This window comes from Chitinophaga sp. CB10, assembly GCA_001870995.2.
In the GTDB taxonomy this organism is placed as follows: Bacteria; Bacteroidota; Bacteroidia; order Chitinophagales; family Chitinophagaceae; genus Chitinophaga.
Map to the genome: position 1 here is coordinate 230,686 of MLAV02000003.1, position 57,671 is coordinate 288,356.

Consider the following 57,671-nt stretch of genomic DNA (forward strand, 5'->3'; position numbering starts at 1 on the left):
GCGTTTCCGCCGCATTATACAGCAGCTGGCCATGGCCGATTTCATCCTGCACCTTGGCAATCAGGGCCAGTTTGCGCTTGAACCCGGGGGCACGGGTAATCCAGGTGCCTTCGGGCAAAGCGCCAATGATCTCAGAATGAGCATGTTGTTCGATTAAACGGATGAGCTGCCTCCTGTATTCCGCCGGCATCCAGTCGCCGGGTTCTATCTTTTCCCCCCTGGCAATACGTTCTTCAAATGCAGCCAGCTTCTCCGGCTCATCATGGAGCATTTCTTCCCTCACCTGCCGGTTATTGGGTTCTTCAAAAATGTATCCTCCGCCGTACATGTGCGATTGTTTTGGTTGATTCGTAAATTACGGAAAAAAGCCCGTTTTCAGCGGCAAGGGATTGTTAAAAGCGCTAATTTTAAAGGGCGGTAAAATCCATGGTTTCTGTGCCTGCCATATTGTTTTTTTTGTTGCTGTTGCCCGCCGCTAACGGGCATCGTGGCAAACAGCTGACGCCCGCCGGCCATACGGTCGTATCCCTGGATTTCCACTTCCAGGAACAGCCATCCACCCCGGATTCGGACACCATCTATTATGCGCCTTACCGGAAGCTTTCCTGGAACGATTTTACAGGCCGCCCGCCCCTTTCAGGGCCCAGCGGAGCCGTTTCCTACACCAGCTTTTCCTACGAAGGGAGCAGCCGCGTGTACAAGGATACCCTCCACATCTCCCTGCTGCTGCAGGTCTTTTTTGTAAAAAGCGCCAGCTGGGTCAAACCGGGTAATAACACCACCTATGGCCTGGCCCATGAACAGCTGCATTTTGACATCACCCGCCTCGTGGTGGAGCGGTTTAAGCAGCGATTAAAACAAACGGCGCTGAACCGGGACGACTATGATAGTGTTATACAATTTCAATACCTTGAGGCTTTCCGGGAAATGAACCGGCTTCAGTATGCCTTTGACCGCGATACCCATAGTGGCATGAACGCAGCTGCGCAGGCCTCCTGGCGCGAAAAGGTGACGATAGCACTGAAAAATAACGGCACGCTCCCGGAAGAACTGGGCAACGACATAAACTCATTCCCGTCAGGACCGCGTTAAACCTTGGCATATAATTATCGTTTAAGCTTTAGCGTTATCTATATACGGAATACACCTTTCACATGCTTTAAACTTTACTTATGCAACCAAATCTTTTGTGGCGCCTGCTGACCGGCGCTACCCTGATAAGCCTCCTGCTCGCCGCCTGCAGCAAGGACATGGCCAGGAACCCCGGCAACAACCCCAACCCGGGGTCCAAAGCGATATCTACCAACGATAGTATATTCAATATTTTCAAGGATATTTATTTGTGGACAGATGCCGTACCTGACTCGGCTACCTTTAAACCGGATAGCTACAGCAGTCCATACACGATGTTCGACTCGCTGATCGGCTTCAAAAAGAACAGCCGGAACGCCAACCTGGATAAATACAGCTTCCTGGACGACGGTTCTACCGCTGATGTGCTGGCAGGCCATGCAGGCGACCTGGGCTTCCAGATCGGCTGGCAAACCCGCACCGAGCTGCACGTGGTGTACGTATATCCCGGCTCCCCTGCCGATAAAGCAGGCATCAAGCGGGGCTGGCAGATGTCTGCCGTGAACGGCACCACCTCCTTCACCTACGGCAACCAGGCCACGGAAGATGCGCTTAACAAAGCGTTCAGCAGCCAGTCCGCCAACTTCGTATTTACCAAGCCGGATGGCAACACCCTCACCACTACCATTACCGCAGCCCAATACACGCTCAATCCTATCCTCTACAGCAAGGTATATGACCTCGGAGGCAGCAAGATCGGGTATATCGTGTTCAACTCCTTCGTGGCGCCGGATGTGGTTAAGACGCAGTTTGAATCCATTTTCAGCGATTTCAAAACGGCCGGCGTAACCAAAGTAATTATTGACCTCCGTTACAATGGCGGCGGGTACGTAAGCACGGCGGAATACCTCGCCAATAAGCTGGCGCCGGCCAGCGTGGGCAACCAGCTGATGTATTCCACCGTCTTCAACTCCCGGGTCACCAATAAGAATTTCAACTGGTTCTTTAAAGCCATGAAGGCCGTTCCGGATTATCCGAACCAGCTCTGGTCCGATATCTTCTACTCCGAAGCCACGACCTACGCTAAAACCAATTTTGGCGCAACCGGCGGCCTCGCGCTCACTAACCTGAGCTTTATCATGACCGGTAATACTGCCTCCGCCAGCGAGCTGCTCTTCAATGTGCTGAAGCCTTCCCTGAAACCCCGTATGGTAGGAAGCACTTCTTACGGTAAGCCGGTAGGGTTCATTGCCGTTACTGTGGGGGCTATTGATATGTACTGCATTAACATGCAATCCATCAACTCCGCCAACCAGGGCGATTATTTTGACGGTTTTACGCCGGATGTGCAGGCAGGCGATGATTATGCCAACGATTGGGGAAGCTTCCAGGATCCGATGCTGCGGGCGGCCCTTACGGATATGGGCGTACCAGCCAGCGCCCTGGGCAGGATAGCTGCGCCGGAGTCCAACCGGCTGGGGACAATTTCCAGGTTCTACAACAAAGCGAACCAGTTTAAAGGGATGATTTTCCCGAAAGTGAAAGAGTAAAGCACCGGCAAATAGCGCCGTTAGAATAAATATTTAGGGGGAGATGTAAAGCCTGCGGCTCCAGCATCTCCCCCTAAAAAAATTAATTAAACTCCCTGATTACGCCAAGGATCATATTCACAGCCCTGTAATAAAAGGAATGATTGATAGTCCGGTATTCATCGGAAGGCTTGTGATAATCCTCATGATCCTCCACGCCGAAGTAGATAAACGGGATCCTGGCCTGGTAAAACGCACCCTGGTCGCTCTGATTGATCCAATTATCCGAACCCGTTCCGGTATCATGCCCGATGAGCAGTTTAATGCTGCTGCGCGCCGCCACTTTTTCCACCACCGGCTTCAGCTCCGGGAATACGCCGGGGCCGCAGGCATATAATTCATCTTTATTGTTGTGCGCAATCATATCCATGTTGATATTCAGCACTATATCTTCCAGGGGTACAGGAGGCCGCGCTACAAAGGCCCTGGCGCCCTGCAAGCCCATTTCCTCCCCGTCTGTAGCGAGGAAGAGGAGTGTATGCTTTGGCGGGTGCTGCTTAAAGTAACCGGCAATAGCCAATAATCCGCCAATCCCGGAAGCGTTATCATCTGCCCCGTTATAAATACTATCCTGTTGCTGATTGGGCCTGCCGATACCCACATGATCGTAATGGGCGGAAATGACAATCACTTTATTATCGCTGCCGGGAATATAGCCGTAGAGGTTAGTGCCCATAATATTTGTTTCGCCCCGTTTGAAATAGAAAGGGTATTCGTAGGTGTTATGATAGGGTTGTAATCCCGCTTCCTCAAACCGTTTGAGCAGGTAGAACTGTGCCTGGCGGTTGCCCCGGGTACCGGTTTTACGGCCTTCGTATTTATCGGCGGCGAGGGTACTGATGTCTTTCATCAGTTGTACGGAATCCGTCTGCGCCAGTGCGGGCGCTGCCAACAGGATACCGGCGCAGCATAAGAGCCATTTCATAGTACATCACATTTCCTGCAATGTACCTAATTATCGGGCAGCCTTATTTAAAAATCTGATAAACGATGAAACTGCAGATATAGGCCAGCGTGGTCATGTACACGAGCTGGAACAAAGGAATCTTCCAGGATTTGGTTTCTCTTTTTACGATGGCAAGGGTGCTCATGCACTGCATGGCAAAGGCATAAAAGATCATGAGCGACAAGCCGGTAGCCAGCGTGTACACCTTGGTGCCATCCGGGCGTTTGGCTGCGGCCATTTTCTCGCGGAGGGTGGCATTATTGTCTTCCTCATTTTCGCCTACGCTGTACAGCGTAGCCATAGTGCCCACAAACACTTCCCTGGCGGCAAAAGAGGTAATCAGGGAGATGCCCATCTTCCAGTCGAAGCCCAGCGGCGCAATGGCCGGCTCAATGGCATGACCGAGGATCCCGGCATAGGAGTTGGCCAGCTTTTCGGAAGAATAGAGGTGATTCAGGCTGTCGGCCGCAGGCGTGTCCGGCTGTACAGCCGCTATTTGCGGTTCGTATTTCTGGTGGATAGGCTGCATGCGCTTCGCAGGGCCGTAAGAAGCCAGGAACCAGAGGATCACGGAAATCACGACGATGATCTTACCGGCGTCCGTCACGAAGATTTTGGATTTTTCCAGCATGGTAATGCCCACGTTCTTCCATCGTGGCGCACGGTACACCGGCAGCTCCATGATGAAGTAGCTTTTTTCCTTAATGCGGACAAACAGCTTCATCAACGCGGCAATGAAAATAGCCATGAAGAAGCCAAGCAGGTATAAGCCCATCATGGCAAGGCCCTGCAGGCTGAGAAATCCCAGGAAGCGTTTATCCGGAATTACCAGCGCTATCATCATGGTGTAAATAGGCAGCCTGGCGGAGCAGCTCATGAGCGGCGTAACCAGTATGGTGATCAGGCGTTCTTTCTTGTTTTCGATGGTACGGGTGGCCATGATGGCGGGTACGGCGCAGGCGACCCCGCTGATCAGCGGCATAACGGACTTACCGTTGAGGCCAACCTGGCGCATCAGCCTGTCCGTAAGGAAGCTGATACGGGCCATATAGCCGGTATCTTCCAGGATGGTGATCAGGCCAAAGAGGATGGCAATCTGCGGTACGAATACGGCAAACCCGCCGATACCGGCCAAAATACCGTTGATGAGTACATCGCTCAGTTTATTTTCCGGTAAGGTGGAGGATAACCATCCGCCGAGGTTGCCGAAGAGGGTTTCGATCCAGTCCTGCGGGTAGCTGGCCAGCCAGAAGATGCTCTGGAAAAGCAGGAACATCACCACCAGCAGGATGACATAGCCCCAGAAACGGTGCAGCAGGAGGTCGTCAATTTTTTCGGAACGGAGCTGTTTCTGCAGCGGATCCGCTTCCACCACGGTCGATTTCATGATCTGCTTGATACGGGCGTACCGTTGCATGATCTCTTCGGCCTGTACTTTCGTTTTATTGAAGTGGTGTTGCTGAACGGCCGTTTTGATGGCCTGTTTCTGGCCGGCGTTCAGGAAGCTCAGCTCGTCGCTGTTGACAGCCACCTGGAGCGCGGCGTAATCGCTTCTGCAAAGGGTGTATTTCTTTACATCTTCGATGGTTTCTTTTGCCAGCGCGTTGTTATTGATGAAATCGCGGGCCGGAGCGGCGTAGTTTCCTTTGGCCGTCTGGTCTATGATCTTCTTTAGTTCGCTGAGGCCTTTATTCTTCCTGGGGTTGATGGCCACCACCGGCACGCCCAGTTCCCGCTCAATGCCATCCAGATCGATTTCCACGCCTTTTTTGCGGGCAATATCCATCATGGTAAGGGCAATGATCACCGGCATTTTCAGGTCTATGATCTGGGAGCAGAAGAGGAGGTTACGTTTCAGGTTGGAGGCATCGGCTACGATGATGACCATATCCGGCGCTTCGGAGGCGTTGACGTTGATCAGCACATCGTAGGTAACGTATTCATCGGCACTTTTAGGATACAGGGAGTAGGTTCCAGGCAGGTCAATGACGTTGGCCGTGAGTCCGGATGCGATATTTGCCACACCGGTCTTTTTGTCGACAGTAACGCCCGGAAAGTTGCTAACCTTCTGGTTCAGACCTGTGAGAGCATTAAAAAGGGAGCTTTTTCCACTATTCGGGTTTCCTACCAGCGCAATGTTTAATGAATCCTGCATTCCGTTCCTATCCTGTTGTTTAATAATATGAATGTTGCCGAATGCGCAAAGTTAAACATTAAAAAGCAGGGGTAATGATCCAATCGGGAAAAAAGCGATAAGCGGTAAACAAAAAGCCATGCTGTACTAATGTGACAGCATGGCCGATAGTTTAATTTATAACACTCTTACAATCAATTGAGTAAGATTACCTGATTGATTTGGCGAAGCCATTAAGCAGGCTCCGATTCGGAATTTGGGGCTGGCAAAGCAATGTTAAAACTGCTGTGATATTTATAGTTGGTTTCTAATGAATCTTTATTGGCAGGGAGGGGTTTATCCTTTTCCCTGATTTCACCGTCCGGGGCAACTTCCAGTGAGCTGCGGCCGTCTTCATCGTGCCATATGCGGTCCTGGAAGTAATCGTCGTCGTACTTGCTGTGCGACCTGAAGGAGAAGACGCGGTACACTTCGTTGTCCACATCCAGGCTTTTGCCTTTAGGTACTTTGATCACAACAATTACCCGTTGTACGCGGTAGCGGGAGCCCTCCCGGAGGCCAAAGCCCCGTGGGATGTAGAGGATGGAATCCTGCTGGGACAACTGGAAGGCGATGCTTTCCGCATTGATCCTGGCTTCAGCGGTGGTGCGGCCTTTGGCGTAGCGGATCACTTCCACCTGGAAGCTGTCCGTATTACTTTTTTCCAGGCGGATGCGGATGTCGTTGATCACCGTGGTATCGCCCGTGATGCGTACATCTTCGTCGAAGATGCCGAATTCTACGTCTTCATCCTCATGGTAGATATAATCCTTGTCTGCCACTTTTACGAGGAGCTTTCCGCTTTTTGGCTGGGCTACGTTAAAGACTTCCGTAGTCATGGTGCTTCTGCGCAACGCTTTTACGAAGGAAGAGGCCAGGCCGGCTGCGGTTACCAATCCTATGATCCAGAGGAATGCGAGGGTGGGCGCTATGAAGCGGGCGGACTGCCGGGCGCCGGTAGCCTTGCGCACCAGGAAGATCACCAGGGCCAGTACCGGGATACCGAGGAGCAACCCTGCGCTACCCCAGAACATCACCACCTGTGTCGTATTAGCGAAGACGAGGTGCTGCAAAGGAAGAATGGCCGCGGAAGAAACGATGAGGGCAATACCTGCTACAATCAGGCAGAACAGGATCACCACTGCAAAGAAGATAAAGAAGCTTTTGGTGATAGCTACGATTACCTTTCCCAAACCCCTGAAAAAGCTCAGGAAGAACCTTTCCACATCGTTACCTATTTGCCTTCCGCGGCCCTGAGAAAAATTTCTAATATCATTTCCCGCTTTGGCAAACTGGTTTTTTACGTTATGCATTTCTTCCTGCACGGTGGTACGGATATTATTAAGGTCTACCCGCTCCCCCCTCATTTCCAGCTTTTCGGCTGCGGTTTCCGCATAGGGAGCGGAAATCCACAGCACGATGTACACGATGGCGGCGGCGCCAAAGGAGCCCAGTACCAGGAGGGTGAAGATGATACGGAATACCACGGGGTCTATGTTGAAGTAAGCGCCGAGGCCACCGCATACACCGCTCACCACTTTATCTTCCGGATCGCGGTAGAAGCGCTTACGCGGACGGTCTTTGTAGTCAGCGCCGGTAAAGGCCTGCTGCTGGTCTTTAGGCGCTTCGTCATCAAACTGCTCCGGCGTACCCATGGAGAGCTTTACCGCTTCCACATCCGCGTCGGTGATGCAATGGGCGCCATTTTTCAATTTATCGTTGAACAGTTCGGCAATACGGGCTTCAATGTCCGTCACGATCTCGTCGCCACCTTCCTCTTTCGCAAAATAGCGCTTAAGGCTGTCCAGGTACTGGCGAAGTACCTCGTAGGCGCTATCCTCGATGGGAATCAGTCTGCCGGACAGGTTTATGTTAATAATCTTTTTCATTTTTTTTGGGTTTAGGTCTTAGGTAAAAGGTTGATTAAATGGTACTACTGTTTTGTGTCAGCTGGTGAACGGCGTTGGCCAGTTCGTTCCAGGTGCTTTCCAATTCCTTATAGAAGACTTCTCCTTTTTCGGTCATGGAAAAATATTTGCGGGGAGGCCCGGAGCTGCTCTCTACCCAGCGGTATGTAAGCAATTCCGCGTTTTTGAGTCTTGTCAGCAATGGATATAAGGTGCCTTCCAGTATATCCAGTTTAGCTTCTTTCATCTTTTCTATTATATCAGATGGATAAGCTTCTCCCTGCTTGATAATGGACAAGATGCAAAACTCCAGCACGCCCTTTCTCATCTGTGATTGTGTGTTGTCGATGTTCATGGCAAGTGAGCTTTTATTTTGTTAATGGTGGTTAGTTGTAACAGCTATTTTCAACTTTACGATACAAACATACGACTTTTACACTACTATGCAATACACAATACCATAGAAAACAAAATAACTTGCTATAAATATTACCCACATAAAATGGATAAATCCTTACTGGTATTCGATTTACAGCCAAATATGCTATTTTATGTTAATCCGAAAAATTAGGATGAGCGGTAATATGATAGGGATGAAAATCTGTTAAAACGCTTTAACATTTTTTTAATTAGCGGGTGATATTATTTCTCAACTAGCTAATTTACATTTGTATCGGACGTAAACACATGTATTGACGACGCGATGGTTGCAAATTGTCATTAATTTCTTCCATTCAAGATTTCGAGATGAAAAGGGTTATAGGTATATTTCTGCTGGCACTGATGGTGTCTCAATTCCTCCCGATAAAGGAGGTGGGAAAAATACTGTTCAATAACCAGATTGTCGAAGAACATCCGGTTGAAGGTGGCGACCATTTAAAACTCGCCAAGGAACTCAAGTTCTGCCATCATGCGGATGACCTCTTACGAGGGAATCCGTTACTCGAATTAACGCTCAATCGCTTCCTGTCCAACGAGGATATTCCAAGTAGTCCTTCCCAGGAGATACACTGCCCCCCTCCGAACGGCATCTCTGCCTGATCTTAATACATAGTACAACATTACTGTACAAGCACGCTAACGTACAGTCCTAATCAATTAGTTTTTATTTAACGCTTATTTGTCGCTACGCGGACAACCTGTGTCCATACCTGTACGGCGTTACCGTACCTGTGTGCATACCCGGGCGTTGTGTCCGTTCCATGTAGCTCATTATTCCTGTAGGTACACTTCCACGGTTGCAGTACTGCGTGTGCTGCTATCCGGAAGCTCGATCCCTAAAGTGAAAAATCTAATGCCATGAACAAACAGACTTCCATCTTTTCGAATATAAAAGGCGACCTCTCCGCAGGTCTTGTGGTATTCCTTATTGCTGTACCGCTCTGCCTGGGTATAGCCCTGGCATCGGGCGCTCCCCTCTTTTCCGGTATGATTGCCGGTATCATCGGCGGTATCGTGATCGGCTTTTTCAGTGGTTCCAATCTTAGTGTGAGCGGACCAGCAGCCGGTTTGACTGCCGTAGTACTGGCGGCCATTACGAAACTGGGGGCTTTTGACATCTTCCTGTTAAGTGTGGTGATTGCCGGCGCCATACAGCTGGCCTTCGGCCTGCTGAAAGCCGGAACCGTGGCCAACTACTTCCCGTCCAACGTGATCACGGGTATGCTGACGGCCATCGGTATCATCATTATCATGAAACAGCTGCCGTATGCTTTTGGATACGATAAAAGCAGTGAAAGCACCTATGAATTCATAGATGCGGAAAACACACTGTTTGCTGCCTTAAACCATATCAGCCTTGGGGCTACCATTATAACCATCGTTTCAATTTTTATTATTCTGTATTGGAGCAAAGTACCCAAAGTCAGCGTCGTGCCGGCGCCACTGGTGGCCGTAATTGCAGGTATCCTGCTGAACATGGCCTTTTCCGGTAGCGCCGTGCTGGCATTGGGCGACAACCACCTGGTAAGATTGCCGGTACCGGAAAGTTTCAACGATTTTATCGCACAGTTTACTTTCCCGGATTTTTCCGCTATCACCAATAAGGAGGTATGGATCACCGCAGCAACTGTAGCAATTGTTGCATCCGTAGAAACCCTGCTGAACGTGGAAGCCACTGACAAGCTGGACCCGCTGAAACGCCACACCTCTCCTAACCGGGAGCTGAAAGCCCAGGGTATCGGGAACATTGTGAGCGGTTTGATTGGCGGCCTGCCCATTACTTCAGTAATTGTGCGCTCCAGCGCCAACATCAATGCCGGCGGCCGCACCAAGCTGTCCACCATGACGCACGGGGTATTACTGCTGGTATGTACCGCGCTGATTGCCCCTTTCCTGAATATGATCCCGCTGGCCACCCTCGCTGCAGTATTGCTGGTAACTGGTTATAAGCTCTGTAAGATTTCCATCTTCAGGGAAATGTTCAAAAACGGTAAATACCAATGGGTGCCTTTCGTGGTAACCGTAGTGGCTATCGTATTTACTGACCTGCTGATCGGTATTGCCCTGGGTATGGCCGTAAGCGTGCTGGCTATCCTGCGCGGAAACATGAAAAGCTCTTACTATTTCAGAAAAGAGAAATACCAGTCCGGCGACAGCATCAGGCTCGAACTGGCGCAGGAAGTATCCTTCCTCAACAAAGCCAGCATCCTGCTCACCCTGGACCACCTGCCTGCCAATACCACTGTGATCATCGACGCCAATAAGACGGCCTATATCGATTACGATGTATTGCAGACCATCAGGGAGTTCAAAGAGATCAAAGCGCCGCAGAAAAATATACATGTGGTACTGACAGGATTCAAGGAGGTGTACAAAATTCAGAACAGCCCTTCCCTGACCAGCGAACAACAGGCCCGCATTACTAACGGCCACGTACACACGATTGCGTCAGGTAATCATAACGACTTACTGAAGGAATTACAACTGAACTAAAGATGCATAATGATGATAGGAGAAAACACGGAAGCCATGCCCTTCATCATTCATTATTAACTAACAGATTAAACGTGAAAAAAATGAAAACACTCAATAAAGAAGCACAGGCAAAAATTACTCCGCAACAGGCACTGGAATTACTCAAAGCCGGTAACCTCCGTTTTGTGGAAAACCTGCGTATCAACCGTAACCTGCTGCAGATGATGAATGAAACTTCCAACGGCCAGTGGCCGATGGCGGCAATCGTAAGCTGCATGGACTCCCGCACATCCGCGGAGCTGATCTTCGATCAGGGCCTGGGCGATATCTTCAGTATCCGCCTGGCAGGTAACGTTATCTCTGAAAATGTGCTGGGCAGCCTGGAATATGCCTGCAAGGTAGCAGGCTCCAAATTCATCGTAGTGCTGGGCCACACCAAATGCGGCGCTATCAAGGGCGCCTGCGATGCGGTGGAACTGGGTAACCTGACCGCTTTGCTGGGTAAAATCACCCCGGCAGTATTTGCCGTAAAGGACGTGAAGGGAGAAAGGAATTCCCACAACCCTGAATTCGTGGAAGCTGTTTCCAGGATTCACGTGGAGCGTTCCGTACAGGCTATCATGGAACAAAGCGTTATCCTGCGCGAAATGATCCTCAAAGGTGAAATCGGTATTATCGGTGCTTCCTATGATGTGGAAACCGGCCTGGTGAACTTTATGGATCATACCCTGATCCTGGAAGGAAAACTTGAAAATGAAGCAGTAGCGGTATAATCCACACTGCCTTTTATATCCAGGGAATGTCTGTGTTCAAATAAGAAAGGAGGCGTTATTAACCGGTCCGGATAATCTTTTTAGGGGTGATTGTCCGGTAGGTTATTAACAGCCTCCTTTTCGTTTTATAATCAGTTTAGATCTTTGCCAAACGCGCTGCGGCAGCTTCCAGGGTTTCGTTCTTTTTTGCAAAGCAGAATCTTACCACATGGTCGTCCTTGCCGTTTTCATAAAAGGCGGATACCGGAATAGCGGCCACGCCAAACTCGCGGGTAATGCGTGTGGCGAATGCTTTATCTCCTTCATCAGATATCCTGTCGTACTTCATCAGCTGGAAGTAGCTGCCCTGGCTGGGTAACGGCGTAAAACGCGTGTCGCGCATCAACGCCAGGAAGTAATCTCTTTTCTGTTGGTAGAACGCCGGTAATTCCAGGTAGTGGGCAGGCGTTTCCAAAAACCTGGCGAGCCCGTACTGCATCGGTGTATTGACTGAAAAGCAAAGATACTGGTGCACTTTCCTGTACTCCTGCATCAGATGCGGGGGCGCAATGCAATACCCCATTTTCCAGCCCGTGTTATGAAACACTTTGCCGAAGGAGAACGTCACGAAACTATTGCGGAAGATATTCGGATAACGCAGGATACTGTGGTGTAAGGCGCCGTCATAAACCAGGTGTTCATATACTTCGTCCGATAAAACAAGCAGGTCAAATTCAGCGACGAGTTTTTCCAGTTCGGCAATATCGTTTTCCTGTAATATGCTGCCGGTAGGATTATGGGGCGTATTCACCATAATCATGCGGGTTTTAGGCGTGATCTTACGCCGTACCTCTTCCCAGTTGATGCGGTAATCCGGGAAGGAAAGCGGGATCAATACCGGCTTTCCGCCATTAACCAGCACGTTGGGAATATAGCTGTCGTACGCAGGTTCAAAGATGATCACTTCATCACCCGGACGGATATACGCAGCAATAGCGGTGAAGATCGCGTAAGTGCCACCGGGAGTAATGGTAATCTCCGTTTCCGGATCTATCTTTTGCTGGTAGAGGCGTTCTACTTTCGCGGCAATGGCATTGCGCAGTTGCAGGAGGCCGGGCATGGGCGCATATTGGTTATGGCCCTGTTGCATGGCTTCGTTTACAAATGCTTTCAGCTCCTCGCTGCAGTCAAAATCAGGAAACCCCTGTGAGAGGTTGATGGCTTTGTGTTCCGCGGCCAGGGCCGACATGACGGAAAAGATGGTGGTGCCTACGTTGGGCAGCTTAGACATAGTATGCGCTTATAAATACTTTTCGCCTTTGTTTCTTTTGATTTCTGCCACATATTCCTTGATCTGCTGCTCGTGATCCTTTTTAGCGATCAGCAACACATCCGGCGTATCGATCACGATCATTTCATCCAGGCCTTGCAGCAATACCAGCTTTTCGTTAGGGACCTTAACCATACATTTGGTAGCGTCGATTACGACAACATTCTTTCCCTGTACGGCGTTGCCAAGGTAGTCCTTCTCAATATTCTCATAGGCGGAAGCCCATGTGCCGAGGTCGCTCCAGCCAAAGTTGGAAGGGATGACATATACGTTATCCGCTTTCTCCATGATACCGTAATCTATGGAGATGTTGGTGCATTGCGGATAAACTTTTTCTATGGCTTCTTTTTCTTCTGCGGTGTTGAGATAAGGGATACTTGCCTCAAAAAGTTCATCTATTTCAGGCAGGTATTTCTTAAATGCAGCGAGAATGGTTTTTACATTCCAGAGAAAGATGCCGGCATTCCAGAGGAAATCCCCGCTTTGAATGAATGTTTTAGCCAGTTCCAGGTTAGGCTTTTCGGTGAAAGTTTTTACCTGGTACACATCGTCGGCCACCTGCTGCGGCTCGTACTGGATATAGCCGTAGCCGGTGTCAGGGCGGGTAGGCTTGATACCAAGCGTGAGCAGGGCGCTGTGCTTTTGCACAAACAGCAATGCGTTCAGGCAGGCGTTGGTAAAGGCCGTGGAATCCATGATCAGGTGATCAGCGGGCGCGCAGATGATATTGGCCTCGGGGTCCTGTTTATTTATTTTATGGGAGATATAGGCCACACAGGGTGCGGTATTCTTCCGGGAAGGCTCGCTTACAATATTGTCTACCGGCAGTTCAGGTAATTGCTCTGCTACTTTGCCGGTATATTGATGGTGCGTAACTACATAAATATTTCCTTTCGGAATAAATTGGGCAAACCGCTCATAAGTCCACTGCAACAGCGTTTTCCCCGTATTGAGGATGTCGAGGAACTGCTTGGGATTATCAGTGCGACTATGGGGCCAAAAACGACTTCCAATGCCACCTGCCATTATTGCCACGTAAAAGTGGCTGTTTAGTTGTGTCATTTTATATAATTCCTTCTCTGATTAAATCATGTAAATGTATGATACCACAGTACCTGTCGCCATCCATGGCCAGCAGCTGGGTGATATCATGGTTGCGCATCATTTCCAGGGCGTTGATGGCCAGTTCATCCTGTTGAATGGTTTTAGGATTCCTGGACATAATATCCTGTGCGGTAACGGCTTCAGTGTGTACATTTTTCTCCAGCATTCTCCGCAAATCCCCATCGGTAATGATACCGCAGAGCTTTCCGTCGTTATCCAGCACGGCCGTTACGCCCAGCATTTTGGAAGAAATCTCTACTATCACATCTCTTAAAGAGCTGGTTAACAGCACCTTAGGCGCTTCGTGCAATTTGCACAGGTCCTGCACCTTGAGATACAGTTTTTTTCCTAATGCTCCACCCGGGTGGAATTTGGCAAAATCAGAAGCGGTAAAACCGTGCCATTCGATCAGGCATACTGCCAGGGCATCGCCCATGACCAGCTGTGCGGTAGTGCTGGTGGTAGGCGCCAGGTTATTGGGGCAGGCTTCCTGGGCAACGGTGGTATTCAGCACATAATCTGCTTCCGTAGCCAGGAAAGAACTGGTGTTGCCCACCATGGCAATCAATACGTTACCAAAATTTTTTACAAGCGGGACGAGTACTTTTATTTCGGCGGAAGTGCCGCTTTTGGAGATACAGAGTACGATATCCTCCTGGCGGATCATGCCAAGGTCCCCGTGAATGGCGTCCGCAGCGTGCATAAAGAGCGCCGGGGTGCCCGTCGAGTTGAGGGTTGCAACTATTTTTTGGCCAATAATTGCGCTTTTTCCGATACCTGTTACCACCAGGCGACCGGTGCAGTTGGCAATCAATTCCACCACCTTTTCAAAATCTGCATCTATAAACTGCTGCAAATCATTGATAGCTGATGCTTCCACTGCTATTGTGCGTTTGGCAACCTGACCTATATCTATAGTTAAATTCCTTTTCATGACGATTTACAAATTTATCATTTTTTACCCAGCGAGGGAACTCTACTTATTTAATATTGCCCGTCCGCACTTTTTTAAGTAACTTCGTGTCCCCTAAAAAACATATAAACTAAATTTGTCATTTGTTAGTTCTTTAGAGTTTACCGTATAAAATGAAATGCAATGGCTGTTGTTAAGGAAAGTTTGATGGATGCATTACGCGAACATTTCGGGTTCGATTCCTTTAAAGGAAATCAGGAAATCATAATAAAAAGCATCCTGTCTGGCAAAGATACATTTGTGATCATGCCAACCGGTGGAGGTAAGTCGTTATGTTACCAGTTACCGGCTCTGATGAGTCCCGGTTGCGCACTCATTGTTTCTCCCCTTATCGCTTTAATGAAAAACCAGGTAGACCTGGTTCGTGGTTATAGCAGTAAGGATAACGTGGCGCATTTTCTAAACTCAACCCTTTCCAAGGCCCAGATCAAGAAAGTACGGACCGACCTGCTTTCCGGTAAAACCAAGATGCTGTATGTGGCGCCGGAAACGCTTACCAAACAGGAAAATCTGGACTTTTTCAGGGACCTGCAGATCTCATTCATCGCGGTGGATGAAGCGCATTGTATATCTGAATGGGGGCATGACTTCAGACCGGAATACCGCCGCCTGAAGGAAATGATCGAACAGATATCCGATAAGCTGCCTATTATAGCGCTTACCGCTACTGCCACACCTAAAGTGCAGAGTGATATTGTAAAAAACCTCGGTCTTAAATCACCGAACATTTATATTTCTTCCTTTAACCGTCCTAACCTCTACTATGAGATCCGGCAGAAAAAGAAGAAAGACGCTACCATCAAGGAAATTGTAAAATACATCCACCAGCATAAGGGTAAGAGCGGTATCATTTACACCCTGAACCGCAAAACCACGGAAGAACTGGCCGATATGCTGGTCGCCAATAACATCAAGGCGGTTGCTTATCATGCCGGCCTGGACCCTGCAACCAGGGCGCAGCGCCAGGATATGTTCCTGCACGAGGACGTGGAGGTAATTGTTGCCACCATTGCTTTCGGTATGGGTATCGATAAGCCGGATGTTCGTTTTGTGATCCACTACAACATCCCGAAGAGCCTGGAAAACTATTACCAGGAAACGGGGCGCGCCGGCCGCGATGGCCTCGAAGGCAACTGCATCTGCTTCTACTCCCACCAGGATGTGCAGAAGCTGGAACACCTCATGCGCGATAAGCCGCTGAGCGAGCGCGAAATGGGCGCACAGCTGATCAACGAAACCGTGGCCTACGCTGAAAGCGCCGTATGCCGCCGCAAAGTGATCCTGCACTACTTTGGTGAACAATACGACACCGAAAACTGCGGCCAGTGCGATAACTGCCGTAATCCTAAGGAGAAGATCGAAGTGAAAAACCGCGTTGTGATTGCTTTAAAAGCTATCCAGGCGCTGGAAGAACGCTTCGGCACCGAATACGTGGTAAACATTATCACCGGTAAAACCAGTCCGCAGATTACCACCTATCGCCATGATCAGCTGGAAATCTTCGGGGAAGGAAAAGAATTTGACGCGCACTTCTGGAACTCCCTCCTGCGCCAGATGATGCTGGAAGGACTGATTGAGAAGGATATTGAAGAGTATGGCCTGCTGAAAGTAACAGACAAAGGCAAGAAATTCCTGAAGAAGCCTTATTCCATCATGGTGGCGCTCAATCACCAGTTCGACGACGAGCACGGGGAAGACGAAGAAGAAGCGACTGCGCAGCAGGCTTCCGCAGACCCGGTTCTTTTCGAACTGCTGAAAGACCTCCGCAAGAAAGTAGCAAAAGAAAGAAATCTCCCGCCATTTGTGATCTTCCTGGAAACCTCCCTGGAAGACATGGCTACCCAATATCCTACCACCGTTCAGGAACTGGAAAAAATCCAGGGCGTGAGCAAGGGTAAAGCGATGCGCTACGGAAAGAAATTCGTTGACGTTATCGCCAAATACGTAGAAGAAAACGATATCACCAAACCGGATGATTTCGTCATGAAAAGCGTGGTGAATAAAAGCGGCCTGAAAGTATTTATCATTCAGAACATCGATAAAAAGATCCCGCTGGAAACCATTGCCAAAAATAAAGAGCTGACTATTCCGAAACTGCTGGATGAGATGGAAACCATCGTGGCCAGCGGTACCAAACTGAATGTGGATTATTGCCTGGACGAAGAGCTGGACGATTATGCACAGGACGAGATCATGGAATACTTCAAAGGCTGTGAAACTTCCAGTCTGGCACTCGCCCGCGAGGAGCTGATTGAAAGCGATTACACCCTGGAACAGCTGAAACTGATGCGTATTAAATTCCTGGTAGAGTACGGGAACTAATAGCCTGGTAAAAGGGCAACATCTAAACCTTCTTATGAGCATACAACAAATTCAGGAAACCATAGCTCCTGCCCGTGCGCAGGTAGTTACTCACCCCCTTTATGCGCAATTGCAGACACTGGATGATGTGCGCACGTTCATGCAATACCATGTATTTGCAGTATGGGATTTCATGTCGCTGCTGAAAGGCCTGCAGCAACAACTCACCTGTGTGGACGTGCCCTGGGTGCCGAAAGGCAGCGCAGCCACCCGTTACCTCATCAATGAAATCGTTACCGGTGAGGAAAGCGACGTGGACATGGATGGCAACCGCTGCAGCCACTTCGAGCTGTACGAAAAAGCGATGGAGCAGGCCGGTGCGGATACCGCGCCCATAAAGGGCTTAATCCGCGCTATACAGGCCGGCAAAAGCATTAAAGACAGTATTGCAGAGGCGGAACTGCCTGAAGGCGTGAAAGGTTTTCTCCGCTTTACGTTTGATGTCATCGCTTCCAGGAAGCCGCATATAATGGCTGCCGTCTTTACTTTCGGCAGGGAGGACCTGATCCCGGATATGTTTTATGCATTGGTAAAAGACCTGGATCAAAAGTTCCCCGGTAAGCTCAGCACTTTTATTTATTACCTGGAAAGACATATCGAAGTAGACGGTGATCATCACAGTCAATTAGCGATGCAAATGGTGCAGGAACTTTGCGGCGGCGATGCGCAGCTATGGAATGAAGCTGCTCAATACGCGCAGCAGTCGCTGATTTGGAGGCATCAGTTATGGTCTGCCATTCTCGATGAAAAAGTTTTTTTATAACTTTTTGAAAAAAAATTTTGCGAAATCAATTTTTATTGTACTTTTGCAATCCCATCACACGAGATGGACACAAAAAAAATGATGGTGCGGTAGCTCAGTTGGTAGAGCAAAGGACTGAAAATCCTTGTGTCGGCGGTTCGATCCCGCCTCACACCACCAGAAAAGGTCATCGAAAGATGGCCTTTTTCGTTTTCCGGAAGTGGCAATGCGTTAGTGTGGAATTTTCAATATACGGCAGGTGGTGGAGATGAGTTGTTGTTTGGCCGGGGCATTGATCCGTGCAGGGCTATTTCTTTCCCCCTAAAAAAAAATTTAACTCCCTTTATTTAAACAGCACAGTAGCGGCGCAGGATGGGCCAACAAATAACCGGTTTTCGCAGGCCTGTTGGCGTGCGTGTTATTCGCTATAACAGCCGCCGCCTATCCTAAACTCATCACACAATACTCCCCCGCCTCCCGGTTCACACCTGGAAGTCATGGTCCTCCACCGCCGGCGCTCTTAAACCTGTCCACGCCAGCAGACCAAAAGCGCCCGATAAATAAAACATTTCCACCTCCCGGATATACGTTATACCCGGGCAGAAAAATAACCGCCTGTAAGCCTCCTAATGCGTTTTCTGTGCGTCCCCCGACGGCAGCAACAACACCTTCCTGATCTCCTCCCGCAACTCCTCCGCCCGCTGCTCCAACCGCACCCTCGACCCCATCACCAAAGTGTCGTTCACATGCATCGCCCCCTGCTTTATCAGCGCCTGCAATGCCTGTAATGCCTCCTCCCCCAATACCTCCCTGTTCACAAAATTGCTTCGCGTTACCAGGTAATGAATATCCAGACCCGCCCGGTTTAACTCGCGGATAATGTCGTCAATCGCGTGCGATCCCTCCCGGTACAATACCAGGTTAACCACCAGGTGTACCGGCTTGCCGCCATGGCGCCGCAGGAAACGCCGCAGCTCCTTCAGATAAGCCCCCGTTGATAACCTGTAGTTATGCACATTCAACACCGCAAACAGCTCCTCCCCAAAGCCCCGGCACCGGATAGGCCCTTTAAAAGGGAAAAAACTGGATCGTTGGAAAATTCTGTGTGCTGTATCATATACGCCACTATGCGGCATACTTATCAACGCAAATAGCTTTTGCTGGGTAACAAACATGTTTTAAAGGTTGATTTTCGCAATTAACACCTTCTGAAAAAGCAAATTGTTTACTACTTGTTAACAAACTCTTCTTTTATACAAAAAGTAGATTTTTCATAGATTTTCTTAATTCTCACCGGGATTATGATAATAATCTATCAGCAATTCACCTACCGGCTGCTTTTATTTGTATTTTGTACGCTTATAATCTCCCGTTAGAAAAAAATACACATGAAGAAACTACTCATCCTGGTGCTGATACTGATTTCAGGCAGCAGCTTTGCACAACGACAACTCATACGCATTGCCACCCGCAACATGAGCCTGCTCTATTCCACGAACAACCAGGGCCGGCTGATCCAACAATACCTCGGTGCTAAACTGCAACCCGAAAACGCCGATACACTTAACCGCTCCGGCCAGGAAGCATATGTAACCGCCGGACTCGAAAGCTTGCTGGAACCCGCCATCCGCATGGTGCACAACGATGGCAATCCATCCCTGGAACTCCGCTACGTTTCCCATAACGTCACCAAACAGGACGATAACGTTACGCATACCACCATCTCCCTGAAAGATCCCGTATATCCGGTAGACGTTATACTCCACTTTGAAAGCTTTTATAACGAAGACGTAGTGAAAGCCTGGACGGAAATCAAACACCAGGAAAAGAAAGCCCTGCGCATGACCGATTACTCCAGCGCCATGCTGCATTTCAACGCAGAAAAATATTACCTCACCCAATTCCATGGCGACTGGGCCAGCGAAGCGAAAATGGAAGAACAACCGCTTACCCCCGGCATGAAAATACTGGACAGTAAGCTCGGCAGCCGCGCAAACATGTACATGTCCCCCATGTTCCTGCTCTCCTTCGATAAAGCCGTTACAGAAAACAGCGGCGAAGTACTCGCCGGTACCCTCGCATGGACGGGCAACTTCCGCTTCGCCTTTGAAGTAGACCAGCTCAACGCCTTGCATATCAACGCCGGCATCAACCCTTACGCCTCCGACTACCTCCTGCAGCCTAAAGAAGTATTCACCACGCCGGCATTCATCTTCACCTGGTCCGGTACCGGGAAAGGCGCTGCCAGCCGCAACTTCCACCACTGGGCAATTAAATACGGCATCCTGGACGGGCAAACGCCGCGCCTCACGCTGCTCAACAACTGGGAAGCTACCGGTATGGACTTCAACCAGGAACGACTCACGGAATTATTCGGCGGCGCCGCCAAACTGGGCGTGGATCTCTTCCTCCTGGACGATGGCTGGTTTGCCAATAAATACCCGCGCAATGCGGACAATGCCGGCCTCGGCGACTGGGAGCCCAACAAAACCAAACTTCCTGACGGACTTGGCTACCTGGTGAAAGCCGCGGAAAAACAAGGCGTGAAATTCGGTATCTGGCTGGAACCGGAAATGGTGAACCCCAAGAGCGAACTTTACAGCAAGCATCCGGACTGGATCCTGCGCCTGCCTAACCGCAGCGAACATTACTACCGCAACCAGCTCGTGCTGGACCTTACCAACCCTGCCGTACAGGACTTTGTATTCGGCATTGTAGATAAAACGCTGTCCGATAATCCCGGCATCGCCTATATCAAATGGGACTGCAACCGCATGATGACGAATACCTACAGCCCTTACCTGAAAGAAAATCAGTCCCAGCTGTTTGTGGATTTCGTACGCGGCTTCTATAAAGTAATGGACCGCGTAAGGGCTAAATACCCGCATCTGCCAATCATGCTTTGCTCCGGTGGCGGCGGCCGCACGGATTACGGCGCTATGAAATACTTTACCGAATTCTGGCCAAGCGATAACACGGACGGCCTCGAGCGCATCTATATCCAATACGGCTACAGCCACTTCTTCCCTTCCATCACCATGGCCGCACACGTGACCAACTGGGGCAAACAATCCCTGAAATTCAGAACGGACGTGGCTATGATGGGCAAGCTGGGGTACGATATCAAAGTGGATGCATTCACGGATAAAGAAATGCAGTTCAGCCAGGAAGCCGTAAAAACGTATAACCGTTTACGTGATATCATCTGGTACGGCGACCTCTATCGCATCATTTCCCCGTACGATGAGGATAGGGCCGTATTCCAGTACGTAGCGCCGGACAAGAAGAAAGCCGTCGTATTTAACTACCTCATGAATGTGCGCCGCAAAGAAATTTTCGCCAATGTGAAATTACAGGGCCTCGACCCTAAACAACAATATACCGTGAAGGAAATTAACCTCTTCCCGGGTACCGGCAGCAGCCTGAAACTGAACCAGTCCTACAGCGGGGATTTCCTGATGAACGTAGGCTTAAACCTCGTTCCGCGCGCCACCGCACTTACCAGTAATGTGCTGGAAGTAACCGCCCTCTAACGGTGAAGCGTACACTGAAGCAAACATCCCGGCCCGCTGGACCGGGATGTTTGCGTATATAGCGCCCATACAACATAACCAGCGCGAAACTGTTATAAATAATGGGTTTTGTATCTTCATAGCCTATAAAAAATATATGCAGCAACTTTATTCTTTCATCTACGGATTTAACTGGCATCCATATCTGAAGCTGGGAAGCACTATTTTACTTACCCTCTCCCTCGTGGGTGTGGTGTTTACTATTCTGCTGGAAAACAGGAACCCCGTTAAAGCAATTGCATATATCCTGCTGCTGGTGTTTGTGCCGGTATTGGGGCTGATCATTTATTACTATCTCGGCCGCGATTTCCGGAAGAAAAGGCGCTTTACGCTCAAGGGCAGTAAAGATGAAGTGTTGTTCGAAAGTTACATGCACTCCCAACGGGCGGAATTGCAGCGTATGCAGTTTGAGCTCCGGCAGGAACAGGGCAAGAAGCAGGAATTGTCCGCAATGCTGCTGAATACAAAACAGTCCATTCTCACCAAAAACAATGAAATAAAAGTACTCGTAAACGGAGAGGAAAAATTCCCGGAAGTATTTACTGCCCTGCGTGCCGCCAAACATCATATCCACATTGAATATTACATCATAACGGACGATGAGGTAGGCAGGGAGCTTCAGGACATCCTGCTGGAAAAACTGCAGCAAGGCGTGATCGTTCGCCTGATTTATGATGATATGGGCTCCAATCATATCGGTAAGATTCCGAAAATATTGAAGGAACATGGCGCCGAAGTGTACGTCTTCTCCCCTGTCCTCATCAACTTTTATGTAAACGCCAACTACCGCAATCACCGGAAAATTATTGTGGTGGACGGCACTACCGGCTTCGTGGGCGGTATCAACCTGGACGACCGTTATCTCAACAATGGCAAGCATCAGCTGTTTTGGAGAGATACGCATTTAAAAATTGTAGGAGATGCCGTAAACATGCTACAGCTGCAGTTTTTGATGAGTTACCGCTATGTGAGCAAAAAGGTATTTTCATTTGAATATCCGTATTTCCAACGCTCCGTCATGCGGGATACCTGCTTTACGGATATTGTGGCCAGTGCCCCGGATTCCGACTGGCCCATGTCTATGAACACCATTGTAATGGCGATCAATCTCGCGCAAAGGCGCATCCGCATTACGAATCCGTATTTTATCCCTACCGATCAGATTCTATCGGCGCTGCAACTGGCCGCCCTGGCCGGCAAGCAGGTGGAGCTGATCCTGCCTTACAAGGGGGATTCCTTCATTGTGCAACACGCGGCGTTATCGTATATGAAACCCTTGCTGGAAGCGGGTGTTAAGGTATATTTTTATACAAGGGGATTTATCCATGCAAAGACGATGGTGATAGATGATAATCTTTCGTGGGTGAGTTCTGTCAACCTGGACAACAGGAGCTTTTACCTGAATTGTGAAATCGGCGCCCTGATCTATGACGAAGCCGTGGCAGCTAAATTGAATCGCGTGTTCGACGAGGATCTGCTGTATGCCTCGCCTGTCCAGGAAACGCGCTGGAACAGAAGAAATACCATGAAACGCTTCCTGGACAGTACGTGCAGACTGTTGGCGCCGCTACTCTAGCGCTAATATTTTTCATCTTCAAAATCGTCCTCATCTTCGAGCAGGTCATCGTTGGTTTCTTCGAGGTCTTCGTGCCGGTCGCCCCCGATGCTGTAGATGTTATTCTCTTCATCTTCGCTGCCAATGGCCTCTTCCTCATCGTCTAAATCGGACCCGGGTACATCCAGGTCGTCCCCTACTTTATCATCACGCCAGGTTTCTTCCTGCTCATCGCCCTTAGGTTGTTTTTGCGCTTTTTGAGGCGGTAATTCACTGTTATGCCGGAAAGAGCGGGTTACTTCATCCATGTCCAGGTCAACTTCATTTTCGCGGTTGCCGCGGTTCATAATATCTTCACTGGCAGGGTATTGCGGGTATCCCGGAAACTCTTCCTGTTCCTTATTTTTCTTGTTTTTGCCGGCATCTGTGTTTTTAGGCGGATTATTTTTCTTGTTAGCCATATCAGTAATTTTTTAGAAACAGTAATATTTTCATGCCTGTTGGCATAGTTCCTCTCTTAAAAAATAACAATATAGCCGGGCCTTTGTTCATGGCCCGCAATGGTAGCGGATTTTAGCCGGGTATTACTTTTTGCGGCCGGTGAGGGTGAGCTGTAAGGTGATGCCGGAGGAATATAATTTCACTTGTCCTGCTCCCACCCCGGAAAGTGGAATTTTTGCGTATGGTTGCACGCCAAGAATGAGCCTGTTACCGACCGGTTGTTGGTACAATGCGCCCAGGTTCATTACGGCCAGGTAGTGTTTATTTTCATTGTTGATCACCTTTTCCTTATCGTAGCTGGGGTTGGCGTATCTGTAATTATATTTTTCCTTCAGCATGAAATAGCTGCTGGCGCCGGCGGTAGCGCTGATGCTGAAATTTTTCTTTTTAACGAACGCGTAGTTGAGGTTGAGCGGCACTTCGAGCACGTTGCAATTGGCGTCTATTTTTTTGAGGTAGCTGCTGGTAGTTCCGCTATAGTCCTGCGGTGTGGCGCCATACAATTTTTTACTGTAGGTAACGCCGGCGGATACGAACCATTTCGGTTTGAAGTAGTAGTGTAAAACTACGCCGGCATTAAATCCCAGTCGCGCATATTTGAAAGATGCGGCCACGTTGTAATCAGGGCCGGCAGACAAGCCAACATACAATCTGTTAAATGATTTTTTTGTTTTGGGTTGGGGGGAGATGTCTAATGCCGCGATGCCTGATTTTACCGGTAATTCCACCGTATCATCTATTTTCGTATGCCCGTGAACGTTAGTACCTGATGAAACGGGTTCCGTTAAACCCATTGCAATATTTTCGGTGGGATTTTGAGGGGTGAAAGTGTTTGGATCAGTGGTGATTTTTGAATGATTGTTAGTTGAATTTTGTTGTGTGAAAGTGTTTGTATTTATGGAGTTTTTTGAATGATTGTTAGTTTCACTTTGTTGTGTGAAAGTGTTTGTATTTATTGAGTTTTTTGAATGATTGTCAGTTTCACTTTGTTGTGTGAAAGTGTTTGTATTTATTGAGTTTTTTGAATGATTGTTAGTTTCACTTTGTTGTGTGAAATTATTTGTACTAGTAGACTTTTCCGGGTGATTGTTAGTTGAAAAAATGCCCGGATGAATTTGATTTTTAGTATGGATGTCAGGCGATGCGGTTGTCGTTTTTTGGGCGATAACCGGTACCGGGTTATTTTCAGCAAGCGCAGCAGCCGGCTGGTCTGAAACCTGCGCTGAGTCGCTTACTTTCGGTAATGCCACGATACGTCTTTTACGTTCTTCGGCTGGTTGGGATAACAGGAAAACGACTGCGATAGTGATCGCGCATAATGGCAGGATGACCCACCACCATAGCGGTGGTTTATCATCGTCTTTGTCTTTATTCAGCAAGTTTTCCATTTGATTCCAGGCGTCCTGGTCAAACGGAAAATCAGCTTCCTGCAGCTTTTTACGGATACTATTTTCGAAGTTGTCATTCATTGTTAAACAGGGATATATCAGCGCCAATACCGTCTATTTTGGGGGTACTGGCTATGTTCAGTATTCTTTCCTTCAATATTTTTTTTGCTTTGAACAGATTGGATTTAGATGTTCCTTCAGAGATGCCAAGCATGTGCGCTATTTCCTGGTGTTGATAACCATCCATTACATACAGGTTGAATACAGTCCGGTAAGCAGGCGGCAGGGCCTGTACGAGCTGCAATAGTTCGTTGTAACTGAGTTTATCTACTATACTGTCTGCTATACTGAGTTCTACTCCCGTGGATATTTCTTCAGTAAAGGCTATTTTCTTTTGTTTCCTCAGGTAGTCGATCGCGGTATTGACGATGATTTTAGCGAGCCAGGATTTAAAGGAACGGTTGGTATCGAAAGTCTGGATATGCTGAAATACTTTCAGAAATGCATCGTTGAGTATTTCGATCGCTTCTTCTCTTTGGTGTGCATAACGCATAGCAATGCTCATAGCATAGCCGAAAAAATTTCGGTACAGTGCTTCCTGGCTGCTGCGATTTTTTTTGCAGCAACCAGCAATGAGCTCATTAATCGATGAATCGTGCACGAATATCTTTTATGCCGGCAGTAAGCTGATCAATATTCCGGATCTTTCGTTAATTAGATACGAGCAAAAATTAAAAGGGGTTGCTTTTTACAAAAAATTAATCCTGCACCCAAATTTCGCATTTTTAGCCCGTTTTAGACACTACACCCCTTTTTGAACACAAACCCTCAATCTGAAACCGATCTTCGAAATTTACCCTGTTTCTGAGAGCCGTTTTTCGGGCATTCAGACTAATTTTTTTGTGTTTGGGGCATAAAAGTGCGGGTAAAAAGTTTCGGGTAAAAATGTTTGAGCGAAAAGTTTGACCAAAAAGTTTGAGGGAAAAAGTTGAGCGTAAAAGTTGAGCGTAAAGGTTCCACCAAAAAATTGAGCAAAAAAATTTGAGCAAAAAAACTCAGGGGATAAAACCTTTGGGTATTAAAAAACTTTTGGGGCATAAAAAAAGGTAACCGCTTTTTAACCGGTTACCTTTTATATTATGATTTTGCTATGTCAGGATTATCTGCCCATGTACACCATGAGGATTTGTACATCGCTTGGATTTACGCCGCTGATCCGGCTGGCTTGTCCGAGCGTGCGTGGGCGGATTTTATTGAATTTCTGTTTTGCCTCTGCGGAAAGTGAAACCAGTTTTCCGTAGTCGAATGAATCCGGGATGACCAGGTCTTCGAGCTGACTCATTTTTTGCACCAGTTCATTTTCTTTTTCGATATACACTTCGTACTTCACCTGGATTTCTGCTTCTTCGAGGATTTCGTTATCGAAGCCTTCGAGCGCTTTCGCGATTTTAGGCACTTCGTTTTTCATGGAGAAAATATCGAGTCCCGGGCGGAGTAATATTTGGTGAGCCTTTTGTTTTTGCGTCAATGGCGCAGAGGACTTGGATTGCAGTAATCCGTCGATTTCTGCCGGTTCAACAGAGAGTTCCTTGAGGATGGATTTGATTTTTTCCACGCCATCTTTTTTCTGTTGTACCCTGGCCATTCTTTCTTCGGAGGCCAGGCCCATTTTGTAGCTTCTTTCCGTGAGCCGGAGGTCCGCATTATCCTGGCGCAGCAGGGTACGGAATTCGGCCCTGGAAGTGAACATACGGTAAGGCTCTTCCGTGCCTTTATTGATCAGGTCATCGATGAGTACACCGATGTATGCTTCGCTTCTTTTCAGTACAAACGGGTCCTGTTCAGTAGCTTTCAGGTGTGCGTTGATGCCAGCCATTAATCCCTGGCAGGCAGCTTCCTCGTAGCCGGTGGTACCGTTTATTTGTCCGGCGAAAAACAGGTTTTGCACCTGTTTGGTTTCGAGGGAGAACTGCAGCTGGGTAGGCGGGAAATAATCGTACTCAATCGCATATCCCGGGCGGAACATCCGGACGTTTTCGAAACCTGGCACCATACGCAGCGCTTTCATTTGTACATCTTCCGGCAGGGAGGTGGAGAAACCATTTACATAAATTTCCACCGTATCCCATCCTTCCGGTTCTACGAACAGCTGATGCCTTTCTCTTTCTGCGAAGCGATTGATTTTGTCCTCGATACTTGGGCAGTAGCGGGGCCCGGTTCCCTGGATGCGTCCCTGGAACATGGGCGACCTGTCGAACCCGGTACGGAGCATATCATGTACAGCCTCGCTGGTATAAGTGATCCAGCAGCTACGTTGCTGCTCGGGTTTAATTTTAGGGATGTTGAGGTAGGAGAATCCGGTGATTTCATCATCCCCTTTCTGCTCTTCCATTTTGGAATAATCGAGGCTGCGGCCATCGATTCTTGGAGGCGTTCCGGTTTTAAGGCGGTCGCTTTCAAAGCCCAGGGATACCAGTTGTTCGGTAATACCTGTTGCGGCTTTTTCGGCAACGCGGCCACCGCCGAATTGTTTTTCACCTATATGGATAACGCCATTGAGGAAGGTACCATTTGTTAGTACCACTGCTTTGGCTTTGATTTCATGTCCGAGGCCGGTAACCACGCCATAGCATCTGCCATCTTTTACGAGCAGTCCTTTTACCATGTCCTGGTAGAAGTCCACATTAGGCGTTTTTTCCAGGGCTTCTCTCCACTTTGCCGCGAAGAGCATGCGGTCATTCTGTGTTCTTGGGCTCCACATAGCAGGACCTTTAGAACGGTTCAGCATGCGGAACTGTATCATGGATTGGTCCGTAATGATACCGGAATAACCACCCAGCGCATCGATTTCACGTACAATCTGCCCTTTGGCGATACCTCCCATAGCAGGGTTACAGCTCATCTGTGCGATGGTCTGCATGTTCATGGTCACCAGGAGTACCTTTGAACCCATATTGGCAGCAGCAGCAGCCGCTTCACAACCTGCGTGCCCTGCACCTACAACTATTATATCGTATGAAGGAAACATATTAAAATTGAAAGTGCAAAATTACATAGAAGTAGGGAGATTGTGGTTAGAAAATGGGATGTTCCACGTGGAACATAGAAATGGGAGGAAACGGTGACAAATGGGAGTGGAGGTTTGGAGGAGGAGGAATATCGGTGTGTGTCCCTTCGGGTTGATATGATGAAGTAGGCGCTAAAGGGAGTCTTTAATCAAAGATGGATTCCTGGTCCGGGCTTTAATATATTATAAGGGATCATTTTATGCCCTGTACAAGGGATCATTTTTTTGATTTTGTATGCATAGGAATGGCCTTCTTTGTATTGTCCGCACGCACCTGTATCCTGGTTCCAATTATTAACCAATTAAAAACACTATTGAACCGTGCCAGGTCGGATATCAATACGTGGACAGATACCTAGCATCATAAGCATACAGACCCTAGTCCAGGACAAATTACCTGCATATGGATCCTTGGGTACAAAGCTGTAAAGGAATAGACACCCAAAGGCCGAACGCTATTATAAATCTACAGTGTCACGTAGAGGAAGACCATCCATAGAGTTTTACCAGACATTTCAGCTGGGCAATGTGATATGCAGCCTTGCCGGATTCCCCATAATTGGGTCCCTCGTCAGGAGCTATCAGGGAGCTGAAACAAATGGCGTCATGATAGTATGCGACTCAGGATGGAGCAGTGAAGAAGAATAATAGCAGCTCCACTTATATATTAAGCTTCCCTTGTCTATTATTAGTAGTATATATCTTCGCTATGTTCGCGCAATTCTTATTTATCTAAACAGGCAATATGTTCCACGTGGAACATACGATCCTTTTATTCAATAACAAAAGGAAACCAAGGCAACTCCATTCTCAAGGCAGAACGCCACATTCCTTTTAAGTGCATCTATTCCATCATAGATACCTGCCTCCTCTTCATCCTCCTCGGAAATCGACAGTATGTGTTCCCGGGAAATCTGCACATTTACCAACTCCCGCTGCAGTGCTAAGAGATCCTCTTTGAAAAGTATCCCGGACAATGGCCATTCATTAGGCAACGGAAGCCCTAACTCCAACTTGCCATTCAAAAGCACCTCCTCTATTTCAATATCCAGGTTATAGTCTTCCTGTAGAATTTGATTTATAAGGTCCGTCTCATAATTGAGCGCAATACCTGGTCCATTGCCCAGCCGGCGCCCTTGATAGTCAATAAGCGTAATTAAAGCATTCCAATAACTGGGCGCATACCTGGCATCAAGGGTATCTCCAGCTATGAGTTGCTTTAGCGCTTTTTCGGTTCCAAGATCAGCCGGCAGGTCCAGACGAAGGTATTTTTGATACGTTTCTGTTTGCTGTACGGACTTTAGTAGCTTATCATCCCGGGAACCAAGAAGATTATTTAGTTGATCAAAGCTGATTCCATAGGAGAAAATAAAATATCCCATAAAAATGAATTGAGGGTTAAGGTTTTTCAGTTTTCACCGGTCACTTCAGTATGTGTACCCGAATTACTAATATAATCATTACAAAGGGTATCTGGTTTACCGGTAGCAGGAATTAATTCAGCAGGATAATGAGGCGGGGATATACAGAGGGAAGTACCGGAGGTGCAAGCGCTAAACTAACCCTAAAGTAGATACGCTCAAAGGTTATGCGAACGAATTAAAGTGCCGTGTATGTGCGAGGGTTTGTAATTTTTCAACCATATTCAGTTCGTTGTATAAGTGCGGGTCAATGGAATAGTCGGTTTCCAGCATTTTATGCAGGAGCTTAGCGGGAAGATGGGAGAATAATGGTAAAACCAGTTATTCTAATAAGAGGTGATGGCAGTACTTCCAGATAGCAAGGGTCTGCTTAACGGAAAGAAATGAGAATGTTTTATTGTAAACTCTTAATGAATGGCTCGCCTGTGTTCACTAAGCTTTTAATATTTTAAAGCCTACAGGGAACAGGAAATGTGTTGACATAGGAGGAGGAAAAGAAAGGTACATAATCATGGAAGACTTTCCTATTCCAGTGGAACAACGGGCGGAAAGGTTCGCAAAGGTAAAAGGGTAGAAATTCTTAAGGCAGATATGATGTGCAACTCCAACTACTGCCCCCTACATTATAGTTCCTAACCCCAATAAGGCTCATCCAGGCCATAAGACCGGGAATATCCTACATTACACTGGCATTGAATGGCTGGCCACCCGCAACCGTAATATCGGCTATATTCTACCTAAAGATCCCGTTCCCTCATGGATGAAAACCAAACTAACCAGCTGGAACGATGTGTATAAACCGCATGCCATTACAACTTAAAATCCATGGTGACTACCATGCGGAAATGAGTGGCATGAAGTACCCCTCCTGTACTCTACGGACCTGCTATACCAGGCTAGCCTACTCCTCTAAAGGGTATAAGATCTATGACCTAATGACGCCTTTCCGGCCAGAGCTGGCCAGGCGCAACCGGCATAAAAACGATGCTTAAGCTTGGGAGGGTATTTGATAGCTTTGGGCAGGGAGTTCGTTCCTGGTTAATTGACCATACCGGTCCAAAGTTATCTGCGATAAGGACACTTACGGCGAACAACCCAACCTAACATCAACATAAGTACTTTCCAGCATAACCTAATACCTATCCTACTACCCTACTTATATTTACAACCTTTATATCCTTTACACCTCAGTAATTATGGCCTATATCCTGGATCCCCTTTATTCCTTCATTCCTGCATGTTTTTAAACCTAAATAGCTACATTCCTATGTTCAAATATTCCTGCGTTGCCCTTTTGCTTTAAATCTTCCTTTCTATATTACTTTAAATCCATATTCCCATACTCCTATACTCCTATATTCTACATCACTTTAACCCCTATCCTCCTTGGATCTCCCTACTCTTACATTCCTATATTCTCCTATTATCTTTTACATAAGCACACCACACTTATCCCTCCCGATCAAACCATTCCAAAAAAATGTTCCACGTGAAACATTCCGGTGAATCATTTCCGAAATGTTCCACGTGGAACATCACCATTTAGTTTAAATATTATTGACCGAAGTACAATTTCAGGTTCTCCTCTTCCTTATCCCGCATTAGCTGCTCTTCCTTCTTTGTTTTGTCTTTGTATCCGCATAGATGCAAGGCGCCATGGAAGATCACGCGGTGCAGCTCCTGCTCCTCGGAAACACCGAATTTTGCTGCATTATCAATCACCCTATCCAGGCTCACATAGATTTCTCCCTCAGTAACATCCGGATCTTCCGACATTTCGAAGGTTACAATATCCGTATAGGTATCATGATTAAGGAACTGTTTGTTTATTTCCAGTAAATAATCATCGGTACAGAAGATATAGTGTAAGCCATTCAGCCCCTGTCCTTCCCTTTTGAACAAATCTTTTAAAAATGCTTTGAGTTTAGTCCTGTTTTTTAGCTTCAGCTTTACCTCGTGCGCTGTAAATTGTATTGCCATAACTCACTGTTAAAATTGATGTAAAAGTAAAATGAAAATCCCATCCGGGAATGTTTCTTTTTGCATATTGCAGCATCAGGGGTACCTTTGTTGCGTAGTCCTTGTGAATATTCCCCCAATGCTGAATCTTAATATAAACGGACCAATTGTCAGATAATGAAAAATGCCATTATTAAATTGTCCTCACTTGCTACAGGTAAAAGTGCAGTGATAATAGAATTTGAAAAAGACGATCTTCATATCAAACTGATGGAAATGGGTTGCGTACCCGGCGAAACAGTAAAAATTGAGAAGGTTGCGCCACTCGGAGATCCGATTTCAATCATGGTAGCTGGTTACAATTTATCGCTCCGAAAAACAGAAGCTGATCATATTTGGGTAGAGGAAATTTAATCCTCTACCTTTTTTTTGTCCCTTTCCCGGACATATTCCTCCCCTGTGCTTAATCTCCCCTGTATCAGATTGGTGTATAGATCCCTAACTATCCTGATATCATGGAGCTCCAGTTGTTTGAAGAAGGCCCAGGGCCGCTTGCTCATCAAAAAACCACATTTCTGACAAGAAATCAGGAAAAATTAAGTCTACAAGCCAGGTTTTCAACAGAATTTTCCATTTCTAAGCCTTTTCTCAAGCACATGTAGCAAAAAATTTCAAAATTTTTTGCGCTTCAGTGAATCGAACAAAAAAAAATCAAAAAAATTTTTTAAAAATGGGGGGCTTGATAGGCTTTTGACCCGAAAAACTACCCAGGCCAATTAATGTACTGCAACCTTACATCTGAAAGCATTCGTGCTGATTGGCCCGGAGCAGGAGAAAAAAGAAAAATTTTTGAAATTTTGGCGCTGTTTTCCACAATTCCAGCTCAAAATCATGTGGATGTAGCAAAAAAACAGAAAAAATCACTCACTTTTCCACCACTTTCTCTCAAAAAGGCAATTTTCGCCTTGCAAAAAGCAATTCTAAAAAAATTTTTTTTACGCACCCATTCATTTTTCCACATTTTCCAGAAAAAAAACACAAAATATCATCCTGGCTCAAACGATATCCAGCGTTTTATCTGAAATCCAACAAAACCAAAGCACGCTCCTGTCAATATTAAAAAAAGAAACACGCTGACAATGAGAAAAATGCTGGTTTACCGGGGTAGCTCAAGGAAAATTAAAAGTGTGGAAACCACAGCGACATATGATAAGCCCCAGGATTGCATATAATCACACACATCCAGCCTGGGCACACCTAAAAATGAAATATTGAACTCTCAGCACGTTCGCAATGCCGTGAGATTTGCATATAACCTCAAACATTTGCCCCTCACCACGTCATAGTAATCCGTTCAATTCTCAGCGCCTTCCCTTCGCCGTGAGAATCGTTTAAAAAAGAGCTGCCTGGCATTTGTATAAAACTCCAGTATAAATATTCAATTCTCAGCGCATTGCCAAAGCCGTGAGATTTGCACGAAATCAACAAAACCCATACGCATAGAGGCCCGCATAAAATATTCAATTCTCAGCCCATTGGTAACGCGTCGAGAATCGCACGAAAAAACCGACTCCCTACAACTATACACCTGCGCGCAATTCTCAGCTCGCTTCCATAGCCGTGAGAATTAAAAATCTTAGAAATCCGCGGGGTTATCCCGGAGTTTTTACCTCCATTTAATTCTCAAGGCCTTCATTTTTATTTTCAATAAGTGAAAGCAAAAAAAAATTTTTTAATTCGGGGCCTTGTACACAAAAATGTGGATAAACAGGGAGGCTACATGTGGATTATAAAACGAAAATCAAAAAAAAGCGCGCTGACAATCACCCGAAAAACTAAATTCCGGGGTTACCACAGGTAATAAATATATATGCTACTCTCAGGGCATTCATTAGAAATGCGTTTACACGCCCCTATTCTCAAATCCCGCTATCCACTAAAAGAGAATTGTAAATATTTAATTCTCAACGCATTACCCACCTTTTGAGAATCGCGTAAAATATTTTTTCCTGTGGGTATGCCAGCACCGAAAAAAATTTTTAATTCTCAGCGCCTTCATTTTTAGTTTTTAAGGGAAAACTTGATGAAAATATTTTCGCTGTTGATAACTGTGGATAACCAGGTTGATAAGTGATTTTCAGTTTAAAGCGCTTTACAATGGCGTAGACGATAGAACCTCGTGGGTATGCCTCGGTAAAAGATTTCATTCAATTCTCAGACGGCTCCCCTGCATACCAGCTAAGAGCGCGACAATTAATTATCTTAATCCTCTGTCCAATATCATTGTGAAAATTGAATTCTCACGACGCAAATCACCCCGTGAGAATCGAATAAAATTTTATTTCCTGCGGTTATCCTTGATCGATTTTAAATTTTAAATTCTCAGGGCCTTCATTTTTTAATTTCATCGCCGTTTTTAACATTCGCTGTGTAAAAGTATGTGCAGATATGGGTTAACCTGTGAAATTACTGGGGAAAGAAAAATTGAAAAATTTAATTAATGTACTTGTAAGTCATTGATAATTAATAAAAAATTGGTACAAAAAAGAAAACCCGTGTAATGTGATTACACGGGTCTTAAATAATGTGAATAATGTTGAAAACTATCTTATAAACCAGCAGCAGCACTAATCTCTAACATTCTTTCAATCGGCTTCAAGGCAGCCAAACGAAGATTTTCGTCCATCGTGATTTCAGGCTGCTCATATTCCATACACAGGTAGAGTTTCTCTAATGTGTTCAGCTTCATATGCGGACAATCATTGCAAGCGCATGCATTGTTCGGTGGCGCCGGGATGAAAGTTTTGTTTGGATTGTCTTTCTGCATCTGGTGAAGAATACCCGTTTCAGTCACTACGATGTATTCCTGTGCATCGTCCTTTTGGGTGAATTTCAGGATGCCGGTTGTGGAACCAATGTAATCCGCCACTTCCAGCACCGCCGGCTCACACTCCGGATGCGCCACTATCTTGGCTTTCGGATGACGAACCTTCAGTTTCATGATCTTTTCCAGGGAAAATATCTCATGGACCATGCAGGCGCCATTCCACAAAACCATGTCTCTACCCGTTTTTTTGACCAAATAAGCGCCTAAATTCCTATCGGGGGCAAAAATGATCGGCTGATCCTTGGGGACGCTTTCGATGATTTTTTCGGCATTAGACGAGGTGCAGATGATATCGCTGAGCGCTTTCATACCCGCAGAACAGTTCACATACGAAATCACGATATGATCGGGGTATTTCTCACGAAACTTCCTGAACAGCTCCGGCGGCGCACTGTCCGCCAAGGAGCAACCCGCTTTCAGATCCGGCAGCAGCACTTTTTTCTGTGGACTGAGGATTTTCGCGGTTTCCGCCATGAAATGCACACCGGCAAACACGATGATATCCGCATCCGTTTTAGCAGCGGCCTGAGCCAGCCCCAAACTGTCCCCAATGTAATCTGCAATATCCTGGATGTCCGGCTCCTGGTAATAGTGCGCCAGGATAATGGCATTTTTGCGTTTTTTCAAATCTTCGATCGCCGCAAACAAATCCAGGGACGGATCCACCGGTATATCCAAAAATCCGTTGTGTTGCAAATTTTTTTTTGCGGTGGCAAAATCCATAATCATGACTATATATCTATTTATTTATTTAAAAAGAAAAGCCCACTACTATTAGGGCTGTGAATATGTGGAAATTAAATTTCTGACCTTGATACAAATGTAGTTGTTATTCCTTTTGTCTTCATTATCCACACCAAAATTAACACCCTCTTTCCGCGCCAATACTGAATTCCGTCATTTTCATCCACATACGTGGATAACCTCCTGCGTGTAAATCTTTTCACTATCCACCCTATTAGGAAATTGTTAAAAGATCACTTTTAAAATCCACAATCCACATTTTGAAATCCTAAGGGAAACTTTTGGCATAAAAACAAAATTAGTTTTACGTGTGTACAAAGGCACCTTTTCCCACCTTATTTTACGTTTTACAGGGGTTTTTACACATCAATTGTGGAAAAAAAACAACGGGGAATGAAAAAACGCCAAAAATGAAATACAAGCTGTTATGCCTTGTTTTATTCACAAAATCCTGTGGATTGCGTTTTTCCACTTTTTCACATTTGTGCATAAGGCTGTCGCCGTTTTTTAATCCCCTCCCTGCAAAAATACACCGCCAAACGGGCTTATGAAAGTAATTCACCAATCCATAAAACACTTCCTCAAAATGTGCTTTATTGTGGAAAACCTGTTAATGAATAGCAGTACATAAAAGTGTTATACATGGCTCAAACCCTTTGCTGTATTGGGTTTCGACATAAAAAATACTCTTTTGCAGTTACAACTATTTTATTCTATTTTTGCTTTCCTTAAAAATGTAGACTATATAATATATGTCAGTAATTCAGAAAATCAGGGACAAGTATGCCGTAGTTATCATAGTGGTGATCTGCGTGGCGATTGTTAGTTTCCTGTTGCAGGATGCCTTCTTTGGCAGAAATTCCGTTGGTGGCCGTTCCACGTCCGTTGGTAAAGTGAATGGCGAAGAACTTCAGTATGCAGATTATCAGCGTCGGATATCCGACTATGAAAATAACGTACGCATGCAGATGGGTAACGTTAGCCTGACTGAAGAAGATCGTCAGCGTATCCGCGAACAAGTTTGGAACCAATTCCTGACAGAAGAAATTTTAAAAGGAGAATACAGCAAACTGGGCCTGCAGGTTACTGACGCTGAAGTGGTAGACCAATTCACCGGCGCTAACCCTAACCCGATTGTAATGCAGCAGTTTGGCCGCGATGGTCAGCTGGACCGCGTGCAAATGCAGCAGGCTATCTCCCAGGGCGGCTCCAACCCACAGATCCGCGAGGCCCTGCACCAAATGCAGGCGCAAATCGCCCAGTACCAACTGCAACGTAAATACCTGACCCTGGTTAGACAAGGTATATATTATCCTAAATGGTTAGCAAAACAACAACAGGAAGATAACAGCCAGGTGGCTAACATCTCTTATGTGAACGTGCCTTACGCTACCATCTCTGATTCAGCAGTAGCCGTTACGGATGCTGAACTGAACAGCTACATCCAGCAGCATAAGAAAATGTTCCAGGTGGAAGAATCCCGCAAACTGGAATATGTTTCCTTTGACGCTATTCCTTCCAGCGCCGATACCGCCAGTGCACTGCAGCAGCTGATGGCGCTCAAACTGGAACTGGATACTGTTAGCAATAAAGATATTGCCGGTTTCATCAACCGCAACTCCGATTCTAAATTCTTCGACGGTTATATCGCTAAGAGCGAAGCTAAATTCCCCATGAAAGATTCCATCGTGGATCTGCCGGTGGGCGGCGTTTTCGGCCCTTACTACGACAATCACCTGATTGCGTTCGCAAAAATGGTGGATCGTAAAATGATGCCAGACAGCGTGAAGGTGCGTCACATCCTCATCGCTGAAAATCCTAACGCCGGCGTTACTGACTCAGTAGCTAAAGGCCGTGCGGACAGCATCCTGGCCGCTGTGAAAGGTGGTGCTTCTTTCGCTGAAATGGTGACCAAATACTCCGACGATAACGGCAGCAAGGCCAACAACGGCGAGTACCAGCTCACTCCTTCCACCGCCAGCCAATTCCCGGCTGAGTTTAAAGACTTCGCACTGGATGGCCCTACCGGCGAATATAAAGTGGTGAAAACCCAGATCGGTTACCATGTAATGCAGGTGGTTGAAAAGAAAAACATCGGGCCTGCTATTAAAGTAGCTTACCTGGCCAAACCGGTAGAAGCAAGTAAAGAAACCAATAACACTGCTTATTCCGCCGCCAGCGACTTCGCCGCTAAAGCGCGCACCAACGCTGCGTTCAATAAAACTATCCAGGAAGGCAAACTGGTAAAACGTATTGCCGACAACGTTCGTCCTATGGACTTCGTGATTCCTGGCCTGGGTCAGTCCCGCGAACTGGTTCGTTGGGCATACGACGCTAAAAAAGGCGATGTGAGCCCGGTATTCACCCTGGATGATAAATATGTAGTAGCTGTACTGTCTACCGTTCGTGAAGAAGGTACCGCTCCGCTGGAAGATGTACGCCAGCTGGTGGAAGCAGAAGTGAAAAAACAGAAAAAAGCTGAGCAGATCATCGCTAAACTGGGTAAACCTACTTCCCTGGATGCTGCCGCTAAAGCTACTTCCCAGCCAGTGCTGAAAGGCGACGGCGTAACCTTCTCTACTCCTTTCATCGCTTCCCTCGGTTTCGAGCCGCGCGTAGCTGGTGCTGCTTTCAACAAAAACTGGGGCACCAAAGCAGTTTCTGCTCCAATTGAAGGTAACAGCGGCGTGTACGTGATCAAAGTGGATAACTACCAGCCATCCGGCCAGCCAGCACAGGATATCCCTGCTATGCAGGCTGCTTACGAACAGAGCGTTACTTCCATGCTGGATAACCAACTGTTCATGGTCCTGAAAAAACTGAGCAACGTGAAAGATACCCGCGCTAAGCTCTTCTAAGAGATACATTTTTAACTGACATAAGGAAACGCCTCCGCCATCAGCGGGGGCGTTTTTGTGTTTATACGGTGACAATTAACGTGAGGGCTATTTCGTAAATTTGTAGTCAAAATGCGGAAAAATGGAAGAAATCGTAAATAAAGTAGCACAGAGCGGACTGGAAACAATAGACCTGGAACAGTTTTATCCGGAAGGAGAAATTGTGATTTTTGACCTAAAACCCTTCCTTTTCATGGAAATGATCCTGAAAGAGAAGGATTTCAGAGCCGCTTTACAGTCGCACGACTGGGAACAATACCGTGGAAAAAACGTAGGGATTATCTGCAGCGTAGACACCGTTATCCCCATGTGGGCCTATATGCTGGTTATGACCTACCTGGAGCCGGTGGCTGCCTATGCGGCATTCGGTGATGCCGATTTTATTTACAGTACGCTTTACCTGCGTAACCTGAATACCATTAACCTGGCGGACTTTACAGATAAAAGAATCGTTATTAAAGGCTGTGGGGATAAACGGGTGAGCGAAGTGGCCTATGCTGAAATAACCCGCCTGCTGCGCCCGGTAGTGAAAAGCATTATGTATGGGGAACCTTGCTCCACCGTACCTATCTATAAAAAGAAAGCGTAATAAGCCTAAAACCACCCCCGCTTTCTGAACAGCCAGATCATAAATAGCAACATAAAGCCCATGACGCCCAGGGTGATGAAATAGCCATTCCTGGAATGCAGCTCCGGCATATTGTCGAAGTTCATGCCGTATATGCCTGCCAGTAAAGTCAGCGGCGCCATCAAAGTAGTCACCACTGCCAGCACTTTCATGATCTCGTTCAGCTTCAGGTTTAGCTGGGTATGATACATTTCCTGCAGGTTCAGCACCATTTCCCGGTAGGTTTCGGCCAGCTCCGTGCATTGTACAATATGGTCAAACACGTCCTTGAAATACTTGGTGTCCCTGTCTTCCAGTACATCGCTTTCGCTTTTCATAAACCCGTTTACCAGTTCCCGCACCGGTACAATAGACCGTTTGAAGAGGAGGACTTCCCGCCGCAGGAAATTAATCCGCGCCATGGTTTTGGTGTTCGGGTAGTGCTGCACCAGGTCTTCCATCAGTTCAATTCTTTCCCCCAGCTTGTCCAGCACCACGAAGTAATTATCCACAATGATGTCAATTAAGGAATAGCAGAGGTAATCCGAAGAGCCGTTGCGTATCCGGGAAGAGGCTATACGCAGTTTTTCCCGGATGGGATCAAAGAGGTCCCTCGTAGGATCGTCCTGGAAGGAGATGACGAAACGCTTACCCAGTACAATACTTACCTGCTCCTGCTCTATCGTGGAGGTTTCGGAATTATAATACATCATTGGGAGGAGGCAAAAAAGCTGTTCGCCTATCTCGTCCATTTTTGCGCGCTGGCCCACGCTGATAATATCTTCTTCCAGCAGCGGATGTATCATAAAACAGGTGGCAATGGCATGCACGTCCTCTTTTTTGATGCCGTCCACATTTATCCAGGTAATATTTTCAGATGCGAGATATGGGTAGGTGTCCGCTACGGACACCAGCTTCCTTTCCTCCAGGGAGGCAGGACTGTAATTGAATATGGATATGCGGGATTCATCAACCGGCGTTCTCATTGCGGTGGGTACAGAGGGATTATAGTTCATAATCCGCTGTTTTTTCACTTTAAATGGGTTCAGTACGTCCAGTACCTGGGGAATAGGCAGGATTTTTTTGTTAGCCATATTCAAATGCCGGTTTTTTCGGGTGTAAGATCCAATTTCTACGCCTAATTTAAGATTTTGTTTTGTTGATAATTTATTCCGAAAAATCAATCCAGCGAAGGGTTTTCTTAAAAGTATCGCGCTCCTTGTAAGCCTATAGACTAACTAGGATAATTATTGTGAAAAATCCCCGTCTGTTCAGGCAGACGGGGATTCCTTTGAAAGAGAACTATTTTGTTGATGGGTATAAGCTCAAGGGAGATTATACCCCGTAGTTAAGCGCCAGTTATATTTTTAGAACTTAGGGAGATGAATATCTGGTTGCTGGCCAGTGGCCGGGCGGGTGAACATATCCCCGTACTGGGCATTAGCAGGTTTAAAACCGCTGTTCCAAAGATAGAACCATCCATTTTCGGAACCGCCGCCGAAGTCTATGCGATCCTTAGCTTTAGCAGTGGCATCGTTGGTGAATTTGGCCTGCGTGAGTTCTATCCATTCCCCGGTGTCGGTCTTGATCCAATGGTTGCCGAAGTAGCCTTTGCGGCCCAGGTGCCCGTTTTCGAAGGAGAAGTTTTCCAGGAAGGAATACAGGTGCCCCATGTATTTACCGTCTTTCGGCGCCCTGAAGCTGGCGATCAGCTTCCACTCTTTATGCTCAGGTACGTAAAAGTAGGCTGTATAGGTAGTATAGGTTCCTTCCGGCACGCTGTGCATGAGGAAGCGGTAAGTATTACCGGCTTTCCAGTTATATACCCAATGACTGTGCCCGCCGGTACCTTCGCCGCCGAAGCCGCTGGCATCCACGCTGTCCCCTTTCGCGAGCAGCACTACCTGGTCCTCATACTTCACTTTGGACCTGGATTCCGGCTCCCCGCCTGCATCCCATACGGAGAAGATAATTCTCCTTTCAGTGGGCGAGTTTACCTGCATGCCGAAATAACCCCTGTGGAATCCGCAGGACATGAAGTAGGTACCGAGCTTATCTTCCCCTTCCGGCACTTTTATCTCCCCATAAAACCACTCTACATTTTTACCTGCCGGTACCGGGTAGCCGAGGTGTACAGAGGCCGCTCTGCGCCAGGGCTTCGGGTTATACTGAATGTCCTTCACTGCGGCGCCTTCCAGGTTAACGGACTTCACATCCGCATAGACGTTTCCTTTCTTCTCAATGCCTCTCAGGGAAACGCAGTAAAAACCGGGCGTTTTAATCTTTGTTTCCAGCGCCGGGATTTTCGTATAGTCGCTGCTGTTGGCTACTGTAATCGTTTTTTCCACACCGTTAACTTTTACGCCGATCTTGCTGTCGCCATCAGCTTTGGCCGTCACGGCCACTTTCAGCGTACCGGGCGTAGCAACGTGAAAATAGAAATTAACGGTATTGTCGTTATCCGTCCAGCCTACAACGCCATTGCGCTGGCTGATTTTCACATGTTCCTCTGCGGGATCGGCGTAGGCGGTAAAGCCAGGAAGGTCCGCCTGGGGAGTTTGTGCAAAAGCACCGGGGGCGGCAGCTGTCAGGAACAGCGCCAGCAGTAACCAATTCTTTTTCATTGTTCTTTTGATTGATAGACAGCAAATAAAAGCGCTGCAAACGCCAAATGCAATTTCACTCATCAAAAATTACAATGGAATGAGAAAAAGCCGGATGGTAGCAGGCATGCAACGGTATGGGTAGCGGGTTATACAGCACATCCGTAGCGGAAATCCGCTATAGTATTGGGTTTGGGGAGATGGGACTGTTTTTGCGGGAAATCTTCCAAAAAACTAAACATTATGGCTACTCAATTAACCAATAAGAAAGTTGCCATCCTGGTGGCAAACGGCTTTGAAGAAGTGGAACTCACAAAGCCTTTGGAAGCGCTCAAAAATGCCGGTGCAACGGTAGAAATTGTATCTCCTGAAAGCGAAAAAGTAAGGGCCTGGGCCGAAAAGGACTGGGGGAAAGATTACAAGGTGGATAAGCCCCTGAGCAGCAGCAATTCACAGGATTATGACGCCCTCGTGCTGCCGGGCGGCGTATTGAACCCGGACCAGTTACGTATCAATAAGGAAGCGGTAAAATTCGTGAAGGACTTCATGACCAGCGGTAAGCCGGTAGCGGCCATCTGCCATGGGCCATGGACGTTGATTGAAACCGGGGAGCTCCAGGGCCGCCGTATGACGTCCTACCCTTCCCTGAAAACAGACCTGGAAAATGCCGGCGTCAACTGGGAAGATGCGGAGGTGGTAACGGACAACGGCCTTGTCACCAGCCGTACGCCTAAGGACTTGCCGGCCTTCTGCCAGAAGATGCTGGAAGAAATATCAGAAGGCGCCCATGCCTTGTAGCACTATTTTTTCTTACGGTACTTGATTTCTACGGTGGCAACACCGGTGCTGATCATCCCCAGCCTTTTGGCGGCCTTTTTGGAAAGATCGATTATGCGGCCTTTTGCGAAAGGCCCCCTGTCGTTCACACGCACCTTCACCGTTTTTCCATTGGCCATATTGGTCACCTTTAGCCGGGTGCCAAACGGAAGGCTGGGATGGGCAGCCGTCAGGGCGTTTTGCCGGAACGTTTCGCCACTGGCGGTTTTGCGGCCGTCAAATTTATCGGCATAGTAGGAGGCTTTGCCGGTTTGCGTCACCTTTTTGCTGCAGGCAGTGCAGCAGAGCAGCATACAAGCAATGGCAACGGAGGGTAGTGTTTTTATCGTAGTGAACATGCAGTATGATTAAGGGTTTCGCCGGATAAAAATAACGAAAAAAAGTAATGTTCTGTTAATAAACCCACGCTGAACAATGCGGCCAGCATAGCGTTTTCCTAAATGAAAAGGAATCTGTTAAATCTTCAATTATATGGGAAAATTAGTTGCCGACCAGATAGTAGACATGCTGGCAAAAGCCGGCGTACAAAGAATCTATGCTGTAACGGGCGATAGCCTGAATCATATTAACGATGCCGTACGGCGTGATGGCCGTATCAAATGGATACACGTGCGGCACGAAGAAGCCGGCGCCTACGCCGCCGGCGCTGATGCGCAGCTGCTCGGAATTGGCTGCTGCGCCGGCAGCAGCGGCCCGGGGCATGTGCATCTCGTAAACGGTTTGTACGATGCGCACCGCTCCGGCGCCCCCGTGATTGCACTGGCATCTACCTGCGCCACTACCGAATTTGGCAGCGGCTATTTCCAGGAAACGAATACCATAAAGCTGTTTGACGACTGCAGCTGCTACAACCAGGTGGCCGCTACTCCCGAACAAGCGCCGCGCATGCTGCAGGCAGCCCTGCAACATGCCGTACACCGCAAAGGCGTAGCCGTGCTGGGCATCCCGGGGGATGTAGCCGCCGCGGATGCTGCGGATATTACTACCTCCACCCGCCTGTACCATCCGAAACCCATCGTGCGCCCGTCCGACCAGGAATTGCAGAGCCTGAAGGAAATACTGGACAACGCCGGCAAAATTGCCATTTACTGCGGTATTGGCGCCAGCGCTGCACATGACGAGGTGGTACAGCTGTCCAACGTTTTGAAAGCGCCGGTAGCCTACTCCTTCCGCGCTAAAATGGGTATCCAGTATAATAACCCGAACGAAGTAGGGATGACAGGCCTGCTGGGCATTGCCTCCGCGTATAAAAGCATGCACGAGGCGGACGTGGTGCTGCTCCTTGGCACGGACTTCCCTTACACGCCGTTTATCCCCGAGAACAAAAAATTGGTGCAGATAGACCTGCAGCCGGAGCGGCTGGGCCGCCGGGCAGACCTTGAGCTAGGTTTATGCGGAGATATTAAAGACACCCTCGCTGCGCTGCTGCCTATGCTGCAGGAAAAAACCGATGGAGAATTCCTGGAAGCCATGCGCGAGTTCCACCAGGAGGTCACCAAAAAGTTGCAAACCTATGTAGCAGATCAGGGTAAGGAGGAGGCCATCAGCCCGGAATATATTGCTACGTTAATTGACCGGAAAGCGGCCAGCAACGCTATTTTTACGGTGGATACCGGCATGACCAACGTATGGGCTGCCCGTTACCTCAGCGCTACCGGCGAACGTGTTTTACTCGGCTCCTTCAACCATGGCTCCATGGCCAACGCCCTGCCGCAATCGCTGGGGGCGGCGCTGGCAACGCCCGGACGGGAAGTGTATGCCCTCTGTGGGGATGGCGGTATTACCATGACGTTGGGCGACCTGATGACCATCAAACAATATAACCTCCCCGTAAAAGTGATGGTGTTCAACAACCGCTCCCTCGGCATGGTAAAGCTGGAAATGGAAGTGGCCGGCCTGCCGGACTGGCAAACCGATATGGTCAATCCGGATTTTGCAGCCGTGGCCGCGGCAATGGGCTTCCAATCCTTCACCATACAAAAGCTGGAAGAAGCAGAACAGGTATTAACCAATGCCATCAGTACAAAAGGCCCGGTGCTGGTGAACATCTTTACCAACCCGAGTTCGCTGGCGATGCCGCCTAAAGTGGAATTCGGACAAATGAAAGGTTTCGCTTTGTGGATGGGCAAATTAATCCTCAGCGGCAGGTATGAAGATGTGTTTGACGCAGTAAAATCAAACTATAAACATTTAAAGGACGTGCTATAAAAATAAAAAGCGTGTACCCGTCAAAGTTATAACGGCGACGGATACACGCTTTTAGAATGGATAACCAATCGCAATATTCAGTATCAGGTTTTTCTTTCTCCAATCCGGATCGCCGAAATTGATCTTATCGAATACCCAGCGCTCTCCTTCAGGATTGTAGGGGATGCGCAGCGGAAACGCGAGGTCGAAGCGTACGACTACTATAGATGCATCTATCCTGATACCGGCGCCGGCGCCTACGGCTATATCCCTGTAAAAAGTATTCAGTTTAAATTGACTACCGGGCTTGGTGGGCTCCTCTCGCTGTAACCAAATATTACCCGCATCAACAAAAGCGGCAAAGTTGAATACACTGGCAATGTGCAGCCTCACCTCAGAGTTGAACTCCAATTTAATATCCCCGGCTTCGTTGGCCAGTAAGCGGGTAGTGTCCACCTGCGGATTATGGTATGAGCCCGGGCCTAGCGTACGGGCGCGGAATGCGCGGATGCTGCTGCTACCACCGGTGAAGAACTGCTTCACGAAAGGCAATGAATTTCTTTCGCCTGTAATGCTGTTGCCATAAGGTAAACCGTAACCCATGTACAGGCGGTTGATCCACTGCTTGCCTTTCCCCAGCTGCCAGTAGTGGCGGCCTTCCAGCGTCAGGCGTTCGTATTGTGCAAACGGATTTTTAAAGATATTCCGCGTGGTATCACCGGACTTCGGAATGATCAATCCTGCAAGATTACCGGAAACATCCAGGTTGGCGCTGGCATAAAAACTATGCACGCGGTTAGGCGCCTGGTTGTTGAAGGTGATGGTATAGTTACCTCCCAAAATAAATTGTTTGGAAATGGCGGCACGCTGGCCGGGATCATTGGCCAGGATGCTGTCATAAGCCGCCGTGGTTTTTGTAGGCAACACGTAAGTGACGGCCACCGGCGAAAATGCGTGCGACAAATAAGGCGTGCGCTGCCAGAGGTATTGCAACTGCAACGTATAGGCGTTCAGGTTATACATGTCCGAACGGCTGTATAGTTCATACCCTAAGCTGATGCGGGTACGTGGCACATAGGGCGTACGAAGGTTGAGGCCAAACGGCGTCCAGAACCGCGGGATGGTAACCGCTACTTCCGCGCCCAGCGCATAAGAGCTGGAACCGCCGGCGCTCTTATTCCCCGTTTGCCATTCCATACCGCCGCTAAGGCCTATTTCAAGGAGGTCCGCCGCATGCAGCCAGTTCCTGTTTTTAGCGGTAATTTTTACCTGCGAACCTACAAAGCCGTTGGACTTGGAAGTACCGCGCAGCTCCGTTTGCAGGGAGCGGCGCTGGTACGGCGTCAGGTAAAATCTTGCATCCAGGTAGCCGGTATCCGCCGAGGTGGCATAGTAGCCACCGTAAGTATTGTAGAAGCCACGGCCCGAAGTATCCCGCCTGTTGGCCTGGGTGGTATCTCCTCTCCTCCTGCCGGCGGTGTCGCCATAGGTAAGCTGGTTGCCGTAAAAGCGGTTACTGCTGTCGCGAATGGCGCCATCGGGATTTACCGGCGCATTCGGATTGCCCATTTCAAAGTTATGACGGGTGGTATCCCGCACGACCCTGAACTGCCCTTTCACAAACTTGAATACGCCCAGGTTGATCAAACGTTGCAGCGTAATGTCGTGCGAGCTAAGCCTGTACACGCTGTCCGGCCGCAGGAAGACGGACTTGTCAAACACAAATGGCTTAAAGCGTTTGGCGGAATCAATGATATAAATCCCCTTGTAATTAACCGGCGTACCGGTGGTAGCAGTGGAATCGTTCTCCAAACTGTAATCCGGATAGAGGATAATATCATGCAGCTTGTATGGGCGCAAAGCCGTTAGGGGCGTGGTATTTTTAACTTTAACGTAGAGGTTCACCTGGCCGTTTTCCGTACTGTCCGCCTGTACGATCAGGTAATCCGGCGTAAAGTAATAGTAGCCCTTTTCTTTTAAAACAGCGTGTATGCGTTCCCGTTCGGCCCGGATGGAGTCCAGCGAATAAGGCTTACCCGGTATGAGGGAACTCTCGCTGGCCGTAGCCGCAATACTTTTGCCGATATCGGAGCTATCGGTAATAAACGTAACTTTTTTAATGGTATAGCGGTGATGCGGCGTTGCGTAATACTTGATGGAGGCCTTTTTTGCGCCGTGGTTCTTTACTTCGGAGGTCACCACCGCCTGGAAATAGCCGTTATCCACCAGGTATTGTTCCAGCACGTTTGCCGTATAATCAGGCTTGGCCTGGCTGAGTAATACAGGGGGTTCCCCCCATTTTTTTCTGAGGAGATAGTTTAGCCCCTTGCCTTTAGGCTCTTTCCCGAGATTGTATAACCATAGCTTAATCGGCATGCCGAGGAAACGCCTGTTCGGACGTGGCCTGATCCGGCTGTTCATACCATCGGAAAGAGTCGAATAGTCCTTAGGCTTCTTCTTGCCTTCCCAGCTTGCGCTGCCGCCCGTGTACAGCCTGTCGCCCTCGGGCACCGTACGGGTAGTGCTACAGCCGCCGATTGCTATGAGTACAATCAGGCCGATACAAGTGATGATATGATTATTTATTTTCTGCATTATCTTTCTTGTCCTTCTTTTTATTGTCGGCACGCAATTTTTTCTTTTCTGTCTTGCTTTTGGAACGCTGCAGGATTTCCCTGAATTCGTCGTAATCCATTACCAGCATAAATGCTACGCCGGTTTCCACCAGCTGCCCTTCGATAACGGACTGGCTGTCGTTACGCTGGTACACGCGGATGCGGTAGCGCCCATCCCTGGAAAGTTTATACTCTACGGAAATGTCCCCGAGCAGCGAGCTGGCGTTCTGGTTATTGCCGGTCAGCATAATGTTGGAGCCTACAGAAACCGTCAGGCGATCATTAAAGAGGTTTTTGGAAGCCCCGATGTTCAGGTTGGTCTGTTCCTGCGCCGAGCCGGTAGAATAGTCTTCCTTGCTTTGCAGGTCAAAATTCAGGTCCACTCCTTTGATCAGGTTGCCGGCGAGGTTATTCAGCTGCTGAGAAAGTATTTTACTCACACTGTTACGCGCTGCCTGCCCCAGCCCGCCGCCGCTGTTATCCAGCGTATTCATCGGATCATCCGGGATGAAGGTGCCCAGTACCAGCAAGCCCATTACCTGTTTGTTCAGTTCGGACGGTACCTGGTTGATCTGCTTGATGCGGTTGTAGGCGGTTCCGTTGAAGTCGTTCCTTTCCTTCTCCGGCATATCCAGCCGGAAGCTGATATCCGGCTTTTTCAGGTTGCCTTTGATCATCAGGTACACTTCGAACGGAATGCGTTGTTTATAGGTATTGCGCTGCTGCTGGTCCATATTGCCCAGCTGGTCCTGCACGAGGTCGATAGCCGGCGCATTTACGGTGTATTTGGCGGTGATGTCCAGGTCCGCATTCATAGCGTCCCCATTGAAGGTGATCACGCTTCCCTTCTGGATATCGAAGGAGCGTTTGATCAGCTGGTTGAGGGACATCTCGTATTTACCTTCCTCAATTTCATAGCGGCCGGTGAGGCTCATTTTGCTGCTGGGGTCCAGCGTGGCGTTGATGCTGGCAGTACCTTTGGCCTGCACAAAGTCCCCGTTCTGCTCATCTATCACAATTTTTATGGTAGATGCCGGCGTAATTTCCGCTACGCCTGAAAAGTTAATGCCTTTAAGCCGCGGGTTCTGGTATTTGATGCTATCCTGTCTGCGCAGCAGGGCGGAATCAACCGGGTTGCTCATATCCACAAACTCTACCACGCCTTCCCTGTCTGCCACGCCCGGCTCTTCCTGCGGCAGGATGACGGTGATGCTGGACTTATCCCGCAGTTTAACGTTGGCGTCTATACGCGGCAGGTCCATAGAGCCGCGGATCTGCACCTTGCTGTCAATGAAGGCGGGCCCCCATATCCACTGGTCCTTGTTCTGCTGCGGGCCCAGTGCCATGAAGTTATCCGCCGTTACGTTCAGGTTGAAAATAAAGCGGGAATAATCGCGGGTCATGATGCGGCCGTTCATGACCATTTCATTGTTGAGGCTATCGGCAATCACTACGTTATTGAATACGATGCCTCTTTCATCGATCACGATATCTTCATCCGGCAGGTGCAGGTTGGAGCCCAGGAAGCTCACTACGCCGCCGGCATTGTTGAAATGCATATTGCCCAGTACTTTCGGGGCTTTTGTAGTGCCGGTAATATCAAATTTCCCCGAAACGGCGCCGTACATGTTGCTCATGCTGCCCATGGTAAAAGGTTCCAGGGCTTTCATGTTCAGGTGGCCAATATTGATATGCGCATTGATGGTGCTATCGTAGGTGCCGGTTACGTTCATGTTATTGTCAGCACCGGCCAGCGTTGCGTCCAGTTTGTACCGGTTAGGGGCAGGACTGTGTACTTCCGCATCCAGCGTGCCCATTGGCGTGCTTTTCAGCGCCAGGCTATCAATCCGGAGTTTAGCGTCAATAACGGGGCTCTTATCCCAGTTGCGTACATTGGCGTCCGCATTCAGCAAGCCGTTGGCCAGCAGGGTGTCTGTAGCCAGCAAGGCGGTAATGGTGGACAGCTGGAAGTCCTGTATTTTCAGTTGCAGCGCCGGCGTGGCGGCAGTATCCTGCTGGGTGAGCAGGTGTATGGACTGGTTGCCGTTGGAGAGGCGGATGTTAGCGGAGTCCGGCAGGCTGTTTTTCAGCCGCAGCAGGTTGTTCTCATCTATCGTCCACTCCTGTTTATTGAGGATCAGGCCAGGCTTCAGCGATAATTCCATCACATTATCCGGCAGGAAGTTCAGGATGCCGCCCAGTTTGTATTTCGTTTTATACGCCCTGTCCCGCAGTACCATGTCGAAGTTAACGAGGCCGGTATCCACATGGGCGGCAATTTCCGTATGGTGTAACGGGAAGGTTGGATGGTAGAGATGCGCCAGGGAAGCGTTGGCCTGCATGGCTGTATCGAGGATGCTGGCGGTGATCAGCAGGCTGTCTATCCGCAGGGAGTCATACACGATTTTGGGCGCATGCACATGCACATTGAGCAAGCTGCTATCGCTGTTGAAGCGCCCGTGGAAGATCATCGGATCGTCTACCCGAAGGCCGGGCGCAAGTGATTCCAGGCTGCGCGGCCAGGTAAGGGATCCATACCAGTTCAGGAGCTGGCCTGCCGGGGGGATGAGGATCTTCCCGGAATCGGTGGGCTGCAGCGGTTTGCTGATTACGTCCGAAAGGGCCGGTCCTATTTTGCGGTAGTCAAACTGGCCCCAGGTATTGATCATTCCCAGCGGGGTGCGCAGGTCGATGATTTGTAAGCTATCGTGGCGGGCAACGATGGATACCGTATCCAGCGGTATCACCTTGTCTTCCGTTTGTATCTGCCATTGGGTAAAGTACGCGTTACCTACGATTTCCCGGGGCGTAATGCTGGGGAAATCCGCCTGCAGCTTACCGATGAGGGTCAGCGGGGAGGCGTACCAGTTGGTGGTGTACAGGTCCGCCCTGGCGAGGTCGATATCCGCCTTCAGGTTATGAACGGTGGAATCGCCCAGCTCCCCGTTTACGGCGAAAGTAGCGGTGATGCTGGTATCCCGGCTCTCTCCCTTAGCGGAGAATTCCCCTTTGTTGATGCCGGCTTCCACATTTACATCGTGGTACGTATAGCCGTTATAGGTAGCATCCGAAAAAACGGCGTCCGCATTGGCTACCATGCCGGTTACCGTGTAGCCCTGCCCGTTAGCGTTCAGGCGCCCGTTAATCCAGCCGTAGGTAGTATCATACAGGAGTTTACCCGGATGCACGTGGAGGTAGGGTACGTTGATGGTATAACTGCTGCGCACACTGTCTGTAATATTCACCAGGTGCGCTTTTACATCCGCGCTGGCATACTCGCTACGCAGTTTGAGGTTGGTATTCATATTCCGCATGCCGCCCAGGAAAGAGCCTGTGATGAGCATGTTTTCCGGCAGGCGCGGCGTATCCGGTAAAGCGCCTGGGGGCAGCCAGCTGCGCAGGGGCTTGTCGCCGGATTGCACAAAGAGGTTGGGTAGGTTGGCGTTGAGTTTGTCCACATCGGCGGCGTGGGTCACCTGTCCGTTTTCCACCCGGATAATATTACCGCCATGGTCGTTGGCGTAAAAGCTTTTGATGTTCAGTTGGCCCAGGGTGCCTTTTAGTATAGCCGACAGTGTTAGGTCCTTATTCCATAACGGCGCGAAGTTTTTATTCCTGCGGGCGTCCGGCACAAATCCCAGCCACTCGCCCAGCGCTACGCGTACGGAGTCGAGGTCGGCGTCGATACCGATCCTGTCCATATCCTTCGATACGTCGGACCAGGAAGGCACGGTAACGGTTATACGCTTGCGGAGTACGCTTTTGTTAGTTTGAACAAGGAAGTTTTTCAACACCAGGGATTGCGGGGTAAATAAAACATCCATGTTGGCTTTTTTGATGGTAAAGCCGGACCAGTCGCGGGCGGTGAGGGATTTCAGCACGGCGCTGATGCTGTCCGGCTGGTATCTCACATTCGTGACCCGGGTGCTTACGTTGGTAAGCAGCAGGTGGTTATAGTCCGGATCAGGGCCGGCGGCTTTAGGCGGCGGCGCCCCGTTGTCGTACCTGACAGCGAACTTATCAAGGTTGACGGTGGTGGCTGCGAGGGTCCATGCGCTGCCGGTGGTATCCGGCGGGGCTGGCGTCGTATCTTTCCCCGGCATGAGGGAAACCATCCCGGAGGCGCCGGATATTTTCAGCTCTCCTACCTGGATGTGCGCGCTGTCCTGGTCCAGGCCGGAGTTGGACAGCTGCAGTTCGCCTATCTTCCAGGCGGTATTGATACCAACCCCATCGCTGCTGAAAAGGAAGGCGCTATTGGTGATATTCAGTTTTTTGAGGAGCAGGTGCAGGCTGGCGGCGTTTGTATCTGCCGGCTGCGGCGGCGGGGCCGCGGCAGCTACTTTGGAAGGAATATAATACTGGCGGAAATAGCCTCTGAGGCCATCCACTTTGATATTCCGGAAAGAGTAAAGGCCGTCATCCACGAGGAGGTCGTCCGGATCGAGGTGGATCTCTTTCCAAACGAGCGCTGCGTCCATCCCACCGGGCGTATCATCAAAGCGAACGCTGAAATTGGTGAGGGAAATATCTTTCAGCACAAACTGCAGGGTGGTACCGCTGGAACTGTCCAACGTATCAGGTGTTTGTTTGGGAGATACGAATGCATCTATGACAAACTGAAAGTTGAGGGTCGAGTCGTTTACGTGGTACGCGTTGACGAGCACGGAATCCCACTGGAGCTTATCGATTTTTAACTCGTTGTTCAGCAGGGAAAGCAGGTTGTAATGTACTTTCAGGGAGCGGGAGTAGAACAGCGCTTTATTGGTCGTATCGGCTACAAATACATCTCTCAGTTCCAGGTATTGCCATCCCCTGGCGCGGAGATAGCCGATTTTTACGCGGGTATTCAGTTTCTTCTGCAGGTAGGTTTCGCCCTGCTGACGAAGGTAGTTCTGCACGCCATCAATCTGAAGCAATAGCAGTACCATAACGGGCAAAAGTAGCACCGCTACAATAATCCATAATATCCATTTCCACCAGGGGCGGCTGTGATGTTCTCCGGTTTCTGCAGGTTCTGTCACGTGATTTTCTCGGGTATGTTAATTACAGAATTAAAACGCACGACGGCGCTGATAGTTTACTCTAAAACAGGAATGTGTCATGCAAAGTCAGGGCCACCTCACGGCCCATACAAAATTCATACCTGGGGCACAGGGTTATGACTCTTGGTGCAAGAATACGTTAAATACGGTAACGGGCATACTTTTTTTGTGATTTTTATGGCCAAAAGGCTAGATAACAGGGCGGTTGCGTTGGTTGAAGCGGCGGATATACCAGAGCAGTTTATCTTTCTTTTCCCTGTCAGCCCGGAACTCGTCGAGCAGCCCGGGGTCCTGCGGGAGGATGTATTTTTTGAGGTTATAGGCGGTTAGTTCAAGGATTTCGCCGGTGGTGATATTGATCACCTTGTAGAGCTGTACGGACTGATTCATGGGGGCAACGGTCATATCGGCCGGGTTGTACATACGCCCGGAGGGTTGCATGCGCTGCTGTGCATAGATGCAGTAGTAGCCTGTTTCCAGGATGCGGTTCAGTCCATTGTCCCGCACGTACAGGTTCCGGCCATCGCAGTAGCCCCAGTAGTCTTTTACTTTATGCTCGCCGGTTTCGTCCCGGAGTATGAGCTGGTTCTTATCCGCGAGGAGGTACATCTGTGCGGCGTTGCTGCGGTCTTTAATAACGAGGTTGCCGGTTTGGGAAGGCGCGTTGGTTTGAAATTCCCGGAAGGTGCGGTAAAGCCCGGGCTGGTAGGAGCTGGTAAAAATGATGAGGGGAGATGGCGAAGGCTGCTGCGCCAGGACGGCGCAATTAATCCAAACGATACACCAGGTAAACAGCAGATGCTTCATACCTGTAAAGGTATTTTGATCCGGCAGTGGGCAAAGGCGGAAATAGCTGAATGACCGTAATCTTTCTGCTAAAAAAGCATTTATATCTCCCGAAGGGAAAAAAATAAAAGGCCGGGTAAAAACCCGGCCCGACTGAAGGTTACAACAAAATCTAAACCTGCTTATGAGAAAAGTTAAGCAGCCGAAGCTGCAATATGATTCAGACAGGTTGATTATCAACGATAATCGCCTGTTACAAAGCCATGGCTTGTAACGAATGGTCTTTACTTTCCAGCTGGGAAGATCCCATCAGGAACTCATCCACTTTCCTCGCACACTCGCGACCTTCGCTAATGGCCCATACCACCAGTGACTGACCACGGCGCATATCGCCGGCGGTGAACACTTTTGGAATGGATGTCAGGTATTGTTTTTCGGAGGCTTTAACATTGCCTCTTTCATCTCTTTCTACTTCCAGCTGATCCAGCATGCCGTTGTGCTGCGGGTGTAAGAAGCCCATAGCCAGGAAGGCGAGTTCGCAGGGAACATCCCTTTCGGAGCCTGGAACTTCGGTGAATTTAGCCGGGCGGCCATCCGGGCTGAGGGACCATTGCAGGTCGACCAGGCGGAGGGCTTTCAGGTTGCCGTTACCATCGCCGATGAATTCTTTGGTTGCGATGGCCCAGTGTCTGTCTGCGCCTTCCTCGTGGGAAGTGGACGTTTTCAGTATCATTGGGTAAGTAGGCCAAGGCATATAATCCGTACGTTCGCCCGGAGGCTTAGGTAAGAGTTCCAGTTGTGTGATGCTTTTAGCGCCGTGACGGTTGCTGGTGCCCACACAGTCGGACCCGGTATCGCCACCGCCAATTACTACAACATTTTTGCCAGTAGCCAGAATGTCTGCACCGTCTACGCTCAACTCCGCTACACGCTTGTTTTGCTGTTTCAGGAAATCCATGGCGAAGTGAACGCCTTTGAGCTCGCGGCCGGGAATGTTGAGGTCGCGTGGAATTGTTGACCCACCGGCCAGAACCACAGCGTTGAATTCTCTCAACAGATCGTTGGCATTAACGGTAACGCCTATATTAGTATTACACTGGAAGGTAACGCCTTCTTCTTCCATCAGTTTGATACGACGGTCGATCACCCATTTTTCGAGTTTGAAATCAGGGATACCGTAGCGGAGGAGTCCTCCCGGTTTATCATCGCGTTCGAACACGGTCACCTGGTGGCCGGCATAGTTCAGTTGCGCCGCGGCTGCGAGTCCTGCCGGGCCGGAGCCAACAACGGCTACCTTTTTACCGGTGCGTACTCTTGGCGCTTTGGCTTGTACCAAACCTTTTTCGAAAGCGATTTCGATAATGTGTTTTTCTATTTCTTCGATGGCTACCGGCGGCTGGTTGATACCCAGTACGCAGGCGCTTTCGCAGGGTGCAGGGCAGATGCGGCCGGTAAATTCCGGGAAGTTATTGGTAGATGTGAGCACATCGTACGCTTCCTGCCAATCCTGGCGGTAAACGGCATCGTTAAATTCCGGTATTACGTTGCCCAGGGGGCATCCGCTGTGGCAGAAGGGCACGCCGCAGTTCATGCAGCGGGCAGCCTGCTGATTGAGTTTTTGTTCAGGAAAACGCTCTACAAACTCGTTGTAGTGTTTTATTCTTTCCCGGGGATCTGCTTTCCCGGGCAGCTCGCGTGTAAATTCCAGGAATCCTGTAGGTTTACCCATAATAGCCTCCACAAAGTCCCTTAACAGCAAGGGATATTTTGATGATGAATGTTAATTGTTACTAGTGACCTACTTTCTGACCTAATGCTATGCCTGATTTCAGTGCCGCTTTGTACTCCTTAGGGAATACTTTCACGAAGTGACGCAGTTGGTTATCCCAGTCTTTCAGGATGAACTTAGCCACGGTACTGTTCGTGTAGGCGTGATGTTTAGTGATCAGGTCCTGCAGGGCGGCTACATCTTCCTGGTCCAGCGGATCCAGGTCGATCATATCGCGGTTGCAGTGGTTAGCAAAGTTGCCTTTCACATCATATACGAAGGCAATGCCGCCTGACATACCTGCGCCGAAGTTGCGTCCTGTTTCGCCGAGGATCACAGCGCGGCCGCCGGTCATGTATTCGCAGCCGTGGTCGCCCACGCCTTCGGTAACTACGGTAGCGCCGGAGTTACGTACGCAGAAGCGTTCGCCTGCTTTACCGCGGATGTAGGCTTCGCCGGAGGTGGCGCCGTAGAAGCATACGTTACCAGCAATGATGTTGTCCTCTGCCTTGAAGCCTGCTTCCCCGCTTGGGTAGAGGATCAGTTTGGCGCCGGACAGGCCTTTTCCGAAATAGTCATTTGCCTCGCCTTCCAGCTCCAGCGTCAGACCTTTGGTTGTGAATGCGCCAAAGCTCTGACCAGCGGAACCAATGAACTTGAAGTGAAGGGTATCTTCAGGGAGCCCTTCGCTCAGGTAGCGTTTAGTGATTTCGTTTGATAAAATGGTACCGATGGTACGGTCAGTATTTTTAACATTGAACTGGTGGTACACACGGGCTTTCTTTTCCAGCGCCGGCTGCGCTACTTTGAGCAGCTGCCAGTCGAGCACTTCGCGTAAGCCGTGATCCTGTTCTTCCTGTTTGTACAATCCTGTTTCTTCGCCGGCTGGCTCTTTGTACAGGATCGGGGTCAGGTCGAGTTTCTGTGTTTTCCAGTTGGTGATATCCTCGCGCATTTGCAGACAATCTACCTGGCCGACCATTTCATTGATGGTACGGAAGCCCAGGTCCGCCATGATTTCGCGGAGTTCTTCCACGAGGTAGTTGAAGAGGTTTACCACGTGCTGCGGATCGCCGGTGAAGCGTTTGCGCAGCTCAGGGTCTTGGGTGGCTACGCCTACCGGGCAGGTGTTCACGTGGCATTTACGCATCATGATACAACCTTCCACTACGAGTGCGGCGGTAGCTACGCCCCATTCTTCCGCACCCAGGAGGGTAGCGATGGCGATGTCGCGGCCGGTTTTCAGCTGACCGTCGGTCTGCAATACGACGCGGCTGCGGAGTTTATTTTTTACGAGGGTCTGGTGGGATTCAGCCAGGCCGAGTTCCCAGGGCAGCCCTGCGTGTTTGATGGAGCTGATCGGGGAAGCGCCGGTACCACCGTCGAATCCTGAAACCAGTACCACATCCGCGTGGGCTTTGGCCACACCGGCAGCGATGGTGCCTACGCCGGCTTTGGATACCAGTTTTACGCTGATACGGGCCGCACGGTTGGCATTTTTCAGGTCAAAGATGAGCTGAGCCAGGTCCTCGATGGAATAAATATCGTGGTGGGGTGGCGGAGAGATCAGGCCTACTCCCGGGGTGGAGTGTCTTACTTTCGCGATCCACTCGTCCACTTTATGGCCAGGCAGCTGGCCGCCTTCTCCCGGTTTAGCACCCTGCGCCATCTTGATCTGCAGTTCATCCGCATTGGTCAGATAGTAGCTGGTAACGCCAAAGCGGGCGCTTGCCACCTGCTTGATAGCAGAGCGCATGGAGTCGCCGTTGGGCAGTTGCTCATAACGGATCTCGTCCTCTCCTCCTTCGCCGGTATTGCTTTTAGCGCCGATGCGGTTCATGGCGATGGCGAGTGTGGAGTGCGCTTCGTGGGAAATGGAACCAAAGCTCATTGCGCCGGTGGCAAAGCGTTTCAGGATGCTGGACGCCGGTTCTACTTCGTCAATGGAGATAGACGGGCGTGTGCGCTTGAACGTGAACATGCTGCGGAGCGTGCATGCTTTCTCGCTTTGTTCGTTAACGGCTTTGGAATATTTTTTAAAGATGCTGTAATCGCCCATACGGGTGGCCAATTGCAGCAGGTGAATGGTATTTGGATTGAAGAGGTGGAACTCGCCTTTGCGTTTCCACTGGTAGATACCGCCTTCTGTGAGGCGTTGTACCGGCGTTTCCTTGCGGCCATAGCCCATCCAGTGTTTTGCCAGCGTTTCGCGGGCAATATCGTCGAGGGTCAGGCCCTGGATACGGGAAACGGCGCCGGTGAAGTATTTATCCACCACGTTCTGGCTGATACCGAGGATTTCGAATATCTGTGCGCCCTGGTAGGACTGCAGGGTGGAGATACCCATTTTGGAGAATACTTTCAGCAGGCCGTCGCAAACAGCTTTGATGTAGTTTTTCTTCAGTTTATCCACATCCTGGTCGGTTTCCAGTTTGCCATTGATTTTGAGATCGCGGATGGTGCTCAGCGCCAGGTATGGGTTGATGGCGGTAGCGCCAAAGCCCAGCAGGCAGGCAAAGTGGTGTACTTCCCATACGTCGCCGGCTTCCACGATGAGTCCTACCTGGCCACGGTAACCCTTGCGGATCAGGTGGTGGTGAACAGCGGAAGCTGCCAGCAGCGATGGAATAGCGGCGTGTTCGGAGTCGATGGCACGGTCGGACAGGATGATCACCTCGAAACCGTCTTCCACGGCATCTACTGCGTAGCGGCAAAGGCGCGCCAGCCCTTTCTCCATGGAGCCGGGCTTACCGTCTGCCTTGAAGTAGGTTTGCAGGGTTTTAGCCTGGAACAGGCCGGTGTCGATACTGCGGATTTTTTCCAGCTCAAAGTTGTTGAGGATGGGGTGACGCAGCGCCAGGCCGTGGCAGTGCAGCGGATCCTCATCGAGCAGGTTACCGTTGTTGCCCACGAAGGTAGCGAGGGACATTACCAGTCGCTCCCTGATCGGATCGATTGGCGGGTTGGTTACCTGTGCGAACAGCTGTTTGAAGTAGCTGCTGAGGTGCTGCGGTTGGTTGCTGAGTACTGCCAGTGGCGCGTCTGTACCCATGGAGCCAACCGGCTCTTTACCATCGATGGCCATTGGGGCGATGATGGTGTTCAGGTCTTCGGTGGAATAACCGAATGCCCGCTGGTATTTAAAGATCTGCTCATGTTCCAGGTGCGTAAAGGTTACGCGTGGTTCAGGCAGTTCTTCGAGGCGGATTTTATATTTATTCAGCCACTCGCCGTAAGGTTGCTGGGAGCAGATTTGCTGTTTCAGCTCTTCGTCGCCGATGATGCGGCCCTGGTCCATGTCCACGATGAACATTTTACCAGGCTGGAGGCGGCCTTTTTCTTTAACATTTTTAGGATCGATGGGCAGT

Annotated in this window: 39 protein-coding genes and 1 tRNA gene (2 of these 40 only partly in view); 16 read left to right on the forward strand and 24 right to left on the reverse strand. The window is 48.9% G+C overall.

What is annotated here, in order from left to right; all coding sequences use genetic code 11:
* Positions 1 to 328, reverse strand: the 5' portion of a protein-coding gene (paaA, locus tag BOC67_RS06400; RefSeq protein ID WP_291908440.1) for a 1,2-phenylacetyl-CoA epoxidase subunit PaaA. Its footprint begins 671 nt before the window's first position; only the first 328 of its 999 coding nucleotides appear in the window; its start codon is at positions 326 to 328; the stop codon falls past the left edge of the window.
* A 107-nt stretch (positions 329 to 435) separates the two neighbouring features.
* On the opposite strand from paaA, the gene BOC67_RS06405 reads away from it, so the two are divergent.
* Positions 436 to 1,092: a hypothetical protein gene (locus BOC67_RS06405; RefSeq protein ID WP_291908441.1), complete on the forward strand. Its 657-nt coding sequence runs from the start codon at positions 436 to 438 to the stop codon at positions 1,090 to 1,092.
* 80 nt (positions 1,093 to 1,172) lie between these two features.
* On the forward strand, positions 1,173 to 2,621 hold the full coding sequence (locus BOC67_RS06410) for a S41 family peptidase (protein WP_291908442.1): 1,449 nt from the start codon (positions 1,173 to 1,175) through the stop codon (positions 2,619 to 2,621).
* An 82-nt stretch (positions 2,622 to 2,703) separates the two neighbouring features.
* Here the strand turns inward: BOC67_RS06410 and BOC67_RS06415 are convergent, their stop codons facing one another.
* The 4 genes from BOC67_RS06415 to BOC67_RS06430 all read right to left on the reverse strand — a co-directional run bounded on the left by BOC67_RS06415 (position 2,704) and on the right by BOC67_RS06430 (position 8,041).
* A complete protein-coding gene (locus BOC67_RS06415; RefSeq protein WP_291908443.1) occupies positions 2,704 to 3,585 on the reverse strand; it encodes a M20/M25/M40 family metallo-hydrolase in 882 nt (293 codons plus the stop codon).
* Positions 3,586 to 3,628: 43 nt separating this feature from the next.
* Positions 3,629 to 5,761, reverse strand: coding sequence for a ferrous iron transport protein B (feoB, locus tag BOC67_RS06420; protein ID WP_291908444.1), 2,133 nt, complete (start codon positions 5,759 to 5,761; stop codon positions 3,629 to 3,631).
* Between the two features lie 212 nt (positions 5,762 to 5,973).
* Positions 5,974 to 7,668, reverse strand: a complete 1,695-nt coding sequence (locus BOC67_RS06425) for a PspC domain-containing protein (RefSeq protein WP_291908445.1) — start codon at positions 7,666 to 7,668, stop codon at positions 5,974 to 5,976.
* A 34-nt stretch (positions 7,669 to 7,702) separates the two neighbouring features.
* Positions 7,703 to 8,041 carry a PadR family transcriptional regulator gene (locus BOC67_RS06430; protein WP_291908446.1) on the reverse strand — a complete coding sequence of 113 codons (339 nt, stop codon included), beginning with the start codon at positions 8,039 to 8,041 and terminating at the stop codon, positions 7,703 to 7,705.
* A gap of 392 nt (positions 8,042 to 8,433) precedes the next feature.
* On the opposite strand from BOC67_RS06430, the gene BOC67_RS06435 reads away from it, so the two are divergent.
* The 3 genes from BOC67_RS06435 (at position 8,434) to BOC67_RS06445 (ending at position 11,375) form a co-directional block, all read left to right on the forward strand.
* On the forward strand, positions 8,434 to 8,727 hold the full coding sequence (locus BOC67_RS06435; RefSeq protein ID WP_291908447.1) for a hypothetical protein: 294 nt from the start codon (positions 8,434 to 8,436) through the stop codon (positions 8,725 to 8,727).
* Between the two features lie 258 nt (positions 8,728 to 8,985).
* On the forward strand, positions 8,986 to 10,620 hold the full coding sequence (locus BOC67_RS06440; RefSeq protein ID WP_291908448.1) for a SulP family inorganic anion transporter: 1,635 nt from the start codon (positions 8,986 to 8,988) through the stop codon (positions 10,618 to 10,620).
* Between the two features lie 83 nt (positions 10,621 to 10,703).
* Positions 10,704 to 11,375 carry a carbonic anhydrase family protein gene (locus BOC67_RS06445; protein ID WP_291908449.1) on the forward strand — a complete coding sequence of 224 codons (672 nt, stop codon included), beginning with the start codon at positions 10,704 to 10,706 and terminating at the stop codon, positions 11,373 to 11,375.
* A gap of 136 nt (positions 11,376 to 11,511) precedes the next feature.
* Here BOC67_RS06445 and BOC67_RS06450 read toward each other — a convergent pair whose 3' ends face one another.
* The 3 genes from BOC67_RS06450 to BOC67_RS06460 are packed head-to-tail and all read right to left on the reverse strand — an operon-like array spanning position 11,512 to position 14,722.
* Positions 11,512 to 12,645, reverse strand: a complete 1,134-nt coding sequence (locus tag BOC67_RS06450) for a methionine aminotransferase (RefSeq protein WP_291908450.1) — start codon at positions 12,643 to 12,645, stop codon at positions 11,512 to 11,514.
* A 9-nt stretch (positions 12,646 to 12,654) separates the two neighbouring features.
* The gene (locus BOC67_RS06455) at positions 12,655 to 13,746 is read right to left on the reverse strand and encodes a mannose-1-phosphate guanylyltransferase (protein WP_291908452.1); all 1,092 of its coding nucleotides are present in this window, start codon (positions 13,744 to 13,746) and stop codon (positions 12,655 to 12,657) included.
* A gap of 1 nt (position 13,747) precedes the next feature.
* The gene (locus BOC67_RS06460) at positions 13,748 to 14,722 is read right to left on the reverse strand and encodes a KpsF/GutQ family sugar-phosphate isomerase (RefSeq protein ID WP_291908453.1); all 975 of its coding nucleotides are present in this window, start codon (positions 14,720 to 14,722) and stop codon (positions 13,748 to 13,750) included.
* 162 nt (positions 14,723 to 14,884) lie between these two features.
* Between BOC67_RS06460 and recQ the strand changes: the two genes are divergently transcribed.
* From recQ to BOC67_RS06475, 3 genes are all read left to right on the forward strand, one after another.
* Entirely contained in the window at positions 14,885 to 17,083 is a 2,199-nt protein-coding gene (recQ, locus tag BOC67_RS06465) for a DNA helicase RecQ (RefSeq protein ID WP_291908454.1), read from the forward strand.
* Positions 17,084 to 17,117: 34 nt separating this feature from the next.
* On the forward strand, positions 17,118 to 17,885 hold the full coding sequence (locus BOC67_RS06470) for a DUF3050 domain-containing protein (RefSeq protein ID WP_291908455.1): 768 nt from the start codon (positions 17,118 to 17,120) through the stop codon (positions 17,883 to 17,885).
* Between the two features lie 83 nt (positions 17,886 to 17,968).
* Positions 17,969 to 18,044 (forward strand) — tRNA-Phe (locus tag BOC67_RS06475).
* A gap of 446 nt (positions 18,045 to 18,490) precedes the next feature.
* Here the strand turns inward: BOC67_RS06475 and BOC67_RS06480 are convergent.
* Positions 18,491 to 19,039 (reverse strand): hypothetical protein, encoded by a 549-nt coding sequence (locus BOC67_RS06480; RefSeq protein ID WP_291908456.1) that lies wholly within the window; start codon positions 19,037 to 19,039, stop codon positions 18,491 to 18,493.
* Between the two features lie 213 nt (positions 19,040 to 19,252).
* On the opposite strand from BOC67_RS06480, the gene BOC67_RS06485 reads away from it, so the two are divergent.
* Complete coding sequence (locus BOC67_RS06485) at positions 19,253 to 21,397, forward strand: alpha-galactosidase (protein ID WP_291908457.1); 2,145 nt, start codon at positions 19,253 to 19,255, stop codon at positions 21,395 to 21,397.
* Between the two features lie 136 nt (positions 21,398 to 21,533).
* On the forward strand, positions 21,534 to 23,012 hold the full coding sequence (gene cls, locus BOC67_RS06490) for a cardiolipin synthase (protein ID WP_291908458.1): 1,479 nt from the start codon (positions 21,534 to 21,536) through the stop codon (positions 23,010 to 23,012).
* A 2-nt stretch (positions 23,013 to 23,014) separates the two neighbouring features.
* Here the strand turns inward: cls and BOC67_RS06495 are convergent, their stop codons facing one another.
* The 6 genes from BOC67_RS06495 to ybeY all read right to left on the reverse strand — a co-directional run bounded on the left by BOC67_RS06495 (position 23,015) and on the right by ybeY (position 31,348).
* Positions 23,015 to 23,452 (reverse strand): hypothetical protein, encoded by a 438-nt coding sequence (locus BOC67_RS06495; protein ID WP_291908459.1) that lies wholly within the window; start codon positions 23,450 to 23,452, stop codon positions 23,015 to 23,017.
* A gap of 123 nt (positions 23,453 to 23,575) precedes the next feature.
* On the reverse strand, positions 23,576 to 24,286 hold the full coding sequence (locus tag BOC67_RS06500; RefSeq protein WP_291908460.1) for a porin family protein: 711 nt from the start codon (positions 24,284 to 24,286) through the stop codon (positions 23,576 to 23,578).
* 667 nt (positions 24,287 to 24,953) lie between these two features.
* Positions 24,954 to 25,541, reverse strand: a complete 588-nt coding sequence (locus BOC67_RS06505) for an RNA polymerase sigma factor (RefSeq protein ID WP_291908461.1) — start codon at positions 25,539 to 25,541, stop codon at positions 24,954 to 24,956.
* Between the two features lie 498 nt (positions 25,542 to 26,039).
* On the reverse strand, positions 26,040 to 27,908 hold the full coding sequence (gene mnmG, locus BOC67_RS06510; RefSeq protein ID WP_291908462.1) for a tRNA uridine-5-carboxymethylaminomethyl(34) synthesis enzyme MnmG: 1,869 nt from the start codon (positions 27,906 to 27,908) through the stop codon (positions 26,040 to 26,042).
* Between the two features lie 815 nt (positions 27,909 to 28,723).
* Positions 28,724 to 29,329 carry a hypothetical protein gene (locus BOC67_RS06515; protein WP_291908463.1) on the reverse strand — a complete coding sequence of 202 codons (606 nt, stop codon included), beginning with the start codon at positions 29,327 to 29,329 and terminating at the stop codon, positions 28,724 to 28,726.
* A gap of 1,593 nt (positions 29,330 to 30,922) precedes the next feature.
* Positions 30,923 to 31,348, reverse strand: coding sequence for an rRNA maturation RNase YbeY (ybeY, locus tag BOC67_RS06520; protein WP_291908464.1), 426 nt, complete (start codon positions 31,346 to 31,348; stop codon positions 30,923 to 30,925).
* 156 nt (positions 31,349 to 31,504) lie between these two features.
* On the opposite strand from ybeY, the gene BOC67_RS06525 reads away from it, so the two are divergent.
* Both BOC67_RS06525 and BOC67_RS06530 read left to right on the forward strand, forming a co-directional pair.
* A complete protein-coding gene (locus tag BOC67_RS06525; protein WP_073082606.1) occupies positions 31,505 to 31,741 on the forward strand; it encodes a FeoA family protein in 237 nt (78 codons plus the stop codon).
* Between the two features lie 365 nt (positions 31,742 to 32,106).
* The gene (locus BOC67_RS06530; protein WP_291908467.1) at positions 32,107 to 32,409 is read left to right on the forward strand and encodes a hypothetical protein; all 303 of its coding nucleotides are present in this window, start codon (positions 32,107 to 32,109) and stop codon (positions 32,407 to 32,409) included.
* 1,526 nt (positions 32,410 to 33,935) lie between these two features.
* Here BOC67_RS06530 and nadA read toward each other — a convergent pair.
* Positions 33,936 to 34,937 (reverse strand): quinolinate synthase NadA, encoded by a 1,002-nt coding sequence (gene nadA, locus BOC67_RS06535; RefSeq protein ID WP_367115536.1) that lies wholly within the window; start codon positions 34,935 to 34,937, stop codon positions 33,936 to 33,938.
* 773 nt (positions 34,938 to 35,710) lie between these two features.
* On the opposite strand from nadA, the gene BOC67_RS06540 reads away from it, so the two are divergent.
* Both BOC67_RS06540 and BOC67_RS06545 read left to right on the forward strand, forming a co-directional pair.
* A complete protein-coding gene (locus BOC67_RS06540) occupies positions 35,711 to 37,816 on the forward strand; it encodes a peptidylprolyl isomerase (RefSeq protein ID WP_291908469.1) in 2,106 nt (701 codons plus the stop codon).
* A gap of 121 nt (positions 37,817 to 37,937) precedes the next feature.
* The gene (locus BOC67_RS06545; protein WP_291908471.1) at positions 37,938 to 38,444 is read left to right on the forward strand and encodes a DUF2480 family protein; all 507 of its coding nucleotides are present in this window, start codon (positions 37,938 to 37,940) and stop codon (positions 38,442 to 38,444) included.
* A 5-nt stretch (positions 38,445 to 38,449) separates the two neighbouring features.
* Here the strand turns inward: BOC67_RS06545 and corA are convergent, their stop codons facing one another.
* Entirely contained in the window at positions 38,450 to 39,556 is a 1,107-nt protein-coding gene (gene corA, locus BOC67_RS06550; protein WP_291908472.1) for a magnesium/cobalt transporter CorA, read from the reverse strand.
* 273 nt (positions 39,557 to 39,829) lie between these two features.
* Positions 39,830 to 41,086: a DUF3472 domain-containing protein gene (locus tag BOC67_RS06555; protein WP_291908473.1), complete on the reverse strand. Its 1,257-nt coding sequence runs from the start codon at positions 41,084 to 41,086 to the stop codon at positions 39,830 to 39,832.
* A 222-nt stretch (positions 41,087 to 41,308) separates the two neighbouring features.
* On the opposite strand from BOC67_RS06555, the gene BOC67_RS06560 reads away from it, so the two are divergent.
* On the forward strand, positions 41,309 to 41,863 hold the full coding sequence (locus BOC67_RS06560; RefSeq protein WP_291908474.1) for a type 1 glutamine amidotransferase domain-containing protein: 555 nt from the start codon (positions 41,309 to 41,311) through the stop codon (positions 41,861 to 41,863).
* A 2-nt stretch (positions 41,864 to 41,865) separates the two neighbouring features.
* Here the strand turns inward: BOC67_RS06560 and BOC67_RS06565 are convergent, their stop codons facing one another.
* Complete coding sequence (locus tag BOC67_RS06565) at positions 41,866 to 42,240, reverse strand: septal ring lytic transglycosylase RlpA family protein (protein ID WP_291908475.1); 375 nt, start codon at positions 42,238 to 42,240, stop codon at positions 41,866 to 41,868.
* Between the two features lie 133 nt (positions 42,241 to 42,373).
* Between BOC67_RS06565 and BOC67_RS06570 the strand changes: the two genes are divergently transcribed.
* The gene (locus BOC67_RS06570; protein ID WP_291908476.1) at positions 42,374 to 44,110 is read left to right on the forward strand and encodes a thiamine pyrophosphate-dependent enzyme; all 1,737 of its coding nucleotides are present in this window, start codon (positions 42,374 to 42,376) and stop codon (positions 44,108 to 44,110) included.
* 51 nt (positions 44,111 to 44,161) lie between these two features.
* Here BOC67_RS06570 and BOC67_RS06575 read toward each other — a convergent pair whose 3' ends face one another.
* From BOC67_RS06575 to gltB, 5 genes are all read right to left on the reverse strand, one after another.
* A complete protein-coding gene (locus BOC67_RS06575) occupies positions 44,162 to 46,684 on the reverse strand; it encodes a BamA/TamA family outer membrane protein (protein ID WP_291908477.1) in 2,523 nt (840 codons plus the stop codon).
* Positions 46,668 to 51,635: a translocation/assembly module TamB domain-containing protein gene (locus tag BOC67_RS06580; RefSeq protein WP_291908478.1), complete on the reverse strand. Its 4,968-nt coding sequence runs from the start codon at positions 51,633 to 51,635 to the stop codon at positions 46,668 to 46,670. Before BOC67_RS06580 ends, BOC67_RS06575 begins: the two co-directional genes overlap by 17 nt.
* Before the next feature lie 303 nt (positions 51,636 to 51,938).
* Positions 51,939 to 52,556, reverse strand: coding sequence for a hypothetical protein (locus BOC67_RS06585; RefSeq protein WP_291908480.1), 618 nt, complete (start codon positions 52,554 to 52,556; stop codon positions 51,939 to 51,941).
* A 232-nt stretch (positions 52,557 to 52,788) separates the two neighbouring features.
* Positions 52,789 to 54,264 carry a glutamate synthase subunit beta gene (locus BOC67_RS06590; protein ID WP_367115537.1) on the reverse strand — a complete coding sequence of 492 codons (1,476 nt, stop codon included), beginning with the start codon at positions 54,262 to 54,264 and terminating at the stop codon, positions 52,789 to 52,791.
* A gap of 61 nt (positions 54,265 to 54,325) precedes the next feature.
* Positions 54,326 to 57,671, reverse strand: partial view of a glutamate synthase large subunit gene (gene gltB / locus BOC67_RS06595; RefSeq protein WP_291908482.1) — the 3' portion only. It continues 1,184 nt past the right edge of the window; 3,346 of the gene's 4,530 nt are visible here — the last part of the coding sequence; the start codon falls outside the window, past its right edge; the stop codon is at positions 54,326 to 54,328.

Bases quoted from the DNA above. Each gene is read 5' to 3' on its own strand.
- feoB (WP_291908444.1), bottom strand. From the start codon at position 5,761: ATGCAGGATTCATTAAACATTGCGCTGGTAGGAAACCCGAATAGTGGA.
- BOC67_RS06480 (WP_291908456.1), bottom strand. From the start codon at position 19,039: ATGTTTGTTACCCAGCAAAAGCTATTTGCGTTGATAAGTATGCCGCAT.
- BOC67_RS06470 (WP_291908455.1), top strand. From the start codon at position 17,118: ATGAGCATACAACAAATTCAGGAAACCATAGCTCCTGCCCGTGCGCAG.
- cls (WP_291908458.1), top strand. From the start codon at position 21,534: ATGCAGCAACTTTATTCTTTCATCTACGGATTTAACTGGCATCCATAT.
- BOC67_RS06545 (WP_291908471.1), top strand. From the start codon at position 37,938: ATGGAAGAAATCGTAAATAAAGTAGCACAGAGCGGACTGGAAACAATA.
- recQ (WP_291908454.1), top strand. From the start codon at position 14,885: ATGGCTGTTGTTAAGGAAAGTTTGATGGATGCATTACGCGAACATTTC.
- BOC67_RS06555 (WP_291908473.1), bottom strand. From the start codon at position 41,086: ATGAAAAAGAATTGGTTACTGCTGGCGCTGTTCCTGACAGCTGCCGCC.
- BOC67_RS06540 (WP_291908469.1), top strand. From the start codon at position 35,711: ATGTCAGTAATTCAGAAAATCAGGGACAAGTATGCCGTAGTTATCATA.
- BOC67_RS06430 (WP_291908446.1), bottom strand. From the start codon at position 8,041: ATGAACATCGACAACACACAATCACAGATGAGAAAGGGCGTGCTGGAG.
- BOC67_RS06410 (WP_291908442.1), top strand. From the start codon at position 1,173: ATGCAACCAAATCTTTTGTGGCGCCTGCTGACCGGCGCTACCCTGATA.
- BOC67_RS06435 (WP_291908447.1), top strand. From the start codon at position 8,434: ATGAAAAGGGTTATAGGTATATTTCTGCTGGCACTGATGGTGTCTCAA.
- BOC67_RS06575 (WP_291908477.1), bottom strand. From the start codon at position 46,684: ATGCAGAAAATAAATAATCATATCATCACTTGTATCGGCCTGATTGTA.
- BOC67_RS06485 (WP_291908457.1), top strand. From the start codon at position 19,253: ATGAAGAAACTACTCATCCTGGTGCTGATACTGATTTCAGGCAGCAGC.
- BOC67_RS06495 (WP_291908459.1), bottom strand. From the start codon at position 23,452: ATGGCTAACAAGAAAAATAATCCGCCTAAAAACACAGATGCCGGCAAA.
- BOC67_RS06590 (WP_367115537.1), bottom strand. From the start codon at position 54,264: ATGGGTAAACCTACAGGATTCCTGGAATTTACACGCGAGCTGCCCGGG.
- BOC67_RS06585 (WP_291908480.1), bottom strand. From the start codon at position 52,556: ATGAAGCATCTGCTGTTTACCTGGTGTATCGTTTGGATTAATTGCGCC.
- ybeY (WP_291908464.1), bottom strand. From the start codon at position 31,348: ATGGCAATACAATTTACAGCGCACGAGGTAAAGCTGAAGCTAAAAAAC.
- BOC67_RS06530 (WP_291908467.1), top strand. From the start codon at position 32,107: ATGTACTGCAACCTTACATCTGAAAGCATTCGTGCTGATTGGCCCGGA.
- BOC67_RS06525 (WP_073082606.1), top strand. From the start codon at position 31,505: ATGAAAAATGCCATTATTAAATTGTCCTCACTTGCTACAGGTAAAAGT.
- BOC67_RS06415 (WP_291908443.1), bottom strand. From the start codon at position 3,585: ATGAAATGGCTCTTATGCTGCGCCGGTATCCTGTTGGCAGCGCCCGCA.
- BOC67_RS06440 (WP_291908448.1), top strand. From the start codon at position 8,986: ATGAACAAACAGACTTCCATCTTTTCGAATATAAAAGGCGACCTCTCC.
- mnmG (WP_291908462.1), bottom strand. From the start codon at position 27,908: ATGTTTCCTTCATACGATATAATAGTTGTAGGTGCAGGGCACGCAGGT.
- BOC67_RS06455 (WP_291908452.1), bottom strand. From the start codon at position 13,746: ATGACACAACTAAACAGCCACTTTTACGTGGCAATAATGGCAGGTGGC.
- nadA (WP_367115536.1), bottom strand. From the start codon at position 34,937: ATGGATTTTGCCACCGCAAAAAAAAATTTGCAACACAACGGATTTTTG.
- BOC67_RS06425 (WP_291908445.1), bottom strand. From the start codon at position 7,668: ATGAAAAAGATTATTAACATAAACCTGTCCGGCAGACTGATTCCCATC.
- BOC67_RS06580 (WP_291908478.1), bottom strand. From the start codon at position 51,635: ATGGTACTGCTATTGCTTCAGATTGATGGCGTGCAGAACTACCTTCGT.
- BOC67_RS06460 (WP_291908453.1), bottom strand. From the start codon at position 14,722: ATGAAAAGGAATTTAACTATAGATATAGGTCAGGTTGCCAAACGCACA.
- BOC67_RS06565 (WP_291908475.1), bottom strand. From the start codon at position 42,240: ATGTTCACTACGATAAAAACACTACCCTCCGTTGCCATTGCTTGTATG.
- BOC67_RS06445 (WP_291908449.1), top strand. From the start codon at position 10,704: ATGAAAACACTCAATAAAGAAGCACAGGCAAAAATTACTCCGCAACAG.
- BOC67_RS06515 (WP_291908463.1), bottom strand. From the start codon at position 29,329: ATGGGATATTTTATTTTCTCCTATGGAATCAGCTTTGATCAACTAAAT.
- BOC67_RS06560 (WP_291908474.1), top strand. From the start codon at position 41,309: ATGGCTACTCAATTAACCAATAAGAAAGTTGCCATCCTGGTGGCAAAC.
- BOC67_RS06500 (WP_291908460.1), bottom strand. From the start codon at position 24,286: ATGGGTTTAACGGAACCCGTTTCATCAGGTACTAACGTTCACGGGCAT.
- BOC67_RS06450 (WP_291908450.1), bottom strand. From the start codon at position 12,645: ATGTCTAAGCTGCCCAACGTAGGCACCACCATCTTTTCCGTCATGTCG.
- BOC67_RS06570 (WP_291908476.1), top strand. From the start codon at position 42,374: ATGGGAAAATTAGTTGCCGACCAGATAGTAGACATGCTGGCAAAAGCC.
- corA (WP_291908472.1), bottom strand. From the start codon at position 39,556: ATGGCTAACAAAAAAATCCTGCCTATTCCCCAGGTACTGGACGTACTG.